This window comes from Herminiimonas sp. Marseille-P9896 (assembly GCF_903993245.1).
GTDB lineage: Bacteria > Pseudomonadota > Gammaproteobacteria > Burkholderiales > Burkholderiaceae_D > Oxalicibacterium > Oxalicibacterium contaminans.
The window spans coordinates 1-46,670 of record NZ_CAJEVT010000005.1 but is presented as its reverse complement, the minus strand read 5'-3'; the positions used below and the strand labels follow the sequence as shown (position 1 = coordinate 46,670).

At 54.6% G+C, this 46,670-nt stretch carries 38 protein-coding genes; 20 read left to right on the top strand and 18 right to left on the bottom strand.

Going from position 1 to position 46,670, the window contains the following annotated elements; translation table 11 throughout:
- Positions 1 to 338 (top strand): aromatic amino acid lyase (locus H7U06_RS16235; protein ID WP_175627157.1); only part of this gene is annotated, 338 nt, incomplete at its 5' end.
- Between the two features lie 146 nt (positions 339 to 484).
- On the opposite strand, the gene H7U06_RS16230 is transcribed toward H7U06_RS16235, so the two are convergent.
- Complete coding sequence (locus H7U06_RS16230) at positions 485 to 1,579, bottom strand: porin (RefSeq protein ID WP_175627156.1); 1,095 nt, start codon at positions 1,577 to 1,579, stop codon at positions 485 to 487.
- Between the two features lie 141 nt (positions 1,580 to 1,720).
- Positions 1,721 to 2,671 (bottom strand): allantoinase PuuE, encoded by a 951-nt coding sequence (gene puuE, locus H7U06_RS16225; RefSeq protein WP_175627155.1) that lies wholly within the window; start codon positions 2,669 to 2,671, stop codon positions 1,721 to 1,723.
- Between the two features lie 173 nt (positions 2,672 to 2,844).
- Here puuE and uraH point away from each other — a divergent pair, with 173 nt between their 5' ends.
- The 3 genes from uraH to H7U06_RS16210 all read left to right on the top strand — a co-directional run bounded on the left by uraH (position 2,845) and on the right by H7U06_RS16210 (position 10,073).
- On the top strand, positions 2,845 to 3,201 hold the full coding sequence (uraH, locus tag H7U06_RS16220) for a hydroxyisourate hydrolase (protein ID WP_175627154.1): 357 nt from the start codon (positions 2,845 to 2,847) through the stop codon (positions 3,199 to 3,201).
- 346 nt (positions 3,202 to 3,547) lie between these two features.
- Positions 3,548 to 7,282, top strand: coding sequence for an autotransporter outer membrane beta-barrel domain-containing protein (locus H7U06_RS16335; RefSeq protein ID WP_254873268.1), 3,735 nt, complete (start codon positions 3,548 to 3,550; stop codon positions 7,280 to 7,282).
- A gap of 79 nt (positions 7,283 to 7,361) precedes the next feature.
- A complete protein-coding gene (locus H7U06_RS16210; RefSeq protein WP_254873267.1) occupies positions 7,362 to 10,073 on the top strand; it encodes an autotransporter domain-containing protein in 2,712 nt (903 codons plus the stop codon).
- A gap of 129 nt (positions 10,074 to 10,202) precedes the next feature.
- Here the strand turns inward: H7U06_RS16210 and H7U06_RS16205 are convergent, their stop codons facing one another.
- The gene (locus H7U06_RS16205; protein WP_175627153.1) at positions 10,203 to 10,421 is read right to left on the bottom strand and encodes a hypothetical protein; all 219 of its coding nucleotides are present in this window, start codon (positions 10,419 to 10,421) and stop codon (positions 10,203 to 10,205) included.
- A 158-nt stretch (positions 10,422 to 10,579) separates the two neighbouring features.
- Complete coding sequence (gene cfa / locus H7U06_RS16200) at positions 10,580 to 11,743, bottom strand: cyclopropane fatty acyl phospholipid synthase (RefSeq protein WP_175627152.1); 1,164 nt, start codon at positions 11,741 to 11,743, stop codon at positions 10,580 to 10,582.
- A 155-nt stretch (positions 11,744 to 11,898) separates the two neighbouring features.
- Here cfa and H7U06_RS16195 point away from each other — a divergent pair, with 155 nt between their 5' ends.
- The 3 genes from H7U06_RS16195 (at position 11,899) to H7U06_RS16185 (ending at position 16,486) form a co-directional block, all read left to right on the top strand.
- Positions 11,899 to 12,762 (top strand): LysR family transcriptional regulator, encoded by an 864-nt coding sequence (locus tag H7U06_RS16195; protein ID WP_175627151.1) that lies wholly within the window; start codon positions 11,899 to 11,901, stop codon positions 12,760 to 12,762.
- Positions 12,763 to 12,924: 162 nt separating this feature from the next.
- Positions 12,925 to 14,595 carry a methyl-accepting chemotaxis protein gene (locus H7U06_RS16190; protein WP_175627150.1) on the top strand — a complete coding sequence of 557 codons (1,671 nt, stop codon included), beginning with the start codon at positions 12,925 to 12,927 and terminating at the stop codon, positions 14,593 to 14,595.
- Positions 14,596 to 14,980: 385 nt separating this feature from the next.
- Positions 14,981 to 16,486: a DEAD/DEAH box helicase gene (locus H7U06_RS16185; RefSeq protein ID WP_175627149.1), complete on the top strand. Its 1,506-nt coding sequence runs from the start codon at positions 14,981 to 14,983 to the stop codon at positions 16,484 to 16,486.
- A 273-nt stretch (positions 16,487 to 16,759) separates the two neighbouring features.
- Here H7U06_RS16185 and gluQRS read toward each other — a convergent pair whose 3' ends face one another.
- Positions 16,760 to 17,647, bottom strand: a complete 888-nt coding sequence (gluQRS, locus tag H7U06_RS16180; protein WP_175627148.1) for a tRNA glutamyl-Q(34) synthetase GluQRS — start codon at positions 17,645 to 17,647, stop codon at positions 16,760 to 16,762.
- A 2-nt stretch (positions 17,648 to 17,649) separates the two neighbouring features.
- Entirely contained in the window at positions 17,650 to 18,567 is a 918-nt protein-coding gene (locus tag H7U06_RS16175; RefSeq protein ID WP_175627147.1) for a LysR family transcriptional regulator, read from the bottom strand.
- 122 nt (positions 18,568 to 18,689) lie between these two features.
- Here H7U06_RS16175 and H7U06_RS16170 point away from each other — a divergent pair, with 122 nt between their 5' ends.
- Positions 18,690 to 19,388, top strand: coding sequence for a pirin family protein (locus tag H7U06_RS16170; protein ID WP_175627146.1), 699 nt, complete (start codon positions 18,690 to 18,692; stop codon positions 19,386 to 19,388).
- 79 nt (positions 19,389 to 19,467) lie between these two features.
- On the opposite strand, the gene kdsA is transcribed toward H7U06_RS16170, so the two are convergent.
- Together kdsA and H7U06_RS16160 are read right to left on the bottom strand one after the other, a co-directional pair.
- Positions 19,468 to 20,313 carry a 3-deoxy-8-phosphooctulonate synthase gene (gene kdsA / locus H7U06_RS16165; protein ID WP_175627145.1) on the bottom strand — a complete coding sequence of 282 codons (846 nt, stop codon included), beginning with the start codon at positions 20,311 to 20,313 and terminating at the stop codon, positions 19,468 to 19,470.
- A gap of 67 nt (positions 20,314 to 20,380) precedes the next feature.
- The gene (locus H7U06_RS16160) at positions 20,381 to 21,220 is read right to left on the bottom strand and encodes a sulfurtransferase (RefSeq protein ID WP_175627144.1); all 840 of its coding nucleotides are present in this window, start codon (positions 21,218 to 21,220) and stop codon (positions 20,381 to 20,383) included.
- Between the two features lie 224 nt (positions 21,221 to 21,444).
- Between H7U06_RS16160 and dnaE the strand changes: the two genes are divergently transcribed.
- From dnaE to H7U06_RS16145, 3 genes are all read left to right on the top strand, one after another.
- On the top strand, positions 21,445 to 24,903 hold the full coding sequence (gene dnaE, locus H7U06_RS16155) for a DNA polymerase III subunit alpha (RefSeq protein WP_175627143.1): 3,459 nt from the start codon (positions 21,445 to 21,447) through the stop codon (positions 24,901 to 24,903).
- 42 nt (positions 24,904 to 24,945) lie between these two features.
- On the top strand, positions 24,946 to 26,682 hold the full coding sequence (gene msbA / locus H7U06_RS16150; protein WP_175627142.1) for a lipid A export permease/ATP-binding protein MsbA: 1,737 nt from the start codon (positions 24,946 to 24,948) through the stop codon (positions 26,680 to 26,682).
- A 69-nt stretch (positions 26,683 to 26,751) separates the two neighbouring features.
- Complete coding sequence (locus H7U06_RS16145; RefSeq protein WP_175627141.1) at positions 26,752 to 27,516, top strand: glycosyltransferase; 765 nt, start codon at positions 26,752 to 26,754, stop codon at positions 27,514 to 27,516.
- 74 nt (positions 27,517 to 27,590) lie between these two features.
- On the opposite strand, the gene rng is transcribed toward H7U06_RS16145, so the two are convergent.
- From rng to H7U06_RS16105, 8 genes are all read right to left on the bottom strand, one after another.
- Positions 27,591 to 29,054: a ribonuclease G gene (rng, locus tag H7U06_RS16140; protein WP_175627140.1), complete on the bottom strand. Its 1,464-nt coding sequence runs from the start codon at positions 29,052 to 29,054 to the stop codon at positions 27,591 to 27,593.
- On the bottom strand, positions 29,047 to 29,670 hold the full coding sequence (locus H7U06_RS16135; protein WP_175627139.1) for a nucleoside triphosphate pyrophosphatase: 624 nt from the start codon (positions 29,668 to 29,670) through the stop codon (positions 29,047 to 29,049). Before H7U06_RS16135 ends, rng begins: the two co-directional genes overlap by 8 nt.
- Positions 29,671 to 29,676: 6 nt before the next feature.
- The gene (gene rlmH, locus H7U06_RS16130; RefSeq protein WP_175627138.1) at positions 29,677 to 30,147 is read right to left on the bottom strand and encodes a 23S rRNA (pseudouridine(1915)-N(3))-methyltransferase RlmH; all 471 of its coding nucleotides are present in this window, start codon (positions 30,145 to 30,147) and stop codon (positions 29,677 to 29,679) included.
- A gap of 11 nt (positions 30,148 to 30,158) precedes the next feature.
- Entirely contained in the window at positions 30,159 to 30,821 is a 663-nt protein-coding gene (gene rsfS, locus H7U06_RS16125; protein WP_175627137.1) for a ribosome silencing factor, read from the bottom strand.
- Positions 30,821 to 31,492, bottom strand: coding sequence for a nicotinate-nucleotide adenylyltransferase (locus H7U06_RS16120; protein WP_175627136.1), 672 nt, complete (start codon positions 31,490 to 31,492; stop codon positions 30,821 to 30,823). Before H7U06_RS16120 ends, rsfS begins: the two co-directional genes overlap by 1 nt.
- 1 nt (position 31,493) lies before the next feature.
- Positions 31,494 to 32,450, bottom strand: a complete 957-nt coding sequence (gene hemF, locus H7U06_RS16115; protein ID WP_254873266.1) for an oxygen-dependent coproporphyrinogen oxidase — start codon at positions 32,448 to 32,450, stop codon at positions 31,494 to 31,496.
- An 84-nt stretch (positions 32,451 to 32,534) separates the two neighbouring features.
- Positions 32,535 to 33,806: a phosphoribosylamine--glycine ligase gene (gene purD / locus H7U06_RS16110; RefSeq protein WP_175627134.1), complete on the bottom strand. Its 1,272-nt coding sequence runs from the start codon at positions 33,804 to 33,806 to the stop codon at positions 32,535 to 32,537.
- 133 nt (positions 33,807 to 33,939) lie between these two features.
- A complete protein-coding gene (locus H7U06_RS16105; protein ID WP_175627133.1) occupies positions 33,940 to 34,665 on the bottom strand; it encodes a YebC/PmpR family DNA-binding transcriptional regulator in 726 nt (241 codons plus the stop codon).
- A gap of 90 nt (positions 34,666 to 34,755) precedes the next feature.
- On the opposite strand from H7U06_RS16105, the gene H7U06_RS16100 reads away from it, so the two are divergent.
- Positions 34,756 to 36,264, top strand: coding sequence for a helicase HerA-like C-terminal domain-containing protein (locus H7U06_RS16100; RefSeq protein WP_175627132.1), 1,509 nt, complete (start codon positions 34,756 to 34,758; stop codon positions 36,262 to 36,264).
- Positions 36,265 to 36,323: 59 nt separating this feature from the next.
- Here the strand turns inward: H7U06_RS16100 and H7U06_RS16095 are convergent, their stop codons facing one another.
- Positions 36,324 to 37,232, bottom strand: coding sequence for a LysR family transcriptional regulator (locus H7U06_RS16095; RefSeq protein ID WP_175627131.1), 909 nt, complete (start codon positions 37,230 to 37,232; stop codon positions 36,324 to 36,326).
- Between the two features lie 169 nt (positions 37,233 to 37,401).
- Here H7U06_RS16095 and H7U06_RS16090 point away from each other — a divergent pair, with 169 nt between their 5' ends.
- The 6 genes from H7U06_RS16090 to H7U06_RS16065 all read left to right on the top strand — a co-directional run bounded on the left by H7U06_RS16090 (position 37,402) and on the right by H7U06_RS16065 (position 41,683).
- On the top strand, positions 37,402 to 38,016 hold the full coding sequence (locus tag H7U06_RS16090) for an FMN-dependent NADH-azoreductase (protein WP_175627130.1): 615 nt from the start codon (positions 37,402 to 37,404) through the stop codon (positions 38,014 to 38,016).
- Between the two features lie 84 nt (positions 38,017 to 38,100).
- Positions 38,101 to 38,739 (top strand): GTP cyclohydrolase II, encoded by a 639-nt coding sequence (gene ribA, locus H7U06_RS16085; protein WP_175627129.1) that lies wholly within the window; start codon positions 38,101 to 38,103, stop codon positions 38,737 to 38,739.
- Between the two features lie 71 nt (positions 38,740 to 38,810).
- Positions 38,811 to 39,716: a DMT family transporter gene (locus H7U06_RS16080; protein WP_175627128.1), complete on the top strand. Its 906-nt coding sequence runs from the start codon at positions 38,811 to 38,813 to the stop codon at positions 39,714 to 39,716.
- A 9-nt stretch (positions 39,717 to 39,725) separates the two neighbouring features.
- Positions 39,726 to 40,505 carry an SDR family oxidoreductase gene (locus tag H7U06_RS16075; RefSeq protein ID WP_175627127.1) on the top strand — a complete coding sequence of 260 codons (780 nt, stop codon included), beginning with the start codon at positions 39,726 to 39,728 and terminating at the stop codon, positions 40,503 to 40,505.
- 34 nt (positions 40,506 to 40,539) lie between these two features.
- Positions 40,540 to 41,514: a quinone oxidoreductase gene (locus H7U06_RS16070; RefSeq protein WP_175627126.1), complete on the top strand. Its 975-nt coding sequence runs from the start codon at positions 40,540 to 40,542 to the stop codon at positions 41,512 to 41,514.
- 10 nt (positions 41,515 to 41,524) lie between these two features.
- On the top strand, positions 41,525 to 41,683 hold the full coding sequence (locus tag H7U06_RS16065; RefSeq protein ID WP_175627125.1) for a hypothetical protein: 159 nt from the start codon (positions 41,525 to 41,527) through the stop codon (positions 41,681 to 41,683).
- A gap of 86 nt (positions 41,684 to 41,769) precedes the next feature.
- On the opposite strand, the gene H7U06_RS16060 is transcribed toward H7U06_RS16065, so the two are convergent.
- On the bottom strand, positions 41,770 to 42,387 hold the full coding sequence (locus H7U06_RS16060; RefSeq protein WP_175627124.1) for a DUF4136 domain-containing protein: 618 nt from the start codon (positions 42,385 to 42,387) through the stop codon (positions 41,770 to 41,772).
- 236 nt (positions 42,388 to 42,623) lie between these two features.
- Here H7U06_RS16060 and pepN point away from each other — a divergent pair, with 236 nt between their 5' ends.
- Positions 42,624 to 45,278 carry an aminopeptidase N gene (pepN, locus tag H7U06_RS16055; protein WP_175627123.1) on the top strand — a complete coding sequence of 885 codons (2,655 nt, stop codon included), beginning with the start codon at positions 42,624 to 42,626 and terminating at the stop codon, positions 45,276 to 45,278.
- Between the two features lie 91 nt (positions 45,279 to 45,369).
- Entirely contained in the window at positions 45,370 to 46,374 is a 1,005-nt protein-coding gene (locus H7U06_RS16050; RefSeq protein WP_175627122.1) for a class 1 fructose-bisphosphatase, read from the top strand.
- The last annotated feature ends 296 nt before the right edge of the window (positions 46,375 to 46,670 follow it).

The following is a 46,670-nucleotide window of genomic DNA, read 5'->3' as shown; positions in this document are numbered from 1 at the left end:
GCGTTGACAGCATCCCGGCCAAAGGCAATAGCGAAGACCACGTCTCCAATTCGACCTGGTGCGCACGCAAGGCGGCAACGGTGGTCGCCAACACGCAATACATCATCGGTGTGGAAATGCTGCTGGCGGCGCAGGCATTGACGATGACGGAAGATTTGTTGCCCGGCTTCGTACTGGGAAAAGGTACACAGGCGGCATATCAGGAAATTCGTCGTCAAATTCCGGCTTGCCTGGAAGGTGATCGCTGGTTCCATAACGATATCGCGGTGGCACAATCGTTTGTCGTTAGCGGCTCGGTACGCGATGCAGTCGTCAAGCAGATAGGTGCATTCGTCTGATTATGGATAAGGGAAGCGGATAAGGAAGCGCCATAAGCGCTTTCTCTATCGGAAAATAAAAAGAGTCACGCATGCGTGACTCTTTTTTATGTGCCTTGCCATGCGGAGAGCAGGGCAAGGCCGGTACATATCAGATTACATCATTCTCAGAACCGATGACGTATGCCCAGTGCAACGCTGTTACCCGTGGTTTGCTGAGTAATTTTGTCGTACATATAGACTGCATAGACATCGGTGCGTTTGGACAGATTGTAATCGTAGCCGAACGATGCGGTATTGCGTTTGAGATCCATGCCAACGACGGTGCCGTCACGTTTGGTGTTGGCCCAGGATGCCAGGATCGAACCTTGCCCCAGCGGGATGCTGGTGCCAAGCTGCACAGTCCTGTCTTTCAGGTCTATGTCATGACTGCTCTGGTTGTAGGTGGCAAACAGTTTGGCCACCGTAAAGTCGTAGGAGCCGCCGACAAACCATGAAGTCTGGCGCGCGGCCTTCATACCGCTGGCAAATGGAATATTGGTCGCCGGTTGTACATTGTTTTGTGACTGTTCCAGCGGATTGTTGACCTGAACCTTTTGGTAATAAGCCGTCAGCGCTAATGGACCATTGAAGTAAAGCAGGTTGGCACCGGCGTTGTTTTTGCCGGTTTTGCCGGCGACTTCGCCAAACTGGTAATGAAAGTTCGCTTTCAGACCGCCAATATCTGGCGTGGTGTAAATGATTTCATTACTCCAGCCTGTATCGCCTGCGACTGAGTTAGTCCAGCCGGATGCATTGAACCACGGTACATCCATGTGCAGGATGAGGGGCGACAGTTGGAAGGAATCACCATATGGGTTAAACAAGATCGAAGGCAGGAAGTTTGGCGCCAGGTCACGTCCCAGCGAAATCGCACCAAAGCTGCCGACCAGACCTACGTTGGCGTCACGCGAGAAAAAGGTTTCATTTCCGTTGAAACGACCTGAGGCACCAGTGTCGGCGCGGAAGAAGGAAGTCAGATTGAATTTGGCTTTGAGTCCGCCGCCCAGGTCTTCCGTACCTTTGAATCCGAACCATGAGGTAGTCATGCCACCACTGTTGACGACGCTGCTGCGGCCGTTATCACCGCTGTATTTCATCGAGCCGACATAGTTGTCGACCAGGCCGGTGACCTGTACCGATGATTGAGCCATTGCTGGTGCTGCAAATGCTGAAGCTATTGCGACTGCGAGGTATATCTTTTTATATTTTATTGGGTACATCTTTGTCTCCTGATTTTTTATATTTAAAAACGAGTTACTGCCACTCCTATTCATCGCCAGACACGATAGATGTCTGTGCGTCTTTTCGTGGAACCGCCACGTCGGTAAAACCTTGGGGATGGGTCGCGATTCAGTCAGGCATCAGCCGCTGAACGGATGTGTCGCGCGCCAGTGATTGGCAATATCAATGCGGCGCGTGATCCAGACCTGCTGGTGGCTCTGGATATAGTCGAGGAAGCGTGCCAGCGCCGCTGCGCGTCCGGGACGCCCGATCAGGCGGCAATGCAGGCCGACCGATAACATCTTCGGCTGGTTCAGGCCTTGCGGATCGCCTTCTGCGTACAGGACATCAAATGCATCTTTCAGGTAATCGAAAAATTGCGTGCCGGAATTGAAGCCTTGCAATGCGGCGAAGCGCATGTCATTGCTATCGAGCGTATAGGGCACGATCAGTTGCGGTGCCGTTACCTGCTTGCCGTTTGCATCGCGGTGGGCAACCTGTTCCCAGTACGGCAAGTCATCGGCATAGCTGTCGGCATCGTAGGCGAAGCCGCCGTGTTCCATCACCAGCCTGCGCGTATTCGGTGAATCACGTCCGGTGTACCAGCCGAGCGGGGCGCTGCCGGTCAGTTCACGGATGATGGAAACCGCTTCTGCCATGTGTTCGCGCTCGGTCGCTTCATCGATGTTTTGATAGCTGATCCAGCGCAAGCCATGGCAGGCGATTTCATGACCCAGTTCAAGGAAGGCGGACACTGCATCCGGATTGCGCTGCAAGGCACGCGCCACGCCGAAGACAGTCAGCGGCAATTTGCGCTCTTCAAACATGCGTAGCAAACGCCACAGCCCGGCGCGTGAGCCGTATTCGTATATGGATTCCATGCTCATATGACGCGCCGGGAAGCTTTGCGCACCTATGATTTCGGAGAGGAAGGTTTCTGAACCGGCATCGCCATCCAGTACGCTGTTTTCGGCGCCTTCTTCGTAATTGAGGACAAATTGCACGGCGATGCGAGCCTGCCCCGGCCATTGCGCGTGCGGCGGCATTCGGCCGTAACCGGTCATGTCGCGTGGGTAGTTTGGCTTGCTCATATATTCAGCCTTTTTTAATAATGATTTCTAATTTGGCTTTAACTGTGTCGACTGAATTATGTCTGCTGAATGTATGGCTGATATAAGCCGAGGCGTATATGGATTAAAGGCTGGCGGTATATGATCTGAGCCGGAGATGCAGCCAATTTTTAACGAACAAAAAAGGGAAAACCATGGGCAAGCTGAGTACACACGTGCTGGATATTACGAAGGGGAAACCTGGCGTAGGCGTGAGAGTGGCGCTGTATGCAGTCAACGATGCGGGTAATAGGACTTTGCTTAAAGCAGCTGTCACCAATCAGGATGGGCGTTGCGATGCGCCTTTGCTGGAAGGAGCAGAGATGAAGGTCGGCAAATACGCATTGGTATTTGCCGCCGGGGATTACTTTGCGGAGCAGGGTGCCGTTGTACCGTCGCCACGCTTTGTTGATGAAGTGGTGCTGGCTTTCGGGATTGCTGATGCCGCGCAGAATTACCATGTGCCGCTGGTGGTGTCGCCGTGGGCTTATTCGACTTATCGCGGTAGCTGAGCACAGTACCGAGTAGAGTGCGGGCGTCTGCCGCCCGCCGCTCGTTTTTCATACTGCAGACTTCGTGCCGTCTGGCCGGAGATCCAACTGGCATGCTCACCCGTGCCAGACGCACTGCCAGGGTTTAGCGCAGCTGCTGTCAGTCATTCGCATAAATGGGCGGCGCCCATTCTACGCCTGGTCGCAAATATTGCTTGTAGAACATTTGTTCTACATACAAGGCAAGCCAGACTACCTATAGTTTTCCCGTTTTTACAATACTTTTAGCGCATTTGGGCTGTTTCAAGGCATCTGGTTTTGCCGCGAGTACCCGCCTGACCGTCGCCTACCAACAGGGAAAACAAGAATGAAAACCACCAGGCCGCAACGCACGGTCATCAGTCTCGCCATCGCAACCGCGCTAAGCGCAACGGGGCCGACCACGGCGTTTGCTCAAACCGTCATTTCGGTTGATACCAACGCGACTCAGCGTTGGAGCAACGACGATTTCATGGTCAATAGCGGGGTCACGCTGAACTCGGATGCGGGTGAGCACGCGGTTTATGCGGATAGCGGCGGCACCCTGGGGAGTCTGATTAACAACGGCACCATTAGCGGCGCGGATGGCGGGGTTGCAATCAGCGGTTACATCAACCAGCTACACAATAATGGTTCAGTGTCGGGGGTAACTTACTACGGGATAGCCAATTTCCTGGGCGCGCGGATCAATGAGTTCCGCAACAGCGGGTCTATCAGTGGCAGCCCCGCAGGCTTAATGAATGCAGGTCGGATCGATAATTTCGCCAATCAGCAGACGGGTGTCATCTACGGGGTGGAAAATTCCGCTGGTGCGATCATCACCGATCTGTTGAATGAAGGTACGATCACCAAGCTGGAAAACAGTGGCAGCATAAGTAGTTCCAGTCCCTGGGGGATAGGGCTGGCGAACACCGGTACGCTTATTCTGCTGGAAAATAAAGTCGGTGGCTCGATACAAAATCTGTACAACAACGGTTCGCTCGTCACTTTAAACAATGAAGGTACGCTTACGGGCTTGTTTGGGCTGATTAACGGCGGCGACGTCTATTTCGGCGTCGGGATGCTGAGTGGAAGCGGCAGTATAGGTACGCTGGACAATAGCGGCAGCATTAAAGGCACCGGTGATGCCGGTATCGCCAATTACGTCGGCACGATCAACCTCCTGAAAAACAGCGGCACCATTTCCAGTGATGTTACGGACGCGATTTTTAATAACAGCGGCAGCGAGATCACTGCACTGATCAATACGACAGACGGTATCATCGGCGGATTGGCTACCGGCATCTTCAATGGTGGCCAGATCACAGACCTGACCAATCATGGCGACATCAATGGCTATACGGCGATCAGCAATGGCGGAGTGATTGACGTGGGTGGTTCCCCGGTCGCCTACAGCGGCGTGATAGGCAGCCTGATCAATACCGGCACTATCAGAAGCACCAGCAGCTCCGGCGATGCCATCGCCATCCTGAATGCAAGCAGCCTCGGCACCATAGGCTTGTTGAGTAATAGCGGCAGCATCAGCAGCGACATGATCGCTATTTTCAACGTCGGCACCATCGACAAACTGGACAATGGCACGCTGGGAACTATCACGGGCGCGGTTGGTATCGCCAATTCAGGCACTCTTACCGAACTGATCAATAGCGGAAAAATCTCTGCATCCGGAATCCCGCCTGTGATGTACAGCACAGGTGTATTCAATGGTGGCCTCATCACCTCGCTGGTCAATAATCAGAGCGGCATTATTTCAGATGGATATGCCGGTATCGCCAACGTGGCAGGTGGGACGATTACGAGCCTGCTGAATGACGGCCTGGTCAAAGGTACTGATGTCGGTATTTTCAACGATGGTGGTGAGATAGTCACACTAACCAACAACGGCGCGATAGAAGGCGACAATCAGTCAGGCATACTGAACCGAGGTGCTATCGGTACGCTGAACAATACGCATCGTATTTATGGCTGGAGCAGGGGCCTCGATAATTCCTCTGGCGCTATCATCACCGAGTTGAATAACACCGGCACTATCAGCAGCGACGATGAGGCAGGTATTAGCAACAGCGGCACCATCGCCACCCTGAACAACAAGCTCGGCGGTCGCATAGAAAATGGTCTTTCCAATAACGCTAGTGGCATCATCGATACACTGAATAACAAAGGAGCAATAGCCGGTTCCAGTAGCAATAATTCGTCGTACGCCTTGTATAACGAAGGTTATATAGGTGAGTTGAATAACAGTGGCTTGTTGACCTCGCCAGTCGACGCGGTTTACCTCGATGCAGGCAGCAACATCGGCAGTTTTATCAATAGCGGCAAGATAGCGGGTAGCTTCAGGAATTACTCCGGTGAGCCACTTGTCCTTCATGGCGGCACTGGCACGACATTCGGTGTGCTGACTGGTTCCAGCGGTGGCATAGGCGCGGCGGACATAGGCCTGATAGATAATCCGGGCGCACAGTTCGTGTTCAACTCTGGCAATCAGTTATTGAACGACCATATCAATGTCGGTACGAATGGTTACTCGGTCATCAATGCTGCCGGTGTATTGCAAGTCAATAATCACATCAATATCACCGGCAATTATTCGCAGCTCGCCGCCGCAACATTGAATGTCGGCGTGGCGAGCAATGCGGTAGCCAATGGTGTAAGTGGTGATCTTGGTTATGGTCGCCTGATCGTTTCCGGCAGTGCCGATATCATGAGCGGATCCAGCATCATGCTCAAAAACACGGGTAGCTACCGCTTTGCCAATGGTCAGCGTTACCTGGTGGTGCAGGCCAATAGCGTAGGCACCAACTATAACCAAACAGCATTGAATTACGGTGCAAGCGGTTTTAACGGCACGATCACCGGCAGTGCCGTTGCCGATGGCGCCAACCTGTCACTGGTACTGACGCTGGATGGCGGAACCGAGAACCAGGCCACGAATGGCAATGCACAAAATACCTTGAACGGCCTGTTCAACTACAGTGGCACCGATGCTGGCTTGATGAACTTGTTCAATGCCGCTGCAGCAGCTGGCTCCAGTGAAGAAGGCAATCGTGCCGGAGGGCAGTTGAATCCGGCCGCTGGTCAGGCTGGTGTGGCAGGTGCCAGTACGGCTATCTCCACACAAGTGCAGGGCATAGCGTTTGAGCGTTTAAACAATAGCTCGCCTGTTGCCAGTCTGGGCAGCAACGGCTTGTCTGCTGGTGACGGCATGCGTGACCGCGCAGCGTGGGGCCAGGCTTTCGGCGGTAAGGCTTCGGCTGATGCGCGCGATGGTGTATCCGGTTATCACGCCAGCTATGCAGGCTTGTTGCTGGGTGCGGATACTGCGTGGAACGATCAGTGGCGCGTCGGTGGCTTGTTTAACTATGCAAGCACTTCTGTTTCCAACGATGACGACAATGCCGGTAGCTACTCGCGCGTAAATTCTTATGGCCTGAGTGCCTATGCCGGCTACACCGGCGAGCCGTGGTATCTGAATGTATCTGTCGGTGCAATGCGCAGTGATGTGCAAGCACATCGTCTGGTCGATTTCACCGGTTTCCGTGGCATCGCCGACAGCAGCTATAAGGGCATGCAGTACATCGCAGCGGCGCAACTTGGTTACCCGATCAAGATCGATCAGGTCTTGCCGGGCGCGGTGCTGACACCATTGGCAGGTCTGGTCTATAGCAGCTTGCAGCAGGATGGTTACACCGAAACCGGCGGTAATGGTGCAGCTTTGCAAGTGGGCAAGTCCAGCACGCACTCAGTAAAAAGCGATCTCGGCTTCAAGCTGGAGCGCGCGTATAAGACAACATACGGCTTGTTGAAACCATCGGTGCAATTGTTGTGGCGTCATGAGTACAGCGACACGCGTTTGCAATCGATAGCTAACTTCGCGGCAGATACTATCGGAGCAACCACGTTCACGACGCAGGGAGCCAAACCGGTAAAAGATACTGGCGTCCTGTCGCTGGGGGCGACCTTGCTGCGCAGCGATACGCTCACACTCTCGGCCAACTACACGCTGGAACAGGGCGTTGGTTATAGCTCGCAAACCGGCAGCTTATTGGCACGCTGGCGTTTCTGAGTCACCCATACAGACAGGAAATACCATGCGTTTGGTCAAATCAGAAACGGTAATAACTGTCAGCTCGAGGCACAGTGCCTTGAGTCTCGCGCTATCCGCAGCTTGGGCGCTGATGGCGGCCACTTCGGCGCATGCAGATGCGCCGATTTCAGGAGCATTGTCCGGCGACTATAACTGGAACAACGGCGACCTGACGGTAGAGAGCAGTGGTCATTTGAGTGGCGGCAGCTCAGGTGTCTACACTGATGGCAGTACGCTCGGCACACTCAGCAATAGTGGTTACATCAGCGGCGCATTTGCTGCTATCGAGAACGACAAGACTTTAAGCGCGATCAATAATGCCAGCGGTGCATCTATCAGAGGCGGTGACTACGGGCTCTACAACGGTAGCGGTAGCCGGATAGGCAGTATCGTCAATCTTGGAGCGATACAGGCAGCGACGAATGGTTTTAACGGTATCAGCAACCAGGGAACGATCACCAATCTCAGCAATGGCAGCAGCGCTGTGATTGCCGGTGGCGAGATGAATGCCGGGATACAGAATTCGCGCGGGCAGATTAGTGTGCTGGACAACAGCGGCACGATACGCGGTGGCGACAGCAGTCTGGGCAGTTATAGCCATGGTATCGATAACAGCAACCGCAGCACGATAGGTACGCTCAACAACAACAGCGGCGCCACCATCTATGGCGCATATAGTGGCGTTTACAACTACAGTGGTTCCGGTACTTCGCTGATTACCGAACTGAACAATAGCGGCCTCATCACTGGCACGGTAGCCGGGATATATAACGATGACCGCGGCCGGATTGCGACGTTGAATAATTTGAGCGGTGGCACCATCAACGGTGGTCTGATCAATAGCGCCACGATTAACGTTCTCAACAATGCTGGCACCATCATAGACACCAGCACGGTCGTGACCAGTATTAACGGCGGGTTTGCAAGCGATGGTATTACCGCGCTCCATGCGGTCGCTGGAACCATAGGCAACCTGAACAACACCGGTCTGATCTCGGGCATCAACGCGATCATGATCGAATCAAGTGCAACGATTAGCACCTTGACCAACTCGGGAACCATCTCTGGCAACATCTTGAATAATTCGACCCGGGCGCAAACCATACTTGGTGGCACGGGCACGGTGTTCGGTACCCTGACCGGACAAAACGGCAGCATCGGCCTGATTGCGAATACGCGTTCCAACTGGATATTCGGTGGTGGCAATCAGCTACTCAACAGCAATATCGATGTCGGCAGCAACAGTGTCATCAATTCTGCGGGCGCGCTGCAACTCAATAATCAAATCAGCGTAACGGGAAACTACCAGCAAAGCGCGGCTGCAACCCTGAATATAGGTGTTGCCAGTGGTGCGATTGCGGACGGCGGCAGCAGCGATAGCGGTTACGGGCGTCTCATCGTTTCGGGCAGCGCCGTGATCGATGCCGGTTCCAGTGTGGCACTGAAAAAGAATGGCAGCTATCGCTTCGCCAATGGCCAGCGCTATCTGGTGATGCAGGCGGCCAGCGCGGGCAGCAATTACAACGAAGCGACACTGCGTTACCTGGCCGATGGCTATCGTGGCGACATCACCGGCAGCACCATACTCGATGGCAGCAATCTTGGGCTGCTATTGACGCTGGATGGAGAAATCGTCAATCCAGCGAGCGAGGTGTATGCGCGTAATACGCTGGATGGTTTGTACAAATACACTGGTACCGATGCCGCGCTCATGAATCTATTCAATGCCGCTGCCGCGTTAGCGACACCGGCCGACGCAAATCGCGCAGGGTCACAATTGAGTACATCATCCAGTACCTTCGGCATAGCCGGTGCTAGCGATGCGATCGGCAAGCATGTAAATGGCATGGTATTCAATCGACTGGATGGCAATACGCCGGGCGGTGCATCTGCCGCCAGCGGTTTGTCCGGCGGTGACGCGCTCAGCGACCGGGCAGTGTGGGGACAATTGTTTGGCGGGCGTGCTTCCGCTGATGAGCGTGACGGTGTCTCCGGTTATCACGCCAGTTACAACGGTCTGCTGCTGGGAGCTGATGCTGCACTGAATGGACGCTGGCGCGCTGGTGGTTTATTCAACTACGCCAGCACCTCGGTTTCCAACGACGGCAATAATGTAGGCAGCTATGCGCGTGTGAATACATATGGCCTGACTGCATACGCTGGCTATCAGGGTGCACCCTGGTATCTGAATATGTCGGCGTCCGTCATGCGCAGCAATATCGATGCACATCGTGTGCTGGACTTCACTGGTTTTTCTAGTACCGCGAATAGCAGTTACAACGGTATGCAGTACACCGCTGCCGCTCGTATCGGCTATCCCATCAGCGTGAACGAAATGATAGTCACGCCGCTGGCAGGCCTGACATACAGCAGCCTGCGTCTCGATGGCTACCAGGAAACCGGTGGCAACGGTGCGGCATTGAATGTGGCCGCGAGCGATACCCATTCGATCAAAAGCGATCTTGGCTTCAAGCTGGAGCGCGGCTATCAGACAGCCTATGGTGTGTTCAAACCTGCGCTGCAATTGTTGTGGCGCCACGAGTACAGTGACACGCGTTTGCAATCTGTCGCCAACTTCGCTGCAGATATATCCGGTGCCACCAGCTTCGTGACCCTGGGGCCGACCCCGCTTAAAGATACAGGCGTGTTGTCCTTGGCTGCGACCTTGCTGCGTAGCGACCAGCTCACGTTGTCTGCCGCTTATACGCTGGAAAAAGGCGGTGGCTATACTGCGCAAACCGGCAGCCTGTTGGCACGCTGGCGTTTTTAACGGTGGCTGATGCAGGGCAGACTCTCATCTGTATCAGGACTTCCAGACGGAACAAGGGCGCGTGCGTAGTTAAACGCATGCGCCCTTGTTCATATGGTCAGGCTATATGCCCGATCCTATGATCGCGATTTATATGCGGCTATAGATGCTATCGCTATCGCTCAGTTTAAATGTGCCGTCGCTTTGCGGTTGTGCAATGCGATCCGTGTACTTGACGCGATATCCCTGGAAGTCGCGTGGCAAATGCGTCATGCCGAAATCCAGATAGCTGATGCCGGTGGTGAGGTTTTGCAGGATAACGGTATGACCGGATGCATTTTTAACCTTGAATTCCTCTTTGACTACCATGATAAAACCTCCTGTTTGAGTAAAGCTACTTGAAAGGCTGACGAGGGAAACAGCTCCTCGCGCCCAACCCTGACCAGCATTGCAACTGGTCGATACTGCAAAAAAATCCGTATGTGTTTATCTGCAGAAACTGCCGATGTGTTGGTAAGCGTCCGGCATTACACGCGTGTACGGCGATAACCATCACGCACGCCTTCTTTCGATAGCACCCATTGCCACAGCTGTATGTCGCGTGCGCGGAATGCGCCAGCGCAAGACAGCAGGTAATAGCGCCACATACGGTAAAAACGATTGCCCAGATCCTTTTCAAAACGCGGCCACGCATAGCTGAAGTTGCGATACCAGGCCATCAGGGTCTTGTCGTAATCAGCTCCGAAGTTGTGCAAGTCTTCGACCACGAATAAATTGTCTGCTGCATCACCGACTTGCCCTATCGATGGCAGGTCGCCATTCGGAAAGATGTATTTATCTATCCATGGATCGGGGGCGGATTTGCGCATGTTCTTGCCTATGGTGTGCAGCAGGAACAAACCATCTTTCTTCAGGCAGCGATGTGCGACTTCCATATACGTGCGGTAATTCTTGCGGCCTACATGTTCAAACATGCCGACGCTGGCGATCGCATCGAAGGGCTCGTTCAATTCCCGATAGTCTTGCAGGCGGAATTCCAGTGGCAGATGCGCGTAGCGTTGCTGTGCCCAACTGACTTGCTCTTTCGAAATGCTGACGCCTACGCAATGCACACCATAGTGTTCGGCCGCATACGACATGAAGCTGCCCCAGCCACAACCGATGTCGAGTACACGCATGCCGGGTTTGAGCTGCAATTTGCGGCAGATCATGTCCAGCTTCGCGGTTTGCGCTTCTTCGAGGTTGCCGGCGTGTTCCCAGTAGCCACAGGTATAAGTCAGGCGGCTATCCAGCATCGCCGCGTAGAAGTCATTGCCAAGGTCGTAATGGACTTCGCCCACTTGCCGGGCGCGTTTCATATCCTGCCGGTTCAGTAGCTTGGCGGCCAGTACATGGCCGAGCAGGCGCAGCGGCTTGATCTGGTCGGTCATACGTGTGCTGAGGAGGCGGGCGAAGAATTCGTCCAGTTCTTCCGCTTCCCATGCGCCATCCATATACGCTTCGCCCAAACCGAGGTTGCCTTGCGAAAAAGCACGTTCCGGCACGCCCGGTGCTTTCAGTTGCATATCCCAGGGATGTGGTCCGTTGATCTTGATCGCGGCCTTGCCCAGCAAATCGGCAGTCGCGCGGTGCAGACGTGTGTGGTCGGGAATGAAGGGGGCTGCATCCTGGGAAAACATTTGGGACGACATGTACATGGCTCCTTTCCGGCATGGGCAAGCGCACGAAGTTTTAAGTTTCGATTGCTTGGCGTTAAAATATGTATAAATTATGCATATTTAAACTGGGTATTAAAAATGAAATTTAATGCGATTTATTATCAAGAAAATTGCACTGAAAGCTGGCCATGGACATAGAACTTGCCCGCACCTTCCTCTACATCGTCCGCTCCGGCAGCTTCATCGCCGCCGCCACGCGCCTGCATGTGACGCAGACCACGGTCACTGCCAGAGTGCAAAACCTGGAGTCGCAACTGGGTTGTTCCTTATTCGTCCGTAATCGCGCCGGGGCACGCCTGACCGACGATGGTGAGCGCTTCGTCGGTTATGCCAGTCAACTGGTGCAAACCTGGGACGCGGCGCGCCGTGATTTGCCTTTGCCGGATGGTTACGGTGATTCGCTGGCGCTGGGGAGTGAGGTCAGCCTGTGTAATCCGCTGATGCTGCAATGGACTTTGCAATTGCGGCGTGAGTTGCCGTCGCATGCGATACGGGTCGAAGTTGGTGACGGCGCCAGCCTGCAATCCAAGCTGGAGCGCGGTTTGCTGGATGCGGCACTGGTTTATCGCCCCGAATACTGGACCGGCATGCAGGTAGAGCAATTGCTGGAGGAAAAGCTGGTGCAGGTGTCTTCGACTAAAAATTCCGAGCCATACGTGTATGTCGACTGGGGACCGGACTTCCGCAAGCAGCACGACGCGGCCTTGCCGGACAAGGCGAAGAATGTGCTGTCCTTCAACCTTGGGCCGCTGGCTTTGCAATACCTGCTGCAATGTGGCGGTACCGGTTACTTCCGTACGCGGGGAGTGCGGCGCGCGCTGGCAGAAAATTTTCTGCAACTGGTAAAAAGCGCGCCTGAGTTCTCATATCCGGTTTATCTGGTCTATACGCGGGAGAAGGAGACAGAAGTGATGCAAAAGGCGTTTGATATGCTCCGTAGCGTGGTGAAGGAGGAAGCAGACTGGTCCGGACACTGGGATTTCGTGCCCTGATTTTGCACGGAAATGATGCAAATTTTGATCTAACGCAAGAAAAATATTCCCTACGGGAATATAGTTGCTACGAAGTATTATTCTTGCAGTCGATCTTGTGACTGGTTTTTTGCGGTTCCAGTCATTGCTACGTTCTACCCATTCCCAGCCGGAGATGTACTTATGCGCACCAATTTGCCTGTTACGAGTAACGAATATTTCCTCCAGGACGGAATGTCGCTGGTCTCGAAAACAGATACCAAGGGCCGGATCACTTATGTGAACCCTGCTTTCATGGAAGCCAGTGGTTTCCATGAAGATGAATTGATCGGCAAGCCGCATAACCTGATCCGTCATCCCGACATGCCGGAACAAGCATTCGGTGACATGTGGCAAACGTTGAAGCAAGGTTTGCCATGGACCGGCCTGGTCAAGAACCGCCGCAAGAATGGTGACTTTTACTGGGTGAATGCGAACGTTACGCCGGTACGTGAAAACAATGAAATCGTCGCCTTCATGTCGGTGCGTAGCAAGCCCAGCCGTGAGCAGGTCGAAGGTGCAGGCGCTATCTATGCACGCTTCAAGGCGGATCAGGCCAAAGGCCTGGCCATCAAACGCGGCGCGGTCGTACGCACTGGTATCTTCGGCAAACTGGCCGCATTGCGTGACATCGGTCTCGGCGTCAAACTGGGTCTGGGCATGCTGACGTTGACTGCATTGATTGCGGCGCTGGGTTTTGTCGCGACGACAGCAGCAGAAAACGCAGCGAATATGGGCTGGTACGCAGGTGCGACGATCGCAGGTGTTTGTATTTCCTTGTTGTTGTGGGCTAGTTTGCACGCGTCTATCGTGCGTCCTTTGCGCAAGCTGATCGCGGAAACCCGCGTCATTGCAGGTGGTGACCTGACGGTGGATTTCGAAATTGACCGTCATGACGACATGGGTCAATTGCAGCAAGCGCTGCAGCAAATGAATGTCAACTTGCGCTCGGTCATGGGTGATATCCGTACCAATGTGGATTCCATCACCATCGCCACGCGTGAAATTGCCGCTGGCAATATGGATCTTTCCGGTCGTACCGAATCGCAGGCTTCCAGCCTCGAAGAAACTGCATCCAGCATGGAGCAGTTTGCGTCGACGGTGAAGCAGAATGCAGACAGCGCCAGCCAGGCCAATGAGCTGGTGCAATCGGCTTCCGAAGTCGCTGGCAAAGGTGGTGCGGTGGTTGAAAAAGTCGGCGCGACCATGGATGAAATCAGTGCTTCCGCTAAAAAGATCGTCGACATCATCAGCCTGATCGACGGCATCGCATTCCAGACCAACATCCTCGCGCTGAATGCAGCAGTAGAAGCGGCGCGCGCCGGTGAGCAGGGCAAAGGCTTTGCGGTGGTGGCGGCGGAAGTGCGCAGCCTGGCGCAACGTTCAGCCAGCGCAGCGAAAGAAATCAAAGGCCTGATCGACGATTCGGTAGAAAAAGTCGACGCCGGTAACCGCCTGGTCAGCGATGCAATGACCACCATGGATGACATAGTGAGCTCGGTGCAGCGCGTGACCGGTATCATGAATGAAATCACGGTTGCCAGCCGTGAACAAAGCAATGGCATAGACCAGGTCAACCTGGCAGTGTCGCAGATGGATGAGGTGACCCAGCAGAATGCGGCCCTGGTCGAGCAAGCTGCTGCAGCGGCCGCCAGCCTGGAAGAACAAACCTTCCACCTGACGCAATCGATCGCGGTATTCCGTACCGGCCGTAGTGTCAGTCCGCATGCCGCACATGCCGGCAACAAACATGCGCAGCACGGATCGTCGCAACGTTTGCCGGCCAACAACGAGGCTTTGCGCCTGACTGCCTGATCAGCTCAGGCGCAAATAATCGGGGCTGGATTTGCTTGTTGGCAACTCCAGCCCCTTTTGTCTTCCGACTCCCCATCGTATGCCATGCCGCAGTGCGTCAACTGCGGTTTGTGCCAGATTTCCCCCTTTTTAGCGGCTACATACCGATAAATCACGGGAAATTGCCGTCCAGCGTATAATGCTGACTGTCCTGTCGAGGGTAGTGGTGGCGGTTGAGCTGGTCCCGGTTTTCTAGAGCGGCCTGCGCCCGCACATGCACCTCGTTTCATCACCACAGAAATAATTCAAATTTATCGAAAGAGCCGGGTCTTTTTCGGATTGCTTGTGCGGTTTTATTATCGGCATCGATCATGTCGCCTCGCAAGGGCAAGACCTGCTAAACATCATGTCTGATAGTCAGCCTGTAATCCCAACGACCACTCCGTCAGCCGCCGCGGCCGATGCTCACCCTGCTGTCCGTTTTGAAGACTTCGGCCTGGCGCCGGAAATCCTGCGTGCCCTGGGTGAACAGGGCTATGTGCACCCGACGCCTATCCAGGCCGAAGCGATCCCGGTCGTCCTGCAAGGTGTGGACGTCATGGGAGCGGCGCAAACCGGTACCGGTAAGACTGCTGGTTTCTCGCTGCCAATTATTCAATTGCTGATGGCACATGCCAACAGCAGCGCATCGCCTGCGCGCCATCCGGTGCGTGCACTGGTCCTGACGCCGACGCGTGAGCTGGCAGATCAGGTTGCGGATAACGTCAAAGCATATTCACGTCACACACCGCTGCGTTCAGTAGTGGTCTTCGGTGGTGTCGACATGGCACCGCAAAGCGCAGCGCTGCGCTCCGGCGTCGAAATCGTGATCGCTACACCGGGTCGTTTGCTCGACCACATTCAGCAAAAAACGCTGAACCTGTCGCAGACACAAATCCTGGTGATGGATGAAGCGGATCGCATGCTGGACATGGGTTTCCTGCCTGACTTGCAGCGCATTATCAATCTCTTGCCTAAGCAGCGCCAGAACCTGATGTTCTCCGCGACCTTCTCGCCGGAAATCAAAAAACTCGCAGCGACCTTCCTGAAAGATCCGGTCACCATCGAAGTGGCGCGCAGCAATGCCACCGCCGAGAACGTGACGCAAATCGTCTACAAGATGGAAGAGGGCGACAAGGGTGATGCAGTGTCTTACATCATTCGTGAACGCGGCCTGAAACAAGTGATCGTTTTCTCCAACACCAAGATCGGTGCATCGCGCCTGGCGCGTCAACTGGAAAACGAAGGTGTGAAAGCGTCGGCCATCCATGGCGACAAATCGCAAGCCGAGCGTATGACGGCACTGGATGCTTTTAAGAATGGCACGATAGAAGTACTGGTTGCAACCGACGTTGCCGCACGTGGCCTGGATATCGCTGAACTGCCGTGCGTGATCAATTACGATTTGCCATACAACGCTGAAGATTACGTCCATCGTATCGGTCGTACTGGCCGTGCTGGTGCTTCTGGCGATGCGATCTCGCTGTACTCGGATAAGGATGCGCGTTTGCTGGTTGATATTGAGAAGCTGATCAAGCACAAGTTCGTACCTGCGCATCTGGCTGGTTTTGTGCCTGCTGCTCATCGTGTCAGTGAGCGTAAGGAACGTGGTCCGCGTCGGGATGAGGGTGAATCGCGCGGGCGTGGTGCTGAGCGTCGTGAATCGTCTGCGCGTGATTCGTCCGGTGGTCGTGATACTTCTAGTCGTAGTGCGTATGCTGCTCCGCGTAAGGAGAAGATAGATCCGTTCTTTACCAAGCCTTATGAACCTGCGCCGTCTACTGTTAGTGAGGCTAAGCCAGTGGAGCAGGCTCCGGCTAAGGCGCCTAAGCATAAGATGGCGGCTTTGTTGGGTGGGGCGCCTAAGAGGTAGTTAGATCTGTTTTTAAAAAAGGACGCGAGTTTGCGTCCTTTTTTATTGGTGGGTTGATTTCGTTTCTCTTTAATTGATGTTGTACTTTCTTCGAGGAGAAGTGCGTTGCCGGGTGTGGCCCGGCGGCCACTCACTTTCTTTGCTTCGCCAAAGAAAGTAAGCAAAGAAAGGCGACCACGGCGCCGCTGCCCCTGCGGGGTTCCCATTTTCTGCCCAGCACAAACGGCATCGTCACAGTGGATTAACAGCCGCAGCCTTTATGGGTTGCCTTGGTCAATTGCAAAAACGTTGTGCCCATGCGGCGGTCGCTGCTGACCAAAATCCCTCTATTGTTGCGGCTGGCGCTATTTTTAGTTCGAGAAAGGCCGCTGCTTTGATCAGTTCATCCATTGGATGCGCAAGATCAAGTGCAAGTGCACCAGTCTGCTTCGACAACTTCTCGCCGACGTCATTTAATACGACAGGTACGTGCATGTACTCGGGCGTCGGATAGCCCAGCATACGCTGCAGATAAATTTGCCTGCCCGTCGATTCCAGCAAGTCGGTGCCGCGCACGATGTGTGTCACGCCTTGTTCTGCATCGTCAACAACAACTGCTAGCTGGTAAGCCCAGAAACCATCTGCACGTTTTAAAACAAAGTCACCGACTTCGGTCGACAGGTGTTGCGTGAGTGGCCCCAGCCAGCGATCGTTGAAGTCTATGGTTTCGTTGGCTTCATTCGCATCCGGTACGCGTACGCGCCAGGTGCGCGCAGTTTTTCCGGGCGCGACGCCATCGCGGCAAGTGCCCGGATAAATCGCTGCGCCATCAGCCGCCACGCCCAGTCGGGAATCTGCAATTTCGCGGCGGGTGCAACCGCATGGATAGACCAGTCCGTTGAGACGTGTGAATGCCGCCTGATACAAATCCTTGCGCTCACTTTGCACCACTACTTCACCATCGTGCTGCATGCCGAATACGGTCAGTGCTTCCATGATGGCGGCTGTGGCATCGGCGACTGTGCGGGTTTCGTCTATGTCTTCTATGCGCACCAGCCACTGGCCCTGATGCGCTTTCGCATCCAGATAGCTGGCCATCGCCGCGACCAGCGAACCTGCGTGCAAGGGGCCACTCGGTGATGGCGCAAAGCGTCCTATGTACTTCATCTTTGTATTCGTCATGCTTACTCCGCCAGCAATGCGCGTTGCACATCGGGATCTGCCAGTTTGTTGAGGAACCATTTCAGGCATTTGCCGCGCGAGGAATTGCGCCACGCATACTGCGGTAGTCCTGTGGGTTTGGTTTCTATCGTGGCTTTTTCTATCAGCTCGCCTGATGCAAGATAGGGGGCGGCCCATTTGCGTGGCAAGTGACCGCAGCCTAGTCCGGCTAGCTGTGCTTTCAGTTTTTCCTGCAAATCAGGAACCGTCAGCGTCGCTTGTCCGGTCAGCAGGCCGACGCTGACACTGGGCAGGAAGCGGCCGCTGTCGGCAGCGACTACTGTGCGATGTTGCTGCACCAGTTGTGGCGATAAGGGATCTTCTGCTGTTGCCAATGGATGTCCTGGTGCTACGGCGAAGACCCAGTCGACTTCGCCTAACTGGCGTACGCGAAAATCACCGCTGCCGCGCACGATGTCGGGGCCGTCTGAAGAAACGCCGATGGCGAGATCCGCTGCGCCGCTGGTCAGGGTTTCCCATACGCCGGACAGGACTTCGGTGGAGAAACGCAACTGTGTGCCGGAACCCTCAGCATCGAATTCACGTATCAGTGGCAGCATTTTTTCAAACGGGATGATGCTGTCGAGCACGATGCGTAGTTCGACCTCCCAGCCTGTGGCAGTACGCTTCACCCTTTGTTCCAGTTCATCGGCGGCGCGCAACAGGTGACGACCCTCGGTCAGCAATTCCTGTCCGGCGGCGGTCAGCTTGGCGCGATGGCCGCGGCGGTCGAAGAGCAGGACATCCAGGTCTTCTTCCAGTTTGCGTACGCTATAGGTCAGCGCCGACGGCACGCGATCGAGCGCCACAGCCGCGGCGGCAAAGCTACCCTTGCGGTCTATGGCGTCGAGTATGCGTATGGCTTCCAGTGTCAGATTCATCAGGTTTTCTATTGTTCAAAAAAATTGAATAAATTATCCTGAATTATGCCCTTATTTAAACCATTTTGAACGTCTATAGTGAGAACCAGTTAAACAATAAAACTCACCGAAAGGAAAAAATCATGTTTGAAATTCGCAAAAGTGAAGACCGGGGCCACGCAAATCACGGTTGGCTGGATTCGCACCATACCTTTTCCTTCGCTGATTACTATGACGAAAAACATATGGGTTTTGGCCCGTTGCGCGTGATTAATGAAGACCGCGTGCATGCGGGACAGGGCTTCGGTACGCATGGTCATCGCGACATGGAAATCATCAGCTACGTGCTGGAAGGCGAGCTGGCGCACAAAGACAGCATGGGTACCGGCAGCGTTATTCGTCCCGGTGACGTGCAACGCATGAGCGCAGGCAGCGGCGTACGCCATTCGGAATTCAATCATTCCAAAGACCAGACCACGCACTTCCTGCAAATCTGGATCCAGCCGAATGTGAATGGCATACCGCCTAGCTATGAAGAGAAGCATTTCTCTACAGAAGAAAAACGCGGTCGTTTGCGCCTGATAGCAAGTGAAGACGGTGCTGATGGTTCGGTGCTGATCCATCAGGATGCGAAGCTGTATGTCGGTTTGTTTGACGCTGCTGAAACTGCGGAGCTGACATTGGCGAAAGGTCGTCGTGCCTTGATCCACGTTGCTCGGGGTTCGGTCTCGGTCAACGGTGTCGCGCTGAAAACCGGCGATGCTTTGAAAGTGACTGACGAACAAAGCCTGAAAATCAGTGATGGTCAGCAGGCTGAAGTATTGGTGTTCGACCTGGTGTAATTCAGTCGTAATAAGCAGTCGCAATAAAAAAAGCGCAGCTCCTTCATGGAGGCTGCGCTTTTTTATTTATATGAAGCTTTTAGGCTTCGATATCCAACGGTGCAAACGATTTAACCAGATCATCCAGCTGTTTCAATTGCGCGAGGAAGGGTTCCAGCTTGTCCAGCGGCAGTGCGCTCGGACCATCGCATTTCGCTACTTTTGGATCTGGATGCGCTTCAAGGAACAAGCCAGCTAAACCTACGCCCATACCGGCACGTGCCAGATCGGCGACTTGTTCGCGACGGCCACCGGATGCGGTGCCCATGGAGTCGCGTTGTTGTAATGCATGGGTGACGTCAAAAATGATAGGCAGGTTGTTGGTGACCTTTTTCATCACGCCGAAGCCCAGCATATCGACTACCAAATTGTCGTAGCCGAAGCAGGTGCCGCGATCGCACAGGATCAGTTGCTCGTTACCGGCTTCGCGGAATTTTTCCACGATGTTCAGCATTTGCGGCGGGCTGAGGAATTGCGGTTTTTTGATGTTGATGACGCGGCCAGTTTGCGCCAGCGCGACGACCAGATCAGTTTGGCGTGCGAGGAAGGCTGGCAGTTGCAGCACGTCTATGACTTCGGCCGCGATCTTGGCCTGATACGGCTCATGCACGTCGGTAATGAGCGGCACGCCAAAGGTTTTTTTCACATCTTCAAAAATACGCAAGCCTTCTTCCAGTCCCGGGCCGCGATACGAATGTATCGAGGAGCGGTTGGCCTTGTCGAACGATGCCTTGAAGACGTAAGGGATGCCGAGCTTGCTGGTGACGCGCACGTATTCTTCGCAGGAACGCATGGCGAGTTCGCGCGATTCGAGCACGTTGATGCCGCCGAACAGGACGAAGGGTGCTGCGTTGTCGACCTTGATTTCACCGTTGATATTGATCATTTTATTTGGCAGCTTATAAGTACATTAAGTTAAACAGCATGGTCCTGTGGCAAGTGGCGACAGGTAATTATTTCGCGCAGTGCGGGCAGGCGCTGCCTTCGACAAACTCGGGTGCCAGTTGCTCGCGTGGCGTGACCGTTGCGTTGCAGCTGGGGCAGGTCGTCGCCAGGCTCGGTTCGAGGCGCGGATTCAGCGCGGTGCGATGATCGAAGACGAAGCAGTCGCCGGTGTAGTGTGCACCGCCTACTTCTTCAAAGTATTTGAGGATGCCGCCGTCGAGTTGGTAGACGCTGTCGTAGCCGACGTTTTTCATATGGATAGCGGCTTTTTCGCAGCGTATGCCACCGGTGCAGAAGGTGACCACGGTTTTATCCGCCAGCTCATCCTTGTGCTGTGCCACCACTTCAGGAAAGTCGCTGAATTTTTCAATGCGGTAGTCGAGGGTGTTGTCGAAGGTGCCGACATCGACTTCGAAAGCATTGCGGGTTTCCATCATGACGACCGGTTTGCCTTCATCGTCATGACCCTGGTCCAGCCAGCGCTTGAGCGTGGTCGGTGTGACAGCAGGGGCGCGGCCTTCTTCCGGCTTGATCAGCGGATGCTTCATCGTAATGATTTCGCGCTTGAGCTTGACCAGCATATATTTGAACGGCTGGTCGTCGGAGTAGCTTTCCTTTACTTCCAGATCGGCAAAGCGTGCATCCGCGCGTACCCAGGCCAGGAAGCTGTCTATGTGGGCGCGGGTACCGGCCAAAAACATATTGATGCCTTCCGGGGTCAGCAGGATCGTGCCTTTTAGTGACAATTCATTGCATTTGGCGAGAAATTCCGGACGTTTCTCTGCCGTATCGTCAAAAGTGATGAATTTGTAGGCGGCGATGTTAACGAATGTGGCGGTAGCTTGCATGCTGATGTATTTCTTTACTGTGCTTGTTCTTGTGAGAAGAACAATAATTCGGGCAATTATTCTGGCTGCTGGCCTGTATGCAGCACCAGGTCTGGCGATGGCTAATGGCTAAGGCATCGGGAGCGGGCAGCTGCGGTCAGGCAGGAACAAGCCGACATTATAAACTTCCGCTTTAGGAATGATGAAATGTCTGATCAAGGGAGTGGTCGCGGTAGAATACGGCCATGATTTCTCCGCAATTTATTCATCTCCGTCTCCATTCCGAATATTCGATCGTTGACGGCCTGATACGCATCGACGATGTGATCCAGGCCGCCGCTGCCGATATGCAGCCTGCGCTCGCGATTACTGACCTGGCCAACCTGTTTGGCATGGTCAAATTCTATAAAGAAGCCCGCTCCAACGGCATCAAGCCGATAGTCGGCTGCGATGTCTGGATCAGCAATGATAATGACCGCGACAAGCCGTCGCGCCTGTTGCTGCTGGTTAAGAACAAGGACGGCTATCTGCAATTGTGCGATTTGCTGTCCCGCGCCTGGCTGACTAACTTGCACCGTGGCCGTGCCGAAATCCGTCCTGAGTGGCTGGAAGAGATAGCGGCCGAAGGCAAGCAGGGTTTGATCGTCCTGTCCGGTGCGCATTTTGGTGACGTCGGCATCGCCATCGATAACGGCAACCTGGCTGGTGCGGAACGTTGCGCGCAGCGCTGGGCGGATATATTCCCCGGACATTTTTATATCGAAGTGCAGCGTGCCGATCAGCCGAATATGGATGGCCATGTGCGCCAGGCTTCGGTGCTGGCCGCCAAGCTGAACCTGCCGCTGGTGGCAACCCATCCGGTGCAATTCCTGGGGCCGGAAGAATTTACCGCGCATGAAGCGCGTACCTGTATTTCCGAAGGCGAGATCCTCGCCAATCCACGCCGTATCAAACGCTTCAACGAACAGCAACGCTTCAAGTCGCAGGCCGAGATGGCAGAGTTGTTCGCTGATATGCCGAATGCCTTGCAAAACTCGGTCGAGATCGCCAAGCGCTGCAACCTGGTGCTGGAACTGGGCAAGCCCAAGTTGCCTAATTTCCCGACCCCGGATGGTTCGTCTATCGATGAGTTCCTGGTCAAGGAAGCGCAGCGCGGTCTGGATCAGCGTATGGAGCATTTGTATCCGGACCCGGCAGTACGTGAAAAGCACCGCGAACGTTATCAGGCGCGCCTGAAGTTCGAGACCGACACCATTATCAAGATGGGTTTCCCGGGCTACTTCCTGATCGTGGCCGACTTTATCAAGTGGGCCAAGAACAATGGCGTACCGGTCGGACCGGGCCGGGGTTCGGGTGCGGGTTCGCTGGTTGCGTACTCGCTGCTGATTACCGATCTGGATCCGCTGCAATACAACCTGCTGTTCGAGCGCTTCCTGAATCCTGAGCGGGTATCCATGCCCGACTTTGATATTGATTTCTGCCAGGAAGGGCGTGATCGCGTCATTCAGTACGTGAAGGATCAATACGGCAAGGAAGCGGTGTCGCAGATTGCGACCTTCGGTACCATGGCGGCCAAGGGTGCTGTGCGTGACGTGGGTCGCGTACTGGATTTCGGCTACAACTTCTGTGACGGCATTTCCAAGCTGATCCCATTCAAGCCGGGTAAGCTGGTCACGATTTCGGATGCGATCAAGGAAGAGCCGCTGCTGGCCGAGCGTCTGGAGAACGAAGAAGAGGTCAAGCAGTTGCTGGACCTGGCGCAACAGGTTGAAGGTATTGCCCGTAACATCGGTATGCACGCCGGTGGCGTGTTGATCGCACCGGGCAAGCTGACTGATTTCTGCCCGCTCTATACACAGGGCGGCGATGCCGGTGTGGTCTCGCAATACGATAAGGATGACGTGGAGGCGGTCGGCCTCGTGAAGTTCGACTTTTTGGGTCTGACCACGCTGACGATTCTTGATCGTGCGGTGCGCTACATCAAGGATCTGGATCCGGCGATGTCGGAGTTTGCGCTGGAGAAGTTGCCGCTGAATGACCGGCCATCGTATGAACTACTGACCAAGGCGAAAACCGTCGCTGTATTCCAGCTGGAAAGCCGCGGCATGCAAGGCATGCTGAAGGATGCGCGGCCAGATCGCTTTGAAGACATTATTGCGCTGGTAGCGCTGTATCGTCCGGGTCCTATGGATCTGATCCCGGATTTCTGCCGACGCAAACACGGCGAACGTTTTGAATATCCTGATCCGCGTACCGAGTCCATCCTGTCTGAAACCTACGGCATCATGGTTTATCAGGAACAGGTTATGCAGATGGCGCAGGTCATCGGTGGCTACTCGCTGGGTGGTGCTGACTTGCTGCGTCGTGCGATGGGTAAGAAAAAAGCCGAAGAGATGGCGCAGCATCGCGAGTTGTTCCGTGCGGGTGCAGCGAAGAATGATTTGTCCGCAGAAAAAGCGGATGAGATCTTCGACTTGATGGAAAAATTCGCAGGCTATGGTTTTAATAAATCACATGCTGCTGCTTACGCTTTACTCTCGTATCACACCGCCTACCTGAAAGCGCATCACCCGGCCGCGTTTATGGCAGCCAACTTGTCGCTGGCGATGGATGACACCGACAAGATCAAGATCCTGGTCGAAGATGCGATCGATATCTGCGGACTGACTTTGCTGCCGCCGGATATCAACCAGTCTGATTACCGCTTCACACCAGTCGGTGTGCCGGGCAAGAAAGCGACGCAAATACGTTACGGCCTGGGTGCGGTCAAAGGTTCGGGTAAAGGTGCTATCGATGCAGTCATCGAAGCACGCAAGGAACGTCCGTTCACTGATTTATTCGACTTTGCCAAGCGCGTCGATAAGCGCCAGATCAATCGTCGTACGATAGATTCGCTGATCCGTGCCGGTGCCTTCGACTGCTTTAATGTTGATCGCGCGATCCTGCTGGCATCTGTGGCCTTCGCGATGGAATGTGCCGAGCAGGCCGAGGCAGCGGCGAATCAGGTCAGCCTGTTTGGTGGTGATGACAGCGATCTGGAAACGCCGCCGGAATACGTCAAGGTATCGCCATGGAGCGACAAGCAAAGACTGACGGAAGAAAAAGGTGCGCTCGGCTTTTATCTATCCGGTCACTTGTTCAATGCCTATGCCGAAGAAGCGAGTCGCTTTGCCCGTACCAAACTGAGCAAGATAGAACCATCGCGTGATCCACGCACCATCGCCGGTGTGATCTCGGGTTTGCGTACGCAAATGACACAACGTGGCCGTATCACTATTGTCACGCTGGATGATGGCAGTGCGACGGTGGACGTCACGGTTTATAACGAGTTGTATGATGCCAACCGCCATATGTTCAAGGAAGACGAATTCCTCGCGGTGACCGGCAAGGTGTCGGAAGATCGCTTCTCCGGTGGTTTGCGCATCAGTGCCGAGAAAGTCATGGATATAGCAGGAGTGCGCATCCAGTATGCAAGCTGCGTGCGTCTGTGCTTGCCGGCCTCGACGGATATCAATGTGCTGAAGGCGGCGTTGCAACCAGCGGCGCGCACGGATGGCAGCCGGGTCGTGATCCAGTACCAGAATCCCAAGGGTGTATCGGAATTGTGCTTTTCAGAGCAATGGCGTATCAATCCGGACGACAACATAAAACAAAAACTAATCGATTTATATTCGGAAAAAAATGTACAGATCGCCTATGACTGATCGTTTCAAACTGCTGACTTCAACTGACGGAGATATGGCGCAATGATAGTTTCTCCACATTTGAAGCGCCTGTTCGGCATGCTGGCACCATACAAGAAGCGCCTGGCCGTGGCCCTCTTTGGCATGATCATGACGGCGTTGACCGAGCCAATGTTCCCTGCCGTGATGCGGGTGTTGCTGGATAAAGGCTTTGGCGGCAAGCCGTCATTTTCCTTGTGGCTGGTGCCAGTCGCCATCGTCGGTATTTTTGTCTTGCGTGGTATATCCACATTTACCACGACTTACATGATGACCTGGGTCTCGTCACGTCTGCTCACTACTTTACGCAAGCAGATGTTCGAGCGCATGCTGGATGTGCCACTCGGATTTTATGCGACGCATTCAGTGGGTCGGGTCATTAATTCGATGATGTTCGAAGTACAGCAAATCATTGAAATGATCACCAAGGTTTACACCTCCATCATTCGCGATTCGCTGACGGTTGTCGTCCTCTTGTCTTTCCTGTTTTGGCTGAATTGGCGTTTAACCCTGGTAGCACTGGTATTGTTGCCGCTGATTGCCATCGTCGTACGGGCAACCGGCCGCCGTCTGCGCAGATTGACGCGTGAGTATCAGACGGTCAATGGCGAGATGACGCAAGTCATAGAAGAAACCACACGGGCCAATCAGGTCATCAAGATTTTTGGCGGCCATCGGTATGAAGAAGAGCGATTCGAGGTGCGTGCCGATAAATTGCGCGGTTACACGATGCGCATGGCCACCGCAATGGCAGCAACGACTCCGGTGACCCAGGTCATGGCATCTACCGCGGTGGCAATTGTGATCGTGATTGCCTTGATCCAGTCAGGACAAAACCAGACGACGGTAGGCGGTTTCGTATCCTTTATTACCGCAATGCTGATGTTGCTGACGCCTTTGAAAAATATCGCCGAAGTGAATGGCCCCTTGCAACGCGGCCTGACTGCGGCGGAAGCGGTGTTCAAACTGATAGATGCTGAACCTGAGCGTACCTCCGGCAAGGAACTGACTGCACGCGCAGCGGGTCGCCTCGATTTTGTCCAGCTCGGCTTTACTTATCCTGGTCAGCAAACCATGGCCTTGCAGGATATTAATCTGAGCGTGCAACCGGGCGAGACCATCGCTTTCGTTGGCATGTCAGGTGGCGGTAAGTCGACGTTGGTAAATTTGGTGCCCGGCTTTTATTCAGCAACTGCTGGTGAGATCCAGCTGGATGGTGTGTCGATAGAAGAGATTTCACTGAGCAGCTTGCGTAAGCAAATCGCGATGGTGAGCCAGCATGTAGTCTTGTTTGATGACACGATTGCGGCGAATATCGCTTATGGCGATGCCAATCCGGATCAGGCACGCATCCTGGCTGCCGCGCATGCAGCGCATCTGGATGAAGTGATCGCTGGTTTGCCGGAAGGCCTGGAAACAATGATAGGCGATAATGGCTCGCGTCTGTCCGGTGGACAGCGTCAACGACTGGCGATTGCACGTGCGATCTACAAGGACGCGCCTATCCTGATCCTGGATGAAGCAACTTCGGCACTGGACTCGGAATCCGAGCGCGCAGTACAAGCTGCCCTCGATGAATTGATGAAAGGTCGTACCACGCTGGTGATTGCGCACCGCCTGTCAACCATCGAGCGCGCAGACCGTATTGCAGTATTGGCCGAAGGCCATATCGTTGAACTTGGTTCGCATCAGGAATTGCTGGCCAGGAACGGCGTGTACGCGAATTTGTATCACCTGCAATTTGCCAAAGATGCATTTTGAAATGGCGCAGCAGGTGTTGTGTATTTTGAGTAAAGATTTTTATCAAGCCTGGTGTGCTGGAGAAAATGTATGACAGAGAAGGCCAATATGGAACATGTAGCAGTCGGTAATGAGCGCGTTATCCTGTGCATGAAATGGGGCACGAAGTACGGCCCGGAATACGTCAATCGCCTGTACGCGATGGTACGTCGTAACCTGACCGGCGATTTCCGCTTTGTCTGCCTGACCGATGACGGTACCGGCATACGTTCCGAAGTCGAGTGTTTCCCTATTCCTGACCTGAAGTTGCCGGATGGTTTGCCGGAGCGCGGCTGGAAGAAGCTGACGACGTTCGAAGCGGACCTGCACGGTCTGACCGGCACCGCCTTGTTCCTCGACGTAGATGTCGTGATTACCGACAAGATCGATGCCTTCTTTGAATATCCGGGCGAGTTCCTGATCATTCACGACTGGAAGCGTCCGTGGCGCGTGACGGGTAACTCGTCTGTTTATCGCTTCAAGCTGGGTGCGCATGCTGACGTGTTGCAGCAATTTCGCACTACGCAGGCCGATGCACGCAGCGCTTTCCGTAATGAGCAGGCTTTCCTGTCGGATGTGCTGCACAAGCAGGGCAAGCTGAGTTACTGGCCGGCGTCGTGGTGCTGCAGCTATAAATACCACTGCATCCCGACCTGGCCGACCAATTACTGGCGTGAACCTTTCGTGCCTGAAGGCACCAAGATTGTGATCTTCCACGGTGAAGTAAATCCACCAGATGCGCTGGAGGGGCGACGCAACCGTGCCCTGCGTTTCGTGCGCAAAGCGCCGTGGATCGCTGATTACTGGAAAGAGTAAAGCGATCAGCAGCACAAATAAAAACGGAGCCAGTGAAATGGCTCCGTTTTTTATTGCGGCTGTCTGTGCCTGACTTACATCAGGATGACGTCGTACTGTTCCTGGTGATAAACCGTTTCGACCTGCAATGAAATCGGTTTGCCGAGGAAGGCACCCAGCATCGCCAGATGTTGTGATTCTTCTTCGAGGAACATGTCGATCACGACTTGCGACGCGAGGATACGGAATTCGCGTGGATTGAACTGCTTGGCTTCGCGTGTCAGTTCACGCAGGATTTCATAGCAAATGGTGCGTGCCGTTTTGACTTGACCCTTGCCGCCGCATGCGGGGCAGGGTTCGCACAGGATATGCGCCAGTGATTCACGGGTACGCTTGCGTGTCATCTCGACCAGGCCCAGTGCGGAAAAGCCGGACACCGATACTTTGGTGCGATCACGCGAAAGCGCACGGTTCAATTCACTCAGTACCGCACTCCTGTGTTCGGCATTTTCCATATCGATGAAATCGAGGATCATAATGCCGCCCAGGTTACGCAGGCGCAGCTGGCGTGCGATCGCATGTGACGCTTCCAGATTGGTTTTGAATATGGTGTCGTCGAAATTACGACCGTTGACGAAGCTACCGGTATTTACATCGATAGTGGTCATCGCTTCGGTCTGGTCGACGATCAGGTAGCCGCCGGATTTCAGGTCGACGCGACGTCCCAGCGCACGCTGGATTTCTTCTTCGACGCCATACAGATCGAACAATGGACGTTCACCCGGATAGTGCGCCAGCTTGGGCAACAGCGACGGCGTATACAGTTCGGCGAATTGTTGCAGTTTCAGGTAGTTCTCGCGCGAGTCGACCTGGATGCTGGCGGTTTCATCATTGACGAAGTCGCGCATCACACGTTGGGCCAGATCCAGATCCTGATACAACAGGGCAGGTGCAGGTTTGGTTTTCGCTTGCTGCAGGATATTGGCCCAGGTCTTGCGCAGGTATTCGACGTCGGACTGCAGGTCGGCATCGGATGCGTCTTCTGCCATGGTGCGGATGATGAAGCCGCCTTTTTCTTCCGGCAGGATCAGCTTCTGTACTTTCTCGCGCAGGATTTCGCGTTCCACTTCGTTTTCTATGCGCTGCGAAATGCCGATGTGCGATTCCTGCGGCAAATACACCAGCATGCGGCCAGCGATAGAAATTTGTGTCGACAGGCGTGCACCCTTGGTACCTATCGGATCCTTGATGACTTGTACGGTGACGGACTGGCCGTCGTACAGCATGCGCTCGATCGGCGTCGGCGAACTGGGCGGCGTCTCATTCGAGCGGGCGTCCCAAATGTCGGCAACATGCAGGAAGGCTGCACGTTCGAGCCCGATGTCGACGAAGGCGGATTGCATGCCTGGCAGTACGCGCACGACTTTGCCGAGATAAATATTGCCGGCCATGCCGCGTGACAAGGTACGTTCGACGTGCAACTCCTGCACCGCACCTTGCAAGACCAGGGCAACGCGGGTTTCCTGCGGCGTCACGTTGACGAGAATATCTTCACTCATGAATGTGGATCCCTGCCTGTTCCAATAATTTTCCGGTTTCAAAGATGGGCAGACCCATAATGCCTGAATAACTGCCGGCTATGTCTTGAATGAAGAGTGCGGCCTGGCCCTGGATGCCATAACCGCCTGCCTTGTCATACGGTTCAGAGGTCGCGCAATAGGCGCGTATGACCTGATCCGGGATGGCAGCAAACGCAACGTCGGAGCGCTGGGTTAGTTGGAAAGTCTTGTCATTGTGCAGGATCGCGACATGCGTCAACACCTGGTGTGTGCGTCCGGACAGCGAGCGCAGCATGTCGATTGCTTCGGTTTCGTTCGCCGGTTTGCCGAGGATGCGACCATCGAGTACGACGGTGGTATCTGCTGCCAGTATCGGGCGCACCGGCAGCTTGCGCCACCACATAGTCTTTTGTGCGAACTCTGCTTTTTCCAGAGTAACGCGCGCGACGTAGTCTTCCGCGCGTTCATCTGGCAGCACGATTTCACTGACTTCAGGTCCGCGCGGGGTCTGGTCGCGTAGCAGTAGTAATTCGAATTCTATGCCCATCTGCCGCAGCAATTCGCGGCGGCGCGGGCTTTTGGAGGCCAGGTAGATTTTCTTAGGCAGAGGTTTCATACGGCATTACACCCGATGATAAGGATGGTTCTGCGTGATGGACCAGGCACGATACAACTGCTCGGCCAGCATCACGCGCACCATGCCGTGCGGTAGCGTCATGCTGGAGATACGGATCAGCATATCAGCGTTCTTTTTGAATTCGGCATCCAGGCCATCGGCGCCGCCTATGATGAAGGCGACATCGCGGCCATCCTGCTGCCATTGTGTCAGCTGTTGCGCCAGTTGTACCGAAGTCAGGTCTTTGCCGTGTTCGTCCAGCGCGATGATGCGTGCGCCTTTCGGCAGCACTGCTTCGATCTTGGCACGTTCGAGTGCCATCGCAGTCTCAGCGGTTTTACTGCCGGAGCGTTCAACCGGTTTGATTTCTTTCAGATGAATGCGGCAGTCGGACGGCATGCGTTTCACATACTCGCCGAAGCCGCTTTCTATCCAGGCGGGCATCTTGTGCCCGACGGCAGCGATGACGAGCTGCATAGGCGGTCCGCTTACTCTGCAGTTTTGGCTTTAGGCTTGGCCGGTGCGCGCGTTTTGGCGGCTGCCTTGCTCGCTACCTTTTTGGCCGGTGCTTTCTTCGGTGCTGCCTTTTTATAGGCTTCTGCAGTTTTGGTAGCCGCTACCTTGATGGTTTTGCCGACTGCCTTTTTGGCCGGTGCTTTTTTCGCTGGTGTTTTCGCAGCAGCAGTTTTGCGCGCCGGTTTCTTCGGTTCGTCGTCGTCCAGAGTGGTCTGGCTTGCAGCCAGGTGACGGCCTACCGCTTTCTTCGGTGTTTCGTCTGACTCAGCCGTGATGCGTTTCGAAGTACGTTTGGCCGCGCCGAATTTCACTTCCTTTTCGCCCCAGATTTCTTCCAGGCGGTAGTAAGCGCGGATCGCCGGTTGCATGATGTGGACGATCATGTCGCCCAGATCGACCAGTACCCATTCGCCGGTGTCTTCGCCTTCGATGCTGACGATTTCACCGCCATTCGATTTGACTTTGTCACGCACGGATGCTGCCAGCGCCTTGGTTTGGCGGTTGGAGGTACCGGAGGCAACAGCGATACGGTCAAACAGGCTGGTCAGATGTACGGTATCGAACACCTTGATATCCTGTGCTTTGACGTCTTCGAGTGCGTCGACTACCAGGGCTTGCAGTTTTTTGATGTCCATTAGCTTTTATATAGGTGATGTTGTTCAATATAGTCTAGCACCCCGGGAGGCACCAGCGAAATCGGTCGTTCTCCGCGTTGTAATGCTGCGCGGATTCCAGTGGCAGAAATATCGACTGCCAGATTGGGTGCAAGATAGGCCAGGCCTTGCGGGGTACTGCGTATTTGTTCCGGCGTGCCTGCGCGTCGGGTGAATTCCTGGTTCACTTCGGCCGGTACATGCGCTGCATCCATCGCGAAACCCGGGCGCGAGGCAGCACATATATGCGCATAGTCAAACATGTGTTGCCATTCCTGCCATGTATTCAGGTGTTGCAATTGGTCGGCCCCCATCAGGAAAATGATGGAAACCTGCGGCCCCAGTTCCTCGCGGACCGCACGCAGGGTGTCTATCGTATAGGTTGCGCTGTCACGCCGGATTTCTTGCTGATCGATACAAACAGCGGTCTTTTGCGCGTTGAATGCACTGCGCACCATCGCTACACGGTCCGCACCGGTCGCCTGCAAACCATGTTTTTGCCATGGATTTCCGGCTGGAATGACGCGTAATTCATCCGGTTTCAGCAAGTCTACGAAATAATTCGCCAGGGCAACATGGCCATTGTGCACCGGGTCAAAGCTGCCGCCGAGTATGGCTACGCAGCGCGTAGCAGCTAGGGCTGTGGTCTTCAATTCAGACCCAATCGCGATGTATCAGGAAGTCGGAATACAGGCGAGCTTCCGCGCTACCGGCTTCCGGCTGCCAATTGTAGCGCCATGTTACCACTGGTGGCATCGACATCAGGATAGATTCGGTACGGCCGCCCGATTGCAGGCCAAATAAAGTGCCGCGATCGAACACCAGGTTGAATTCCACATAGCGCCCGCGTCTATAGGTCTGGAAGTCGCGCTCACGTTCGCCGTAAGCCATATCCTTGCGTTTTTGCAGGATGGGCAGGTAAGCGTCGATGAAGCGGTCACCGACACTTTGCTGCAAGGCGAAGCATTGCGCGAAATCCGGCGTATTCAAATCATCGAAGAAGATACCGCCGACGCCGCGTGGCTCCTGGCGGTGCTTCAGGTAAAAATAATCGTCACACCATTTCTTGTAGCGAGGGTGCACATCTTCCCCAAAAGGCTGCAGCGCATCGCGGCAGGTTTGATGGAAGTGTTGCGCATCTTCTTCAAAGCCGTAATACGGCGTCAGGTCCATGCCGCCGCCAAACCACCAAATGGGGTCCTGGCCTTCTGCCGTCGCGGTAAAGAAGCGCACATTCATGTGCACGGTAGGTGCGTACGGATTGCGCGGATGCAGTACCAGCGACACACCCATCGCTTCCCAATTGCGTCCGGCCAGTTCCGGGCGATTCGCTGCTGCAGATGGTGGCAAATTCTTGCCCATCACATGTGAAAAACCGACACCGCCGCGCTCGAACACATTGCCGTTTTCGATAATGCGCGAAATACCACCACCACCTTCCGGCCGTTGCCAGCTATCAGTGCCAAAAGCCTGGCCGTCGACGGCCTCCAGCGCAGCGACGATGCGCGCTTGCAGGCCCAGCAGATATTCTTTGACAGCAGCGGGTGTAGGGAGGGAAGGGGTCACTATATAAAGGCTAAAAAGGTTTAGGGCGGATTGTACCTTGTGCATGGTACTTGCCGGAATACGGCGCCCTGAATGCAGCAAGGTCATTCCCGCCTGCGCCGGAATGACCTTGTCGGAACTGCTTTATGCTCAGGAACGCTTCAGTGCGCGCCAGCCGATGTCGCGGCGGAATTGTGCGCCGTCGAAATGGATCTGGTCGAGAACCTGGTAAGCCTGCTTTTGCGCAACCTTGACGCTGTCACCGAGGCCGACCACGCACAAGACGCGGCCACCGCTGGTGGTCAGCTGGTCGTTGTTCAGCGTGGTACCAGCATGGAAGGTAACGCTGTCTGCATTCTCAGCCGGGATGCCGCTGATGACGTCGCCTTTGCGTGGTGCATCCGGGTAACCGGCAGCAGCCATCACAACGCCGAGTGCGGTACGACGATCCCATTCCAGTTCTATCGTATCCAGCGTGCCGTTGACGGCGTGCTCCATCACGGTGACCAGGTCGGTTTTCAGGCGCGCCATGATAGGCTGGGTTTCTGGATCGCCCATGCGGCAGTTGAATTCCAGGGTTTTTGGATTGCCCTTGTCATCTATCATCAGGCCCGCATAGAGGAAGCCGGAGAATGGAATGCCATCCTTGGCCATACCTTGTACCGTCGGCTGGATGATTTCGCGCATCACGCGTGCATGCAGTGCCGGGGTCACGATAGGTGCCGGCGAGTAAGCGCCCATGCCGCCAGTGTTCGGACCTTCATCATTGTCTTGCAGGCGTTTGTGATCCTGGCTGGTAGCCAGCGGCAAGATGTTTTTGCCATCGACCATGACGATGAAGCTGGCTTCTTCACCAGCGAGGAATTCTTCAATCACGACACGTGCACCAGCATCGCCGAGCTTGTTATCGGATAGCATCATGTCGACTGCCTGATGCGCTTCGTCCAGCGACATCGCAACCACCACGCCTTTACCGGCAGCCAGGCCGTCGGCCTTGATGACGATAGGTGCGCCTTTTTGATTGATGTAATCGTGCGCGGCGTTCACTTCAGAGAAAGTCTGGTATTCCGCGGTCGGAATCGCGTGACGTTGCATGAAAGATTTTGCGAAATCTTTCGAGCTTTCGAGTTGCGCGGCTTCTTTGGTCGGGCCAAAAATTTTCAGGCCGAGATTGCGGAAGATATTCACGATACCGGCAGCCAGCGGTGTTTCCGGGCCGACCACGGTCAGCGCGATGTGCTCTTGCTGCGCGAATTGCGCGAGTTCCTGCGGATCGGTGATCGCAATATTCTTCAATCTGTCGTCCAGCGCGGTGCCGCCGTTGCCAGGTGCAACATAAACGGTTTGGATGCGTTCGGATTGGGCCAACTTCCAAGCCAGTGCGTGTTCGCGGCCGCCTGAGCCGACTACCAGAATTTTCATGTGATTACTTTTCAAAATTGCGGCACCGCTGTGTTGCGCTGCCGCTGGTTACTTTGCTGATTCTTCTGTACTACGTATGAATATTTCGCGCCATTAAAAAAAGCGGAGTGGGTCCGCTTTTAATGAATGTGGCTTAGCCTTCGATGACCGCATTGGTATAGATCTCTTGTACGTCGTCGAGATTTTCCAGCGCATCCAGCAATTTTTGCATCTTGATCGCGTCATCGCCCTGGAACACGGTTTCGGTAGCCGGTTTCATCACGACTTCAGCCAGGTCGGCCTTGAAGCCAGCCGCTGCCAGTGCATCCTTGACCGCAGAAAAATCATGCGGTGGGCAAATGACTTCGATGCCGCCTTCTTCATCGGTGGTGACATCGTCGGCGCCTGCTTCCAGTGCTGCTTCCATCAATTTGTCTTCATCGGTGCCCGGGGCAAAGAAAAACTGGCCGCAATGCTTGAACATGAAAGCGACTGAACCTTCGGTACCCATATTGCCGCCAAATTTGGCGAACGCATGGCGCACTTCAGCAACGGTACGTACGCGGTTGTCAGTCATGCAGTCCACCAGCACGGCTGCGCCGTTGATGCCGTAACCTTCGTAACGGATCTCTTCGTAATTGACGCCTTCCAGACCGCCGCTGCCGCGCTGGATGGCGCGTGTGACGTTATCTTTCGGCATATTTGCATCTGCCGCCTTGTCGACAGCCAGGCGCAAACGCGGGTTGGACGCGACATCGCCGCCGCCCATACGTGCTGCCACCGTGATCTCCTTGATCAGGCGGGTCCAGATTTTGCCTCGTCTTTCGTCCTGACGGCCCTTACGATGCTGAATATTGGCCCATTTACTATGTCCTGCCATGACGAATCTTTCCCGATGAGTTAGCTATAATGAAGCGCGGATTTTACCATATCGCCCCCGCTGCAAACCGACCCACCTTTGGACCAGAACATGCCAAATCCTCTGCTGATTGCTAAAAACAAAGAACATGAATTAACGCTGCTGCCTGAGCTTGCCAACCGGCATGGTTGCATCACGGGTGCAACCGGTACCGGCAAGACGGTCACCCTGCAGACGCTGGCGCAGGCCTTGTCGGATATAGGTGTGCCGGTTTTCATGGCGGACGTGAAGGGCGATTTGTCGGGTATCGCCAAGGCGGGCACGGCCAGCGGCAAGGTCAAGGAACGCTTTGACATGCTGGGGCTGGAGCACCCGGTCTGGGCTGGGGTGCCGGTCACTTTCTGGGATGTATATGGCGAAAAAGGTCATCCGGTACGTGCCACGATTTCCGACCTCGGCCCTTTGCTGCTGGCGCGCATGCTCAATCTCAACGATACGCAGCAAGGCGTATTGCAGCTGGTATTCAAGATCGCCGACGATAACGGCTTATTGCTGCTGGATACCAAGGATTTGCGTGCGATGTTGCAATACGTCGGCGATAACGCGGCGACGTTTCAGACTGAATACGGCAATATTTCCAGTGCCAGCATAGGTGCAATCCAGCGTGGCCTGATTAGTGTGGATGAGCAGGGTGGCGACAAATTCTTTGGCGAACCCATGCTGAACATCGAGGATTTGATGCAAACCGATGCCAAAGGCAAAGGTGTGGTCAACATCCTGGCAGCGGACAAATTAATGAACTCGCCGCTGCTGTACTCGACTTTCCTGCTGTGGATGCTGTCCGAACTGTTTGAGCATTTGCCTGAGGTTGGCGATATGGATAAGCCGAAGCTGGCTTTCTTCTTCGATGAAGCGCATTTACTGTTCAGCGAAGCACCGAAACCATTGCTGCAAAAGATAGAACAAGTAGTGCGCCTGATTCGTTCCAAAGGCGTAGGCGTCTACTTCGTCACGCAAAACCCGCTGGACATACCGGATACCGTACTCGGCCAGCTCGGCAATCGCGTGCAGCATGCGCTGCGCGCCTACACACCGCGTGACCAGAAGGCGGTGCAGGCAGCAGCCCAGACTTTCCGTCCGAATCCGGCGCTGGATGTGGTGCAAGTCATCACCGAATTGGGCGTAGGTGAGGCACTGGTTTCTTTCCTCGATGAAAAAGGTCGTCCTACCATAGTCGAACGTGGTTTCGTATTGCCGCCGGCATCGCAAATCGGTCCGATCACCGATGCAGAGCGTGCTGCGCTGATTAACTCTTCGGTGGTTGCAGGTGTCTACGAGAAAGCGGTAGACCGTGAATCGGCCTATGAAAAGCTCAAGGAAAGAGCAACACAGGGCAAGGAAGCAGCGGCCAAGGAAGAGGAAGAAGAAGAAGGCGGTCTGGGCGGTATGCTGGGTGGCATATTCGGCGGCAGCTCGAATGGCAGCGGTAAAAAAGGTAGCGCACGTCGCAGCGACACGGTAGTGGAAGCGATGCTGAAATCGGCGGTACGCACCATGGGTTCAACCGCAGGTCGTGAAATCATCCGTGGTGTGCTCGGCTCACTGCTGAAGAAAAAGTAAGACGTTTGCAGCTGTCGTCATTGCAGCAGATGCTGCAATGACGCGGTATTTCTACCTCTCTATTGTTCTTCGTCGGGTGGATGATCGACGAAGTACTGCATCAGCCAGCGTCCGGCCACGCCCGGCGCTTCATCGACCCGGTTAATCATATGCAGCGAATACTGGCCACTAATCATGTGCGCCAGTTGCAGATGTATCAGGCGACCACTTTGCAGGTCAGCCTGGACCATCTCTTCCGGCATCGAGCCCCAGCCCAATCCATTTAGCAGCAGCATGTGTTTGGCGCCGAGATCGCCGAGACGCCAGTCGCGCAGTGCGATCACACCAAAATTCTGTCCGGAAGTCAGCTGACTGCGATCCGTCAGTACCAGTTGTATATGGTCGCGTGCGACTTCGGTCGGGATGACGCCTGTCATCCTGCCGAGCGGGTGATCGGGTGAGGCGACCGGGATCATCTTGATATGTCCCAATTGCTGATGCTGGAAGGCGTCGGAAAACTCCAGCATGGGCCCGGTAATGCCGATCTGGCATATGCGTTCACTGACCAGATGCATGACGGCGCCCAGTGCTTCTATGCGCAAGCGCAGCGCGACGGTCGGGAATTCGCGCTGGAAGGCTTCCAGTGCGCGCACCAGTCGGCAGTTCGGAAACATCACGTCCACCACCAGTGACACTTCCGCTTCCAGCCCCTGTGCCAGGGTTTTTGCCCGCGCTCGCATGGCATCCACTTTCATGCCCACGGTACGGGCATCGGCCAGCAAGGCCTTGCCCGCTTCGGTCAAGGTTGGTTTGCGCTTACTACGGTCGAAAAGCTCTACATTCAACTGAGCTTCCAGATTGGCGATGGTATAGCTGATCACCGACTGGGTGCGGTGCAGCTCACGTGCGGCACGCGAAAAACTGCCGCAATCGATGACCGCAACGAAGACGCGCAACTGGTCGAGGGTGGGGAGGCCGGGTTCTCTCATATCGAAATTATCGATGCTAACAAGTTAAACAATGTGGGTTTTCTTGATGCTAATCCTGTTCTACGATGGTTGCAAGAAATCAGCCATCACTGATTTGGCAAAAAACACGTCGAACAGCAGCCTGGCTAGGGCGCTCAAGACATAACCCGACCAGAAAGCGAGTTTTATTATGACCAAGATCCTCAATATCAACAGCAGCGTACGTAACGGCGACTCCATCTCCCGCAAAGCAACCGCTGAATTCATCAGCAAATGGAAAGCCAAAGAGCCTAACGCAGTCGTCGTCGAGCGTGACGTCGCAGCCCAGCCTTTGCCACACATAGATGGACAGACTCTGGGCGCATTCTTCACGCCAGCGGAAAACCGCACAGCAGAACAGGCGCAAATCGCCAAGCTGTCGGAAACCCTGGTGCAAGAGCTTTTTGACGCGGACGTGATCGTAATCGGCGCTCCCATGTACAATTTCTCTATTACATCGGGTCTGAAAGCCTGGATAGACCACGTTGCCCGTGCCGGCGTGACCTTTAAATATACCGAGAAGGGCCCGGTTGGCCTGCTGACTGGTAAAAAAGTCTATATATTTACTGCCAGCGGTGGCGTCTACAGCGAAGGTCCGGCGCAAGCCATGGACTTCACCAGCACCTATTTGCGTGCTGTTCTGGGCTTTATCGGCCTGACTGATGTGACATTTATTCAGAGCGAAGGTATCGCAATGGGTGCGGAAGGCGTGCAAAAAGCGCAAGCCAAAACCAGCGACGCAATAAACGAATTGCTCGCAGCCTGATATCCTTCGTCTTCTGAGCAACAATGCGGTAAATGCCGATGGTCGGTATTTACCGCATTTGCTGGTTGATTGAAGCGTTTACTCATGAATACAAGTCTTACCCCGAATGCCGCAGTGGAAGCGGCAGTCTCCTCTGAAGTTGAACTCGATTACGCTGCGTCGTGCGAACTGCCGACGCCGTGGGCAACCTTTCGCCTGCATGCTTTCGTCGAACCTGGTACCGGCAAGGAGCACGTCGCCATTACCCTGGGCGATGTCACTGACGGCGAGCCGGTATTGTCACGCATCCATTCCGAATGCCTGACCGGTGACGGCTTGTTCAGCCTGCGTTGTGATTGCGGCCCGCAACTGGAAGCCGCGTTGAAGCGTATCGCCGAAGAGGGGAGGGGCGCCTTGTTTTATTTGCGACAGGAAGGACGCGGCATTGGCCTCGTCAATAAAATCCGTGCCTATCAATTGCAGGATGCTGGTGCCGATACCGTTGAGGCCAACGAAGCGCTGGGCTTCAAACCGGATCAACGCAATTACAAGCTGTGCCAGCCTATGCTGCGCCACTTGAAAATTTCGACACTGCGTCTGATGACGAACAATCCGCGCAAAATCAAGGCGATGGAGCAACTCGGCGTCAAAGTGGTGGAGCGCGTACCGCTGGTGATCACACGCAATCCGTTTAACGAGCGTTACCTGACTACCAAGGCGGCCAAACTCGGCCACCTGTTCTAAGTCGGGCAGGGTGGAAAAGGTCATTTGGGCGGGTGGCGACGTGAAAATCGCTTAACCTTTAAAATGACGGGATGGCCGATTCCACTTCCTCCGAACGCAAACAATTCCTTATAGGTCTGACGATCGCGCTGCTGGGCGCGATTTTGTTTTCTACCAAAGCAATCGTGGCCAAACTCATCTATCGCTACGGGGTGGATGCTGTCACGCTGATTGCTTTTCGCATGATGTTTTCGCTGCCTTTTTTCATCGCCATCGGCGCATGGAAGGCACGTACCGCAGTTCCGCTGACACGCGCGGAAAAAGGGCAAATCGTCATCCTGGGTTTGCTCGGCTACTACCTCTCCAGTTTTCTTGATTTCCTCGGCCTGCAATATATTTCAGTCGGGCTGGAACGCCTGATCTTGTTCCTGACGCCTTCCTTCGTGTTGCTGATTTCCATCTTTGTCATGAAGCGGAAAATCACCATGCTGGAATGGGCTGCGCTCGGTATTTCTTATCTCGGTACGGTGCTGGTGTTTGTGCATGATGCGCGCATCGGTGGTTCCAATGTCGCACTCGGCAGCTTGCTGGTATTGGGCAGCGCTATTTCCTACGCGATTTATTTGCTCGGTTCCGGTGAGCTGGTGAAACGGGTCGGTGCCTTGCGCCTGGTGGCATACGCGATGTGTGTTTCCAGTGTTGCCTGCATCGTGCAATTCTTTGTGCTGCGTCCGGCCTCTACGCTGATACAGCCGATGGCGGTGTATGGTTTGTCCATGATTAATGGATTCTTCTGTACAGTGATGCCGGTGTTCCTGACGATGATCGCGGTTGATCGCATCGGTGCTGCGACGGCTTCGCAAGCGGGCATGATAGGTCCGGTGTCCATTCTGTTCCTGGCTGCGCTGATACTCGACGAACCTATCACCGGCATACAGTTGGCGGGCACCGCGCTGGTATTGTGCGGTATTTATCTCTTATCTAAAAAACGTGTGTAGGACGGCTAAATGGATTTAGGCATACGAGGAAAATCGGCATTGGTCTGCGGCGCGAGTCGCGGCCTCGGACGCGGATGCGCCGAAGCGCTGGCGGCGGAAGGTGTGAATGTCACGTTGGTGGCACGCAACCTCGAGGTCCTGCAAGCCAGTGCCAGTGAAATTCGCGCCGTATCGGACAGCATGATTACCATCGTGGCGTGCGACATTACGACTGAGGAAGGACGTGCGCAGGCGCTGTCAGTCTGTCCGCAGCCGGATATCCTGGTCACGAATGCCGCGGGCCCGCCGACTGGCGATTTTCGCGACTGGAGCCGGGATGACTGGATTGCTGCATTGGATGCGAATATGTTGACCCCTATCGAACTGATCAAGGCGACGGTGGATGGCATGATGGCGCGTGGCTTTGGCCGCATCATCAATATCACCTCGAGTGCTGTCAAGGCACCGATAGACAGCCTGGGTTTGTCGAATGGCGCACGTTCCGGTCTCACTGGTTTTGTCGCTGGCCTGGCGCGCAAGACGGTGGCGCGTAATGTGACGATCAATAATCTCTTGCCCGGCCCGTTTGAAACCGACCGGCTGGCGGCAATATTCTCGGCGGCGGCTGAATCCAGCGGACGCACGGTAGACGAAGTCAGCGCGGCACGACGCGCGGCGAATCCGGCCAAACGCTTTGGTACGCGACAAGAGTTTGGCGCGACCTGCGCATTTCTATGCAGCCAGCATGCAGGTTATATTAACGGTCAAAACATCCTGCTCGACGGTGGCGGCTATCCCGGCACGTTTTGATTCATCTCCACTTCCATATTAAAGAGAGTTGCGCATGACAAAAGCGATCAGAATTTCTGCTGTCGGTGGTCCCGAAGTAATGGAGTACGTCGAAGTTGATCTGCCCGCACCGGGGCGCGGCGAAGCCCTGATACGCCAGCATGCCTGCGGCTTGAATTACATCGATGTGTATTTCCGCATGGGTACTTACCCGCAGCAACTGCCAGCCGGATTGGGCATGGAAGGTGCGGGTGTAGTGGAAGCAGTGGGCGAGGGCGTGACGCATATCAAGCCGGGCGACCGGGTAGCTTATGCCGGACGTCCACCGGGTGCCTATGCGGAAGCGCGCGTGCTACCGGCAGATGTCTTGGTCAAGCTGCCAGGCGCGATCAGCTTTGAAACTGCAGCAGCGATGATGTTGCAGGGTTTGACAGTGCAGTATTTGTTCCGTCGCACCTTCCGCTTGCAGGGCGGGGAAACTATTTTGTTCCACGCCGCGGCGGGTGGTGTCGGCCTGATCGCGTGCCAATGGGCGCGTGCATTGGGTGTGACCATGATAGGTACGGTAGGCTCGGATGAAAAAGCGGCGCTGGCGAAAGCACACGGCTGCGTACATACGATTAACTACAACAAGGAAAACTTCGTCGAGCGCGTCAAGGAAATCACGGAAGGCAAAGGTGTGCCTGTGGTTTATGATTCGATCGGCAAGGATACATTCACCGGCTCCCTCGATTGCCTGTCACCGCTGGGCATGATGGTCAGCTTTGGCGGTGCTTCCGGCCCGGTGCCGCCGTTCAGCCTGAATGAACTGGCGTCGCGTGGTTCACTATTCGTAACGCGGCCATCGCTGTTTAACTATATCGCCAAGCGCGATGACCTGGAAATGATGGCGGCTGAATTGTTTGGCATGGTGGAAAGCGGCAAGATCAAGATAGACATCAACCAGCGTTATGCGTTGAAAGATGTCGCGCAAGCGCATCGCGATCTGGAATCCCGCAAAACGACGGGCTCCACCATTTTGCTTCCTTAAGGATGGTGTAATGCAAGAATCAGACAAAAATCCGATGCAGCATCCGGAAGAACAGGCGGCCGGCGCCGATGGCAATCCCAAATTCGGTCGTTTGCTGATAGTGCTGGCGTGTGGCGTGCTGATAGTAGTGGGCCTGACCTTCGGTTCGTTGGCGTATTACACGTCCTAAGTCCCTGTATTTGCACAAATAATTTTGCACCCATAAAAAATGGCGACTTATTTGAGTCGCCATTTTCATAAGGAGTTGAGTTGCGTTTATTCCTTGATTTCCAGGTCTATGCGTCGAGGAACGCCATTCTTGCCCGGGAAGTCGCTGAAGGCACTGCGCACCATATAAGGCATTGCAAACGCGAGTGAACCATTGCCGCCGTTGCTATGTACGGTCACATCATAGAGTTTCTTGCCGCTCTTGATGTTCGTAATCAGTATATTCAACTGACGTTGGAACAGTTGGTATTGCACTTCACGATACTGGGTAACAGGGCCTGGATACCAGAACGGATCGTAGTAGCGGCCATAGCGCCAGCCAGGGCCGTAGTAAGGACCGTACCAGTAAGGATCAACCACGTAAGGTTGTACGGTGCGGACGTCGCGGCTGTCTATGCTGTAGTTCAGCGCAACCTTGAGATTGGCTGCTGAAGGCGTTGCCGCTTCGGTAAAGCCGAGGCGGGTCAGCTCAGTGCGGACCAGGTTTTCGTAACTCTTCTCTTCCAGGTTGTTGTCCTGACCAGCTTTTCGCTCGAAGACATAGGATTTATTCTGCAAGTCTGCTGGCCATTCGTGGAAAGCAAGCACATCCGTCCTGATGACTGATGCACAGCCACTCAATAGCAGGCTCGACAATGCGATGCCCAACAATAACCAGCGTTTCATTTTTCTTCTCCTTAAGCAGATACGTATAGCATAGCGGTACTGGGTAAAACAGCCGTTACATTTTGTAACTGGGCAATACTGCTTATACGCAATACAGATATGGATTGTTATCCATATTTGCAATCCGCGTACAACTGCACTTTTTTCCCCTGTTCTGCTCAGACAAGCAGATTCCATTTTCAATCCCATGATTGGTAAAATGATTCTTTGCTTTGCACCCACCTACACAGACTCCTATGCGCACCGACACTACTCCGACGATTTATCGTAAAGACTACACACCACCGAGCTACTGGGTTCGTACCGTCGAGATGGGCTTTGACCTCGATCCGTCGGCTACCCGCGTCGCGACCCGCATGACACTGGCACGCAATCCGGCGAGTTCGGAGCAGGCAGTGGTATTGCATGGCGAAGAGCTGGAATTGGTGCAAATCCGCTTGAATGGTACAAACCTGAGCAAGCGCGATTACAAACTGGCTGATGGCATCTTGCGCATCCCGACCAAGGCGGAAGACATCACGCTGGAAATCGAAACCTTGATCCGCCCGGATAAAAACACCTCGCTGATGGGTTTGTACGTCTCCAACGGTAACTTCTTCACGCAGTGCGAAGCCGAAGGTTTCCGCAAAATCACCTATTTCCCGGATCGTCCGGACGTCATGGCGCAATACACCGTCATGCTGCGCGGCGATAAAAAGAAATATCCGGTCTTGCTGTCGAACGGCAATCTGATCGAGCAAGGCGACCTTGGTGACGGCCGTCACTATGCATTGTGGGAAGACCCGTTCAAGAAACCGTCCTACCTGTTCGCACTGGTAGCCGGTCAACTGGTGTGCCAGGAACGGACCGAAAGACTCAAGTCCGGTCGCAAAGCATTGCTGCAGGTCTGGGTGGAAGAAGGCAATCTGGACAAAACGCAGCATGCGATGGATTCGCTGGTCAACAGCATCCACTGGGATGAAGAGCGTTACGGGCTGGAACTGGATCTGGATCGCTTCATGATCGTCGCGGTAGGCGACTTCAATATGGGCGCGATGGAAAACAAGGGTTTGAATATCTTCAATACCAAGTTTGTACTGGCCAATCCGCGCATCGCTACCGATACTGATTACGCCAATATTGAAGCGGTGGTCGGTCACGAATACTTCCATAACTGGACCGGTAACCGCGTCACCTGCCGCGACTGGTTCCAGTTATCGCTGAAAGAAGGCTTGACCGTATTCCGCGATCAGGAATTTTCCGCTGACATGATAGGCACCGACAGCGGTCGTGCGGTCAAACGTATCGATGACGTGCGCGTGCTGCGCCAGGCGCAGTTCCCGGAAGATGCAGGCCCGATGGCGCATCCTGTGCGTCCGGATTCTTTCGTTGAAATCAGCAACTTCTACACCGTTACCATTTATGAGAAGGGCGCAGAAGTCGTGCGCATGTATCAAACCTTGCTGGGCCGTGATGGTTTCCGCAAAGGCATGGATCTCTATTTTGAGCGTCATGATGGCCGTGCGGTGGAGTGCGACGATTTCCGTGCTGCGATGATGGATGCGAACGGCCGCGACCTGACCCAATTTGAGCGCTGGTATAGCCAGGCTGGTACGCCGCGCGTGAAAGTGACGACGTCTTACGATGCTGCGCAAAAAACTTATGACATCACGCTGGCGCAATCCTGCCCGCCGACTCCGGGTCAGGCCAAGAAGCTGCCATTCCATATTCCGGTAGCCGTCGGTTTGCTGGATGGTCAGGGTAAAGATATGCCTTTGTCCTTGAATGGTCATAGCGGCCAGCCTGAAACACTGGTGCTGGAACTGACTGCGACCCAACAAACTTTCCGTTTCACCAATGTCGCCGAAAAACCGGTGCCATCCCTGCTGCGCAACTTCTCTGCACCTGTGGTGCTGGAGTATGACTACAGTGATGAAGACCTGGCTTTCCTGATGGCGCATGACAGCGATGCCTTCAATCGTTGGGAAGCGGGCCAGCGTCTGGCGACACGTCGTTTGTTGGCGTTGACAGAGACGACACAACAAGCTGGCAGCATCCTGAGCGTTGATGTGGCACTGAGCGACAGCCTGCGTGCCAGCCTGAATGACCAGTCCCTGGATCCGGCTTTCCGCGAAACCGTGTTGACCCTGCCGGCAGAAACAGTCATTGCCGAACAAATGGAAGTAATCGATCCGCAAGCCATCCACACTGCGCGTCGTTTCCTGCGTCTGTCGCTGGCGCAAGACCTGCGCAAGGATTTCAGCGCTATATATAAGGCAAACCAGACCGACGGTGCGTATAGCCCGGATGCAGCTTCGTCCGGCAAGCGCGCGCTGAAAAACCTGGCGCTCTCTTATCTGGCGGAGCTCGACGATGCAGAGGCGCATGCTCTGGCACAAGCGCAATACGACGCAGCGAACAATATGACGGATAGAATGGCATCCCTGGCGGCACTGGCAAATAGCCAGGCACCCGGCAAGGCGGCTGCCTTGGCCAAGTTTTACAGTGATTTCGAGCTGGAACCGTTGGTCATCGATAAATGGTTCAGCCTGCAAGCCATGGCGCGCACCACCGATGTAGCGGCGGTGCGTAGTTTGATGAAGCATCCTGCCTTCTCGATCAAGAACCCGAATCGGGCGCGCAGTTTGATATTCAGCTTCTGCAATGGCAATCCTTCGCGCTTCCATGCGGCGGACGGCAGTGGTTACGCATTCTGGGCGGAACAAGTGATCGCACTCGATGCCATCAACCCGCAAGTGGCGGCACGCCTGGCCCGCAGCCTTGATCGTTGGCGTAAATATGCGCCTGCCTTGCAGGCAAAAATGCGCGCCGCCCTGCAGCAGGTTGCGGATACGGCCAAGCTGTCGAAAGACACGCGCGAAGTGGTAACCAAGTCTTTGGCCGCCAACTGACCGATAATAGATACCTATATAGATACAGCTATGCCGGGTTTGCGCGACAAAACCGGCGATTACAGAACTAACCAAAGATTAAAAGGACCACATGAAACGTATCAGTCTCACGCAATACCTGATTGAAGAGCAGCGTCTGCACAACAACATCCCGGCAGAATTGCGTTTGCTGCTCGAGGTCGTTGCCCGCGCCTGTAAAACGATCAGCCATGCGGTCGGCAAAGGCGCACTCGGCGAAGTGCTGGGTACCGCGCAAAGCGAAAACGTCCAGGGCGAAGTGCAAAAGAAACTGGACATCATCTCCAACGACATCCTGCTGGAAGCGAATGAGTGGGGTGGTCACCTGGCGGCTATGGCATCGGAAGAGATGGAAACCATCCACCCGATCCCTAATCGCTACCCGATGGGTGAATACCTGTTGTTGTTCGATCCACTCGATGGTTCCAGCAATATCGACGTCAATGTATCGATAGGTACCATTTTCTCGGTGTTGAAAGCAGCGGACGGTATGGAATCGCCGAGCGAAGCGGATTTCTTGCAACCTGGCAGCAAGCAAGTTGTGGCTGGCTATGCGGTTTATGGTCCGCAAACAGTATTGGTGCTGACTACTGGCAACGGCGTGCAATGTTTTACGCTGGATCGCGAAATGGGCTCGTGGGTCATGACCCAGCGCAATATGCAAATTCCGGCGGATACCAAGGAATTTGCTATTAATGCATCGAATGCACGTCACTGGCACCCGCCGGTCAAGCGCTACGTTGATGAAATGCTGGCTGGCAGCACCGGTCCGCGTGCCAAAGACTTCAATATGCGCTGGATTGCTTCCATGGTGGCAGATGTACATCGCATCCTGAACCGTGGCGGTATCTTTATGTACCCGGCAGATGCGCGTGAACCGGACAAGCCAGGCAAGCTGCGCCTGATGTATGAAGCCAACCCTATGGCTTTCATCGTCGAGCAGGCGGGTGGCGCAGCGACGGATGGCCAGCAACGCATCCTCGACATCCAGCCGGAAAAGCTGCACCAGCGTGTACCGGTCTTCCTCGGATCGAAGAATGAAGTAGAGCTGGTCACCAGTTATCACAAGGCAAAATAAGCTTCCCTATATATAGGGAAGATCCCCCCGCAAAAGCGCTTTTAAAAAAGATTTAAAGTAATTTCTCAAAAGCGCTTGCCAACTCCAAAGAAGCTTTGCTATAGTTCGGCTCCCGTCGCAGAACACGCAGCGAAACGCGCAGTAAGCGAGCTGAAATGTGGTTGTGATGGGGGAGTAGAAGTGGTGGTTTTCGAAGGTCGTTTCGGTGGTTTAGAAGCGAGTCTTTTTGAAGTAGTTTTTAGAAGAGTTAGTTAAAAAATCTTTTAAAAATAAAATCAAAAAGATGTTGACGAAAA

Bases quoted from the DNA above. Each gene is read 5' to 3' on its own strand.
- H7U06_RS16230 (WP_175627156.1), bottom strand. From the start codon at position 1,579: ATGTACCCAATAAAATATAAAAAGATATACCTCGCAGTCGCAATAGCT.
- puuE (WP_175627155.1), bottom strand. From the start codon at position 2,671: ATGAGCAAGCCAAACTACCCACGCGACATGACCGGTTACGGCCGAATG.
- uraH (WP_175627154.1), top strand. From the start codon at position 2,845: ATGGGCAAGCTGAGTACACACGTGCTGGATATTACGAAGGGGAAACCT.
- H7U06_RS16335 (WP_254873268.1), top strand. From the start codon at position 3,548: ATGAAAACCACCAGGCCGCAACGCACGGTCATCAGTCTCGCCATCGCA.
- H7U06_RS16205 (WP_175627153.1), bottom strand. From the start codon at position 10,421: ATGGTAGTCAAAGAGGAATTCAAGGTTAAAAATGCATCCGGTCATACC.
- cfa (WP_175627152.1), bottom strand. From the start codon at position 11,743: ATGTCGTCCCAAATGTTTTCCCAGGATGCAGCCCCCTTCATTCCCGAC.
- H7U06_RS16195 (WP_175627151.1), top strand. From the start codon at position 11,899: ATGGACATAGAACTTGCCCGCACCTTCCTCTACATCGTCCGCTCCGGC.
- H7U06_RS16190 (WP_175627150.1), top strand. From the start codon at position 12,925: ATGCGCACCAATTTGCCTGTTACGAGTAACGAATATTTCCTCCAGGAC.
- H7U06_RS16185 (WP_175627149.1), top strand. From the start codon at position 14,981: ATGTCTGATAGTCAGCCTGTAATCCCAACGACCACTCCGTCAGCCGCC.
- gluQRS (WP_175627148.1), bottom strand. From the start codon at position 17,647: ATGACGAATACAAAGATGAAGTACATAGGACGCTTTGCGCCATCACCG.
- H7U06_RS16175 (WP_175627147.1), bottom strand. From the start codon at position 18,567: ATGAATCTGACACTGGAAGCCATACGCATACTCGACGCCATAGACCGC.
- H7U06_RS16170 (WP_175627146.1), top strand. From the start codon at position 18,690: ATGTTTGAAATTCGCAAAAGTGAAGACCGGGGCCACGCAAATCACGGT.
- kdsA (WP_175627145.1), bottom strand. From the start codon at position 20,313: ATGATCAATATCAACGGTGAAATCAAGGTCGACAACGCAGCACCCTTC.
- H7U06_RS16160 (WP_175627144.1), bottom strand. From the start codon at position 21,220: ATGCAAGCTACCGCCACATTCGTTAACATCGCCGCCTACAAATTCATC.
- dnaE (WP_175627143.1), top strand. From the start codon at position 21,445: ATGATTTCTCCGCAATTTATTCATCTCCGTCTCCATTCCGAATATTCG.
- msbA (WP_175627142.1), top strand. From the start codon at position 24,946: ATGATAGTTTCTCCACATTTGAAGCGCCTGTTCGGCATGCTGGCACCA.
- H7U06_RS16145 (WP_175627141.1), top strand. From the start codon at position 26,752: ATGACAGAGAAGGCCAATATGGAACATGTAGCAGTCGGTAATGAGCGC.
- rng (WP_175627140.1), bottom strand. From the start codon at position 29,054: ATGAGTGAAGATATTCTCGTCAACGTGACGCCGCAGGAAACCCGCGTT.
- H7U06_RS16135 (WP_175627139.1), bottom strand. From the start codon at position 29,670: ATGAAACCTCTGCCTAAGAAAATCTACCTGGCCTCCAAAAGCCCGCGC.
- rlmH (WP_175627138.1), bottom strand. From the start codon at position 30,147: ATGCAGCTCGTCATCGCTGCCGTCGGGCACAAGATGCCCGCCTGGATA.
- rsfS (WP_175627137.1), bottom strand. From the start codon at position 30,821: ATGGACATCAAAAAACTGCAAGCCCTGGTAGTCGACGCACTCGAAGAC.
- hemF (WP_254873266.1), bottom strand. From the start codon at position 32,450: ATGCACAAGGTACAATCCGCCCTAAACCTTTTTAGCCTTTATATAGTG.
- purD (WP_175627134.1), bottom strand. From the start codon at position 33,806: ATGAAAATTCTGGTAGTCGGCTCAGGCGGCCGCGAACACGCACTGGCT.
- H7U06_RS16105 (WP_175627133.1), bottom strand. From the start codon at position 34,665: ATGGCAGGACATAGTAAATGGGCCAATATTCAGCATCGTAAGGGCCGT.
- H7U06_RS16100 (WP_175627132.1), top strand. From the start codon at position 34,756: ATGCCAAATCCTCTGCTGATTGCTAAAAACAAAGAACATGAATTAACG.
- H7U06_RS16095 (WP_175627131.1), bottom strand. From the start codon at position 37,232: ATGAGAGAACCCGGCCTCCCCACCCTCGACCAGTTGCGCGTCTTCGTT.
- H7U06_RS16090 (WP_175627130.1), top strand. From the start codon at position 37,402: ATGACCAAGATCCTCAATATCAACAGCAGCGTACGTAACGGCGACTCC.
- ribA (WP_175627129.1), top strand. From the start codon at position 38,101: ATGAATACAAGTCTTACCCCGAATGCCGCAGTGGAAGCGGCAGTCTCC.
- H7U06_RS16080 (WP_175627128.1), top strand. From the start codon at position 38,811: ATGGCCGATTCCACTTCCTCCGAACGCAAACAATTCCTTATAGGTCTG.
- H7U06_RS16075 (WP_175627127.1), top strand. From the start codon at position 39,726: ATGGATTTAGGCATACGAGGAAAATCGGCATTGGTCTGCGGCGCGAGT.
- H7U06_RS16070 (WP_175627126.1), top strand. From the start codon at position 40,540: ATGACAAAAGCGATCAGAATTTCTGCTGTCGGTGGTCCCGAAGTAATG.
- H7U06_RS16065 (WP_175627125.1), top strand. From the start codon at position 41,525: ATGCAAGAATCAGACAAAAATCCGATGCAGCATCCGGAAGAACAGGCG.
- H7U06_RS16060 (WP_175627124.1), bottom strand. From the start codon at position 42,387: ATGAAACGCTGGTTATTGTTGGGCATCGCATTGTCGAGCCTGCTATTG.
- pepN (WP_175627123.1), top strand. From the start codon at position 42,624: ATGCGCACCGACACTACTCCGACGATTTATCGTAAAGACTACACACCA.
- H7U06_RS16050 (WP_175627122.1), top strand. From the start codon at position 45,370: ATGAAACGTATCAGTCTCACGCAATACCTGATTGAAGAGCAGCGTCTG.